This is a genomic window from uncultured Moraxella sp., assembly GCF_945873075.1.
Taxonomy (GTDB): Bacteria; Pseudomonadota; Gammaproteobacteria; order Pseudomonadales; family Moraxellaceae; genus Moraxella.
Genome location: NZ_CAMCBS010000002.1, coordinates 57672 through 115342, shown reverse-complemented (window position 1 = coordinate 115342; position 57671 = coordinate 57672). Strand labels below are relative to the sequence as shown.

Annotated in this window: 53 protein-coding genes (2 of these 53 cut by a window edge); 23 read left to right on the top strand and 30 right to left on the bottom strand. The window is 45.1% G+C overall.

Translation table 11 applies throughout. The features are described from left to right. The 3 genes from Q0N89_RS01205 to pepN all read right to left on the bottom strand — a co-directional run. Nucleotides 1–175, bottom strand: partial view of a 3-deoxy-D-manno-octulosonic acid transferase gene (locus Q0N89_RS01205; protein ID WP_294032991.1) — the 5' end (the start) only. 1184 nt of this gene lie to the left of the window's left edge; only the first 175 of its 1359 coding nucleotides appear in the window; it begins with the start codon at nucleotides 173–175; its stop codon lies beyond the left edge, outside the window. Nucleotides 176–302: 127 nt separating this feature from the next. Then, nucleotides 303–1007 carry a DUF805 domain-containing protein gene (locus Q0N89_RS01200; protein ID WP_294032990.1) on the bottom strand — a complete coding sequence of 235 codons (705 nt, stop codon included), beginning with the start codon at nucleotides 1005–1007 and terminating at the stop codon, nucleotides 303–305. Nucleotides 1008–1146: 139 nt separating this feature from the next. Then, nucleotides 1147–3720: an aminopeptidase N gene (gene pepN, locus Q0N89_RS01195; RefSeq protein WP_294032989.1), complete on the bottom strand. Its 2574-nt coding sequence runs from the start codon at nucleotides 3718–3720 to the stop codon at nucleotides 1147–1149. A 231-nt stretch (nucleotides 3721–3951) separates the two neighbouring features. Here pepN and pal point away from each other — a divergent pair, with 231 nt between their 5' ends. Together pal and Q0N89_RS01185 are read left to right on the top strand one after the other, a co-directional pair. Continuing rightward, on the top strand, nucleotides 3952–4473 hold the full coding sequence (gene pal / locus Q0N89_RS01190; RefSeq protein ID WP_294032988.1) for a peptidoglycan-associated lipoprotein Pal: 522 nt from the start codon (nucleotides 3952–3954) through the stop codon (nucleotides 4471–4473). 73 nt (nucleotides 4474–4546) lie between these two features. Further along, entirely contained in the window at nucleotides 4547–5119 is a 573-nt protein-coding gene (locus Q0N89_RS01185; protein WP_294032987.1) for a 4'-phosphopantetheinyl transferase superfamily protein, read from the top strand. On the opposite strand, the gene Q0N89_RS01180 is transcribed toward Q0N89_RS01185, so the two are convergent. The 9 genes from Q0N89_RS01180 to ruvB form a co-directional block, all read right to left on the bottom strand. After that, nucleotides 5116–6174 carry a glycosyltransferase family 2 protein gene (locus tag Q0N89_RS01180; RefSeq protein WP_294032986.1) on the bottom strand — a complete coding sequence of 353 codons (1059 nt, stop codon included), beginning with the start codon at nucleotides 6172–6174 and terminating at the stop codon, nucleotides 5116–5118. The two genes, Q0N89_RS01185 and Q0N89_RS01180, sit on opposite strands and share 4 nt — an antisense overlap. 153 nt (nucleotides 6175–6327) lie before the next feature. Next, nucleotides 6328–7107 (bottom strand): hypothetical protein, encoded by a 780-nt coding sequence (locus tag Q0N89_RS01175; protein WP_294032985.1) that lies wholly within the window; start codon nucleotides 7105–7107, stop codon nucleotides 6328–6330. Between the two features lie 304 nt (nucleotides 7108–7411). Continuing rightward, complete coding sequence (locus Q0N89_RS01170) at nucleotides 7412–8140, bottom strand: hypothetical protein (RefSeq protein WP_294032984.1); 729 nt, start codon at nucleotides 8138–8140, stop codon at nucleotides 7412–7414. Further along, on the bottom strand, nucleotides 8137–9114 hold the full coding sequence (locus Q0N89_RS01165; RefSeq protein WP_294032983.1) for a pilus assembly protein PilW: 978 nt from the start codon (nucleotides 9112–9114) through the stop codon (nucleotides 8137–8139). Before Q0N89_RS01165 ends, Q0N89_RS01170 begins: the two co-directional genes overlap by 4 nt. Continuing rightward, entirely contained in the window at nucleotides 9114–9626 is a 513-nt protein-coding gene (locus Q0N89_RS01160) for a prepilin-type N-terminal cleavage/methylation domain-containing protein (RefSeq protein WP_294032982.1), read from the bottom strand. Before Q0N89_RS01160 ends, Q0N89_RS01165 begins: the two co-directional genes overlap by 1 nt. Nucleotides 9627–9633: 7 nt before the next feature. Beyond that, nucleotides 9634–10416, bottom strand: coding sequence for a competence protein ComF (locus Q0N89_RS01155; RefSeq protein WP_294032981.1), 783 nt, complete (start codon nucleotides 10414–10416; stop codon nucleotides 9634–9636). Between the two features lie 12 nt (nucleotides 10417–10428). After that, nucleotides 10429–11664 carry a phospholipase A gene (locus Q0N89_RS01150; RefSeq protein ID WP_294032980.1) on the bottom strand — a complete coding sequence of 412 codons (1236 nt, stop codon included), beginning with the start codon at nucleotides 11662–11664 and terminating at the stop codon, nucleotides 10429–10431. Between the two features lie 31 nt (nucleotides 11665–11695). Further along, the gene (locus Q0N89_RS01145) at nucleotides 11696–12232 is read right to left on the bottom strand and encodes a DUF3465 domain-containing protein (RefSeq protein ID WP_294032979.1); all 537 of its coding nucleotides are present in this window, start codon (nucleotides 12230–12232) and stop codon (nucleotides 11696–11698) included. Nucleotides 12233–12323: 91 nt separating this feature from the next. Continuing rightward, entirely contained in the window at nucleotides 12324–13319 is a 996-nt protein-coding gene (gene ruvB / locus Q0N89_RS01140) for a Holliday junction branch migration DNA helicase RuvB (RefSeq protein ID WP_294032978.1), read from the bottom strand. Between the two features lie 232 nt (nucleotides 13320–13551). On the opposite strand from ruvB, the gene Q0N89_RS01135 reads away from it, so the two are divergent. The 6 genes from Q0N89_RS01135 (at nucleotide 13552) to Q0N89_RS01110 (ending at nucleotide 21504) form a co-directional block, all read left to right on the top strand. Further along, nucleotides 13552–14037: a hypothetical protein gene (locus tag Q0N89_RS01135; RefSeq protein WP_294032977.1), complete on the top strand. Its 486-nt coding sequence runs from the start codon at nucleotides 13552–13554 to the stop codon at nucleotides 14035–14037. A gap of 194 nt (nucleotides 14038–14231) precedes the next feature. Continuing rightward, nucleotides 14232–15236 (top strand): porphobilinogen synthase, encoded by a 1005-nt coding sequence (gene hemB, locus Q0N89_RS01130; protein WP_294032976.1) that lies wholly within the window; start codon nucleotides 14232–14234, stop codon nucleotides 15234–15236. A 147-nt stretch (nucleotides 15237–15383) separates the two neighbouring features. Next, nucleotides 15384–17702 (top strand): NADP-dependent malic enzyme, encoded by a 2319-nt coding sequence (locus Q0N89_RS01125; RefSeq protein ID WP_294032975.1) that lies wholly within the window; start codon nucleotides 15384–15386, stop codon nucleotides 17700–17702. A gap of 114 nt (nucleotides 17703–17816) precedes the next feature. After that, entirely contained in the window at nucleotides 17817–19007 is a 1191-nt protein-coding gene (locus tag Q0N89_RS01120; protein ID WP_294032974.1) for a tRNA nucleotidyltransferase, read from the top strand. 12 nt (nucleotides 19008–19019) lie between these two features. Continuing rightward, nucleotides 19020–19790 carry a pteridine reductase gene (locus Q0N89_RS01115; RefSeq protein WP_294032973.1) on the top strand — a complete coding sequence of 257 codons (771 nt, stop codon included), beginning with the start codon at nucleotides 19020–19022 and terminating at the stop codon, nucleotides 19788–19790. A gap of 319 nt (nucleotides 19791–20109) precedes the next feature. Next, on the top strand, nucleotides 20110–21504 hold the full coding sequence (locus Q0N89_RS01110) for an APC family permease (protein ID WP_294032972.1): 1395 nt from the start codon (nucleotides 20110–20112) through the stop codon (nucleotides 21502–21504). A 90-nt stretch (nucleotides 21505–21594) separates the two neighbouring features. Here the strand turns inward: Q0N89_RS01110 and Q0N89_RS01105 are convergent, their stop codons facing one another. Further along, complete coding sequence (locus Q0N89_RS01105) at nucleotides 21595–22308, bottom strand: TetR/AcrR family transcriptional regulator (RefSeq protein WP_294032971.1); 714 nt, start codon at nucleotides 22306–22308, stop codon at nucleotides 21595–21597. Nucleotides 22309–22710: 402 nt separating this feature from the next. Between Q0N89_RS01105 and Q0N89_RS01100 the strand changes: the two genes are divergently transcribed. The 4 genes from Q0N89_RS01100 (at nucleotide 22711) to Q0N89_RS01085 (ending at nucleotide 26770) form a co-directional block, all read left to right on the top strand. Beyond that, the gene (locus Q0N89_RS01100) at nucleotides 22711–23895 is read left to right on the top strand and encodes a fatty acid desaturase (RefSeq protein WP_294032970.1); all 1185 of its coding nucleotides are present in this window, start codon (nucleotides 22711–22713) and stop codon (nucleotides 23893–23895) included. Nucleotides 23896–24027: 132 nt separating this feature from the next. Beyond that, nucleotides 24028–25551 (top strand): protein adenylyltransferase SelO family protein, encoded by a 1524-nt coding sequence (locus Q0N89_RS01095; protein ID WP_294032969.1) that lies wholly within the window; start codon nucleotides 24028–24030, stop codon nucleotides 25549–25551. A gap of 125 nt (nucleotides 25552–25676) precedes the next feature. Continuing rightward, nucleotides 25677–25853: a cbb3-type cytochrome oxidase assembly protein CcoS gene (ccoS, locus tag Q0N89_RS01090; RefSeq protein WP_078254471.1), complete on the top strand. Its 177-nt coding sequence runs from the start codon at nucleotides 25677–25679 to the stop codon at nucleotides 25851–25853. Between the two features lie 8 nt (nucleotides 25854–25861). Beyond that, a complete protein-coding gene (locus tag Q0N89_RS01085; RefSeq protein WP_294032968.1) occupies nucleotides 25862–26770 on the top strand; it encodes a sulfite exporter TauE/SafE family protein in 909 nt (302 codons plus the stop codon). An 86-nt stretch (nucleotides 26771–26856) separates the two neighbouring features. Here the strand turns inward: Q0N89_RS01085 and Q0N89_RS01080 are convergent, their stop codons facing one another. The 3 genes from Q0N89_RS01080 to hisA form a co-directional block, all read right to left on the bottom strand. After that, nucleotides 26857–27369: a hypothetical protein gene (locus Q0N89_RS01080; RefSeq protein ID WP_294032967.1), complete on the bottom strand. Its 513-nt coding sequence runs from the start codon at nucleotides 27367–27369 to the stop codon at nucleotides 26857–26859. A 25-nt stretch (nucleotides 27370–27394) separates the two neighbouring features. Continuing rightward, nucleotides 27395–27865, bottom strand: a complete 471-nt coding sequence (locus Q0N89_RS01075) for a hypothetical protein (RefSeq protein ID WP_294032966.1) — start codon at nucleotides 27863–27865, stop codon at nucleotides 27395–27397. 168 nt (nucleotides 27866–28033) lie between these two features. Then, nucleotides 28034–28759 (bottom strand): 1-(5-phosphoribosyl)-5-[(5-phosphoribosylamino)methylideneamino]imidazole-4-carboxamide isomerase, encoded by a 726-nt coding sequence (gene hisA, locus Q0N89_RS01070; protein WP_294033025.1) that lies wholly within the window; start codon nucleotides 28757–28759, stop codon nucleotides 28034–28036. A gap of 475 nt (nucleotides 28760–29234) precedes the next feature. Between hisA and Q0N89_RS01065 the strand changes: the two genes are divergently transcribed. Genes Q0N89_RS01065 through nqrF form a run of 6 tightly spaced genes read left to right on the top strand, consistent with a single transcriptional unit; the run spans nucleotide 29235 to nucleotide 35141 of the window. Next, the gene (locus tag Q0N89_RS01065; RefSeq protein WP_294032965.1) at nucleotides 29235–30587 is read left to right on the top strand and encodes a Na(+)-translocating NADH-quinone reductase subunit A; all 1353 of its coding nucleotides are present in this window, start codon (nucleotides 29235–29237) and stop codon (nucleotides 30585–30587) included. 2 nt (nucleotides 30588–30589) lie between these two features. Further along, complete coding sequence (locus Q0N89_RS01060) at nucleotides 30590–31819, top strand: NADH:ubiquinone reductase (Na(+)-transporting) subunit B (RefSeq protein WP_294032964.1); 1230 nt, start codon at nucleotides 30590–30592, stop codon at nucleotides 31817–31819. Further along, nucleotides 31803–32612: a Na(+)-translocating NADH-quinone reductase subunit C gene (locus tag Q0N89_RS01055; protein ID WP_294032963.1), complete on the top strand. Its 810-nt coding sequence runs from the start codon at nucleotides 31803–31805 to the stop codon at nucleotides 32610–32612. Before Q0N89_RS01060 ends, Q0N89_RS01055 begins: the two co-directional genes overlap by 17 nt. 2 nt (nucleotides 32613–32614) lie before the next feature. After that, complete coding sequence (locus Q0N89_RS01050) at nucleotides 32615–33277, top strand: NADH:ubiquinone reductase (Na(+)-transporting) subunit D (RefSeq protein WP_294032962.1); 663 nt, start codon at nucleotides 32615–32617, stop codon at nucleotides 33275–33277. Next, nucleotides 33277–33885, top strand: a complete 609-nt coding sequence (nqrE, locus tag Q0N89_RS01045; protein WP_294032961.1) for an NADH:ubiquinone reductase (Na(+)-transporting) subunit E — start codon at nucleotides 33277–33279, stop codon at nucleotides 33883–33885. The genes Q0N89_RS01050 and nqrE overlap by 1 nt, the downstream gene beginning before the upstream one ends. 20 nt (nucleotides 33886–33905) lie before the next feature. Next, a complete protein-coding gene (gene nqrF / locus Q0N89_RS01040) occupies nucleotides 33906–35141 on the top strand; it encodes an NADH:ubiquinone reductase (Na(+)-transporting) subunit F (RefSeq protein WP_294032960.1) in 1236 nt (411 codons plus the stop codon). A gap of 174 nt (nucleotides 35142–35315) precedes the next feature. Here nqrF and Q0N89_RS01035 read toward each other — a convergent pair whose 3' ends face one another. The 7 genes from Q0N89_RS01035 to Q0N89_RS01005 all read right to left on the bottom strand — a co-directional run bounded on the left by Q0N89_RS01035 (nucleotide 35316) and on the right by Q0N89_RS01005 (nucleotide 47683). Further along, nucleotides 35316–36860 (bottom strand): aspartate aminotransferase family protein, encoded by a 1545-nt coding sequence (locus Q0N89_RS01035; RefSeq protein ID WP_294032959.1) that lies wholly within the window; start codon nucleotides 36858–36860, stop codon nucleotides 35316–35318. 75 nt (nucleotides 36861–36935) lie between these two features. Beyond that, nucleotides 36936–38135, bottom strand: a complete 1200-nt coding sequence (locus Q0N89_RS01030) for a restriction endonuclease subunit S (RefSeq protein ID WP_294032958.1) — start codon at nucleotides 38133–38135, stop codon at nucleotides 36936–36938. Continuing rightward, entirely contained in the window at nucleotides 38135–41290 is a 3156-nt protein-coding gene (locus tag Q0N89_RS01025; RefSeq protein ID WP_294032957.1) for a type I restriction endonuclease subunit R, read from the bottom strand. Before Q0N89_RS01025 ends, Q0N89_RS01030 begins: the two co-directional genes overlap by 1 nt. Next, the gene (locus tag Q0N89_RS01020) at nucleotides 41287–43416 is read right to left on the bottom strand and encodes an AAA family ATPase (RefSeq protein ID WP_294032956.1); all 2130 of its coding nucleotides are present in this window, start codon (nucleotides 43414–43416) and stop codon (nucleotides 41287–41289) included. Before Q0N89_RS01020 ends, Q0N89_RS01025 begins: the two co-directional genes overlap by 4 nt. A gap of 56 nt (nucleotides 43417–43472) precedes the next feature. Further along, complete coding sequence (locus Q0N89_RS01015; RefSeq protein ID WP_294032955.1) at nucleotides 43473–44645, bottom strand: restriction endonuclease subunit S; 1173 nt, start codon at nucleotides 44643–44645, stop codon at nucleotides 43473–43475. A 2-nt stretch (nucleotides 44646–44647) separates the two neighbouring features. Further along, the gene (locus tag Q0N89_RS01010) at nucleotides 44648–46195 is read right to left on the bottom strand and encodes a type I restriction-modification system subunit M (RefSeq protein ID WP_294032954.1); all 1548 of its coding nucleotides are present in this window, start codon (nucleotides 46193–46195) and stop codon (nucleotides 44648–44650) included. 126 nt (nucleotides 46196–46321) lie between these two features. Further along, nucleotides 46322–47683, bottom strand: coding sequence for a diaminobutyrate--2-oxoglutarate transaminase (locus Q0N89_RS01005; protein WP_294032953.1), 1362 nt, complete (start codon nucleotides 47681–47683; stop codon nucleotides 46322–46324). 300 nt (nucleotides 47684–47983) lie between these two features. On the opposite strand from Q0N89_RS01005, the gene queE reads away from it, so the two are divergent. From queE to Q0N89_RS00990, 3 genes are read left to right on the top strand one after another with little or no spacing between them, the layout of a single operon-like run. Beyond that, nucleotides 47984–48706: a 7-carboxy-7-deazaguanine synthase QueE gene (queE, locus tag Q0N89_RS01000; protein ID WP_294032952.1), complete on the top strand. Its 723-nt coding sequence runs from the start codon at nucleotides 47984–47986 to the stop codon at nucleotides 48704–48706. Between the two features lie 20 nt (nucleotides 48707–48726). After that, the gene (locus Q0N89_RS00995; protein ID WP_294032951.1) at nucleotides 48727–49689 is read left to right on the top strand and encodes a multidrug resistance efflux transporter family protein; all 963 of its coding nucleotides are present in this window, start codon (nucleotides 48727–48729) and stop codon (nucleotides 49687–49689) included. Continuing rightward, on the top strand, nucleotides 49690–50322 hold the full coding sequence (locus Q0N89_RS00990) for a trimeric intracellular cation channel family protein (RefSeq protein WP_294032950.1): 633 nt from the start codon (nucleotides 49690–49692) through the stop codon (nucleotides 50320–50322). Nucleotides 50323–50385: 63 nt separating this feature from the next. Here the strand turns inward: Q0N89_RS00990 and Q0N89_RS00985 are convergent, their stop codons facing one another. Next, nucleotides 50386–51612 carry an NnrS family protein gene (locus Q0N89_RS00985; protein ID WP_294032949.1) on the bottom strand — a complete coding sequence of 409 codons (1227 nt, stop codon included), beginning with the start codon at nucleotides 51610–51612 and terminating at the stop codon, nucleotides 50386–50388. Between the two features lie 54 nt (nucleotides 51613–51666). Continuing rightward, nucleotides 51667–52374 carry a YggS family pyridoxal phosphate-dependent enzyme gene (locus Q0N89_RS00980; protein ID WP_294032948.1) on the bottom strand — a complete coding sequence of 236 codons (708 nt, stop codon included), beginning with the start codon at nucleotides 52372–52374 and terminating at the stop codon, nucleotides 51667–51669. Nucleotides 52375–52490: 116 nt separating this feature from the next. Between Q0N89_RS00980 and Q0N89_RS00975 the strand changes: the two genes are divergently transcribed. Further along, entirely contained in the window at nucleotides 52491–53528 is a 1038-nt protein-coding gene (locus Q0N89_RS00975; RefSeq protein ID WP_294032947.1) for a type IV pilus twitching motility protein PilT, read from the top strand. 159 nt (nucleotides 53529–53687) lie between these two features. Here Q0N89_RS00975 and fur read toward each other — a convergent pair whose 3' ends face one another. Then, nucleotides 53688–54122 (bottom strand): ferric iron uptake transcriptional regulator, encoded by a 435-nt coding sequence (gene fur, locus Q0N89_RS00970; RefSeq protein ID WP_294032946.1) that lies wholly within the window; start codon nucleotides 54120–54122, stop codon nucleotides 53688–53690. A gap of 241 nt (nucleotides 54123–54363) precedes the next feature. Between fur and Q0N89_RS00965 the strand changes: the two genes are divergently transcribed. Continuing rightward, nucleotides 54364–54750 carry an outer membrane protein assembly factor BamE gene (locus tag Q0N89_RS00965; RefSeq protein ID WP_294032945.1) on the top strand — a complete coding sequence of 129 codons (387 nt, stop codon included), beginning with the start codon at nucleotides 54364–54366 and terminating at the stop codon, nucleotides 54748–54750. Between the two features lie 38 nt (nucleotides 54751–54788). Here Q0N89_RS00965 and Q0N89_RS00960 read toward each other — a convergent pair whose 3' ends face one another. The 4 genes from Q0N89_RS00960 to Q0N89_RS00945 form a co-directional block, all read right to left on the bottom strand. Continuing rightward, complete coding sequence (locus Q0N89_RS00960; RefSeq protein WP_294032944.1) at nucleotides 54789–55142, bottom strand: RnfH family protein; 354 nt, start codon at nucleotides 55140–55142, stop codon at nucleotides 54789–54791. Next, complete coding sequence (locus Q0N89_RS00955) at nucleotides 55130–56212, bottom strand: hypothetical protein (protein WP_294032943.1); 1083 nt, start codon at nucleotides 56210–56212, stop codon at nucleotides 55130–55132. The genes Q0N89_RS00960 and Q0N89_RS00955 overlap by 13 nt, the downstream gene beginning before the upstream one ends. A gap of 199 nt (nucleotides 56213–56411) precedes the next feature. Beyond that, nucleotides 56412–57104: a c-type cytochrome gene (locus Q0N89_RS00950; protein ID WP_294032942.1), complete on the bottom strand. Its 693-nt coding sequence runs from the start codon at nucleotides 57102–57104 to the stop codon at nucleotides 56412–56414. A 302-nt stretch (nucleotides 57105–57406) separates the two neighbouring features. Continuing rightward, a protein-coding gene (locus Q0N89_RS00945; RefSeq protein WP_228143770.1) for a c-type cytochrome crosses the window boundary here: on the bottom strand, nucleotides 57407–57671 show its 3' portion. Its footprint extends 35 nt past the window's final position; 265 of the gene's 300 nt are visible here — the last part of the coding sequence; its start codon lies off the right edge, out of view; its stop codon occupies nucleotides 57407–57409.

The window sequence follows — 57671 nt, the reverse complement described above, 5'->3', positions numbered from 1 at the left end:
TCACCCCCTTATCTGCCTTTGGTGCAGGCAGATACCGCTCACCAAACCGCTCACCCAGCTCACGAGTCAAGGTTGGTCTGTGGCGAGATTTTTTCTTGACCATCATCCGATAGATGGGCGCAAGTAAGCTGATGGCGACTTTATAATATAGTGGCGGGGCAACGGGTGTCATCATTGAAAAATACTAGCAAAAATTGGCATAAATAATTGGCGTATTGTAACATTTTCGCCCCATAATGGCGATAATACTTGCCAATAAAAAAAGACAGGCGAAAACCCGTCTTGCGATAATCCGCACCCTGTTATTGCTCAAGCATCTTTGGGTCAGCACCAAATTGATTCTCACCGCGAGTGCCTTCGGTGCATAGCAAAATCAATAGCCAAATCCCACCAATCAGCGGTACAAGCGAAATAAAATACCACCAGCCTGATTTATCCACATCATGCAGGCGACGCACGGTCAGCGCAATGATTGGCACAATCGTCGCCAAATAAAAAATCGACGCCACAAGCACAAAAAAGTACGACAAATATTCTGATATCCAAAAGGTGATATTCATCAACATGGACAGGATAACAGCGACAATCATATACACAAGCATCGTGCCCCAATATTCTTTGCGACGAGCTCGCCCATTAAAATTGGCATAATTTTTGGTGATGGTTTGCACCGCATAATCCACAAAAGTCGCAGGCGTTTCTTTGCTGTTGATTTTGACCAAGCTGTTATTGATATCGGTGGCAAATTTATTAAACGAATCACCAACCTTATTACCAATCTCATCAAGCTTCGCCACCGTCTGACTCTGCGCAGGCATCGCATAGACATCAGGATAAATATCAATCGCCTTGTGCGTATCATCGATATTAAAATCCACATCTTGCCCTGCTTTTGGCAAGCTTTGACCATGCCACTGGTCAGCATTGAATAAATAGCGAGTGCCATCACTGCTTAGAATCAGTCCACCGCCTTGCGCCACCGAAAAATCTAAAATCTTACCTTTCATCAGATACTCATCATTGTGTTAATCAATTTTTTAATAAAAAAATCATTATAACACTTTTTATAATTCTCAACAATCATCTACAGGACAAAAATAAAAAGACAGGCGCAAACCTGTCTTTATAGTCATCTCAAACCAAGCATCAGCCATTTAGCATATTGCCCAAGAACTCAAGCACATTTTTTGAGCTGGCTTTGGTTTGCAGGTGTTCAAGCTTGGCTTTGACCACTGCTTTTGGCTCACTAGATAGTGTCTGCCAACGAGCCAATGCCGTCAATAGACGAGCCGCCAAAAGCGGATTACTGCCGTCAAGTCGCTCCACCGCTGACAAATACAATGCCACGCCTGCTTCGCTCCACAGCTGAACTGGCTTGGCAGCGAGCGCACCGAGCACCGCACGCACACGATTTGGCGTATTCCAATCAAAATCATCACGAGCCATGAGACGGGCAATCTCATCGACACCGGTATGGCTTGATGAAGTTTGGGCGCTAAACCAAGTATCAATCACCAAATCTTCATCGCTAAATCGCTCATAGAAATTCTCGATAAATACTTGTTTTTGTTCAAGATTATGATGAATAATCGCTGTCAGTGCACCCAGTCGCTCACTCATACATGATGCCTTATCATACTGTGCATACGCCCACGCATCCGCACCATCGATACCTGCGGTCAATGATAGGTCAAGTAGGACATTTTTTAGCAATCGACGGCCACGAGCATCAGGCGTATCAGCATACGCTTCATTGCCAAGCGACGCATACCACTCGCCCGCCACATCAGACAGCAACTGTGCAATCAGTGATTTGAGCGCATCACGGCGTGCCTTGACCGCTGTAGGGTCATAGTCGGTATCATACGCCATCGCAAGCTCTTTTTCGCTTGGCAAATCAAACAAACGAGCAGCAAGCATCAGGTCGGTGTCTTTAAGCTTAGTAACAGCTGTTTTTAACGCATTGGTCAAGATGCTTGCATCATCGCTATTGCCAAATAGCCAACGATTGACCAAGCTTTGCAAGGCTTGCCACTGGTTAAAGCCTTCGGTCTCGAACGCCACTAGGCGTGCCAAATCTTCATCGGTATAATCAAAATCCAGCTTCACCGGCGCAGAGAAATTACGCAGTACCGACACCACAGGGTGCGCACCGTCGCTAAGCTTGATGCCATCAAAGACAAACTCATCACTGTCTGTGGTCAATAGCAGCATATCGCTTGCCAACATCTCACCTGTCACACTATCAAAAATCGCTGTACCCACAGGGATAGGCAGTGCAATCGGCGCATCATAATTTGGCACATGGCGAGTTTTTTGGGCAAGGCTTATCACCACTTTATCGCCATCAACACGAGATGAGCCTGACAGCACAGGCGTGCCCGGCTGACGATACCACGGCATAAATAGCGACACTCGCTCATCAGCGACCGACAAGGCGGACAAGAAATCTTCAACCGTCACCGCCATGCCATCATAACGGCGGAAATATTCGTCCGTGCCTTGACGGAATTTATCTTTGCCAAGTAAATTAGCAAGCATACGCACAATTTCTGCACCTTTTTCATAGATGGTCATGGTGTAAAAATTGTTAATCTCAACAAAGCTCTCTGGTCTGACAGGATGCGCTAACGTCCCTGCATCTTCGGCAAACTGCGCCGAGCGTAGCATTGCCACATCTTCGATACGCTGTACTGCTTTTGAGCGAAAATCCCCCGAAAAGCTTTGGTCGCGAAATACCGTAAAACCTTCTTTTAGGCACAGCTGAAACCAATCACGGCAAGTGATGCGGTTGCCCGTCCAGTTGTGAAAATACTCATGCGCAATCACTGATTTGACATTAAAACTACGCTCATCGGTCGTAGTCTCTGGGCTTGACAGCACACAGCTGGTATTAAAGATATTCAGACCCTTATTTTCCATTGCCCCCATATTGAACTGACTGGTCGCCACAATCATATAGCGGTCAAGGTCATAGGCACGCCCATAGTTATCTTCATCCCATTTCATCGCATCTTTGAGCGCCTGCATACCGACATGGCACTTATCAATATCATGCGCTGTGGCATATACTTCAAGCAGCACATCACGCCCTTCGATGGTGGTATAGCTATCGCTTAGCACTTCTAGATTGGCGATGACAGCGGCGAATAGGTAGCTGGGTTTTTTGGTTGGGTCATGCCAAATGGTAAAGTGACGCTCATCACCGACATCGCCTGACTCAATCAAATTACCATTGGCAAGCAAAGTTTTAAAGCGTTTTGGCGCTTCAAGTCGTGTGGTGTATTCGGTCAGGACATCAGGACGGTCGGGAAAATAGGTAATCTTACGAAAGCCTTCAGGCTCACACTGCGTCACAAACATCAGCTCATCGCCCTGACCTGACTGATACAGGCCTTCAAGCGTGGTGTTGGTCTGCGGGGTGATACGCACACGAGTTTGTACCACAGCATCATTTGGCGCATCTAGAATGGTCAGCGATTCATCGTCTTTTTTGTAGGCATTGTCGCTAAGCACTTGACCATTTAGGCGAATATCTTGTAGCTCAAGACTACGCCCAAACAGCACCAACTCACCTTCATGACGGCGGGTCATCTCAAGGGTAGCATCGACAGTGGCATGGTCATCAAATAGCTGAATATCCAAATCCACTTTTTTTACTTCAAAGCTTGGCGGTGTATAGTCTTTTAGATAAATTTTGGTCGGTTGTTCGGCGCTCATAGATATACTCTTTTGTAGATAAATAACACAACATACTACCAAAAATTGCTTTTTTATGAAAGCAAATCCACCGTTATCTTTGTTTTGTTGTAGTAAATGCAACGATTTAGACAACCAATGCAAAAATCACTTGTCAAATTGTTATAAATTTGTCATCATATAGGCAGTGCATTTACTTTCCAAAAACAAATCATGCAACCAAGATTGCATTATAATAATCAAAGGTGTCCTATGAAACACTTCGGACTAAAACTAGTCGCACTTGCGATGATTCCTGCCCTTACGATTACCACAGGCTGTGCAAGCAAACAAGCCCAAACCAATGATGTGGTTGTCGCACCAAATCAAATGGCAGGCTACACAGGCAAAGTCTATACTGGTGGTGCTTTGGTGAATAATTCAGACGCCATCAAACAAGCCGCCGCAAATCTGCCTAGCCTTGTGCATTTTGACTATAATTCTGATGCCATCAAGCCACAAGCCGCTGCCATCTTGGATGAACAAGTCAAATTCTTGACCGCCAATGAGACCGCTCGTGTACTGGTCGCAGGTCATACCGATGAGCGTGGTAGCCGTGAATATAATATGTCACTGGGCGAGCGTCGTGCTGCTGCGGTGCGTGGTTATCTGCTGAATAAAGGTGTCAAAGAAGCTAATGTTGAGATTGTCAGCTTTGGTGAAGAACGCCCTGTCGCCACAGGCTCAGACGAAGCATCATGGTCACAAAATCGCCGTGCCGAATTGTCGTATTAATTCACCCTATCCAAAAAAAGCTCAATTCATTTGGGCTTTTTTTTGTCTAAATCTTATTCAATAGCCACCATCCATGTCGCCCATTCACCCCCCTTGGATATACCAATCTCAATCCACCATCATCGCATATGCACAGATGACAACGGCGGATAAATCTCTACAGTCGTCTGCCGTGCGTGAGCTACTGCATTTGGTATTATCAAGATTGGGTAAACAAAGTGTACTATCTGATGACAACTTTCCTTATCGGCTGATGGTAGGTAGTCTGGCGCAGGAATTTGTCAGCTTTAGCCATTCGGCAGACTGCGTGGCGCTAATTATCAGTCCTTATCCATGTGGTGTCGATGTAGAAAAGCGAGCGATTACGCAGGCGGTGGCAAAGCGGTTTTTTAGCCATCATGAAAATTTATATCTACAAAATTATCCAGCAGACACTCAAGCCATCTATCGGCAAATCCTGTGGCAATTAAAAGAATCATGGATTAAGCTAAACGGTGGTACGCTGACACAGGGTATGGGCGTGGATTTTGGACAATATTTAGCCCACATTCATCCACAAAACGACAGCATTATCCCACTACACGATGGCTATATGACTTATATCAATCCAAGCTTACATCTATCGGCGATTTTTCAAATGGATTAACCATATTTCCGACCCATTTGGGAGATTTGCTTTAATAAGCGCTCAAGTTCACAAATTCTCTGATGGCTTGTGGTTAATTCCTGCTCTTTTGCCGCCAAAGCCATTGTCAAATCTTTGGTCTTTTTGGCAAAAATTTCTGCCTGCTCTCTTAAATTGTGGACAATGCTTAAATTGATTAAATCTAAATATTTATGCTCAATATAGACATCATTAATTCTGCCCTTACCTAGCACCACCTGCTCACGATAAAACTCTGGCAAGCCATAATAATGCGCCAACTCTCGACACTCATCGATAGCCAATGTATAGTTATTATTAATAATTTTCTCTTTCATATTAAAGATGTGAAATGATTCATTCATTCCCATCTCACGACTACTAACAGAGATGGCCGTGGTTAGCACTTTACTTATAGCTTGCTCTGCTGATCGAATCGGAATATGCGCGAGTACAATATCTTGAAAGACCAAATGTTGAATTTTTTGTTGAGTATTTTTATCACTCAAAAAATGATTTCCTTGCGCAAGTACCACTTTAGCAAGCATATCTCGAGAAAAAATCACCTTTTGATGCTCAGGTACACTCATCTGACATCTTGCAAAATCGTCAAAATAATTAATAAAATCAAGATTCTCACATGAGTCATTCGGCAAATAATTCACCCATTGCATTGCACAGACGCCATACCGGGCTACCGCTTGTAAATGCTGATCAAAAAATGCTTTTTGGTTCAGCCTATATTGGGGGGGGGAATTGGGGCTGATGCTAATAAATTCATCAGCATCTAAACACATAAATATATCTGCATCCGTATCACCTTGGATATGTTGCATTAAATTTGATAGTATCTGATGCTGTCTATGGCCATGTGTTGTATCTTGAAACAGGCGGATTGGCAAACCTTCACCGTATAAATTCTTTAGAATAGATAAAGTGTTGTCAGTGCTACCATTGTCTAAAATATACATCTCATCTGCAAAATTTAGATTGTGCCTTACAAAAGACTCAATAATATCAGCTTCGTTCTTCACCATTGAAAAAATTGCAAACTTCATAATTTATACTCATGGATATTTGTGAGTTGAAATTGGCAATATGTTAGGGTATTTATCTTAGTTTTGTCAATTTATTTATCAAAAACTCTTTTCTGCCAATAAAAAACGATGCCACAGTACTGTAGCATCGTTTTGTTCACGATCAGATCGTGATTAGAAGCGGTAAGTTACACCAACTTTTGCGATTGGTGCCCAACGGCCCCAGTTTTTGTCTTCGATTTCAGCAGCTGCTTGGTCAGCAACTTGTTGAGCAGCTTCTGCAGTCATAGTACCTGTACCATCAGCTTCGATAGTTGCACGAGTATCACCCATGTATGCAGCACCAACTTCACCAAACACACCCCAGTTGTTGTTGATGGTTGGGCGGAAACCAACAGTCATGTATGGAGCTAGTTTGTTACGATGCTCTAGAGTACCGTTTAGACCACCAACATCAGTCGCTTGGTAAACTTCGCCACCGATCTTATAAGTACCATTGTCACCCAATGCTTTTACTTTTACATCATTGTCAGGAACGATGATACCACCGCTTACAGTGAACCAGTTCGCTGCTGGGCGTACTTGTACACCTAGGTATGGGTTGCTAAGATCAGTGTCAACTTGATAAGTAACACCACGAGAAGTGAAGTCATCACCAACTAGATCAGTAACATCGCCACCAGTCCAACCAGCAACCAATGAAGTCTTCTCGTTTACTGCCCAAGCAACGTTTGCACCGTAGCCTAGAGTACCAGCTTCAACGCTGATTGCTGCTGGGTTGATAGCAGTTTTAACCAGTGTACGACCACCGTCAACTAGTGCTGAGCCAGTGTTTTTTACAACATTAACAGTGCCAGTAGCAACATTAGATGCTGTATCAGTTACAACATTTGCCATTGCAGAAGTTGATAGTACTACCGCACCAGCGATCAAAGATAGTTTCATTGCTTTCATAATTCTCTCCAAATAAGCAATTAATATGGGTTTGGTTTTGTTCGTCTTACTGATAGCAAACTGTTTGTTTGTCATCATTGGTTACATTTTAGGGAATAACCACGCCTTTTACCACCCATTTGGCTCGCTTTTTATTGGTAGTTTTGTAAGAACAACCTGCATTAGGTAACAATACTTGCCAGATTCATCAAAGCTGCAATTTTATTTACATTTGGTTACTTTTGGTAAGATTTGTGGATGTGTTTCATTTTTTTTATTTTAAAAATCAAACGGTTGTACACTGAGCTGATTTTTATATTCATGATTAGTCACGCACGAGTCTGAGCTCATACTTTTTGATGGGAATAATCTTGATCGTTGGTGATGGCATATCTGGCGCTTGAGTTGTGATGGCTAGCCACTGCATCGCCATGCTTTTGGCATGTACACCTGCATCAATCAGACATCTGAGCGCTTGGTGCTGATACATGGACTGCGCCTGACAGCTTGACACAATAGAAGTCATCGCTACAGCATACAGGTCTATTTGAAAAAACAACTGCTTCGCTGCTGTTGGTGAAGTAGTATCAGCTTGGTCATTTGGCATCGCCTGTAGATGCTGATGAGATTTCACCAAATAATGCGAAGCATCAATGGCGGTAGCATAGCCATACCACCAAAGCTTGTCGATGCATTGCATGCTCATACCATCATATTGACCATCACCATATCCGATATTTGAGCGACTCAAATCACCGCAAGCATGCAAACTTGTGATACCACCGTGCGTAGATGATGCTTGGTGCATAAGCTTAGCAAGCCATGTATTGGGCGACATCACCATCTGCGATAGATGCGATGGTGGCGTTTGCCAAATCTCGGCTGTCGCTTGTTTGGCTATGATCAGTTGCTTAGCACGCTGTGCACTTTGGGCGGCAGATTTGACATCTGAGTTTTGCTGATTTAGCATGATCATCACGATGGTACTAATCACTAGCACCAAGATCAGCACAGCGATCAGCACGAATCCTTGCTGAGTTTTTGGGTTTCTCATGGCATGACCACCGAATCAAAGTAAAGTGATGCCGTGTGTAGTCGGCGTGGCAGTTGATCGTCAGGTGGTGATATTGTTTGATCAAAGATTTTGATTGGCGCTGCTTGTACACCTTGTTGGGCAAGAGATGCACGGCTGATGATGGCGTACTGCACGCCCAATATCGGCTGTCCATCGGCTTGAGATTGATACTCATGAATACGCATCTGTGCGACCTGCGATGACTGAGCTTGTGAGCCAACCAACAACTGCACCCAAAATCCATCTATATTTGGCAGTATTATCTCGCCTGCTGTACTGCTATCTTTTAGCACCCAAGGCTGAGTCACCGCCCCACGACCCGAGACAGCAGAATCAATGATCGCAGTCATAAAAGATGCTCCAACGCCACGACGATCACGAGTGCCATCTCTATCGATGACATCTGTCACAAAGTGCGCAGCATCACATCGCAGTGACAAGCTACCATCACTCTCAGCTTGCACAAAATAGCGCTCAATCACCACTTGACCATCTATCATCGCCATCGTACCGTCTTTTAGCCGTGCTTTTCGTGGACCAAGCGCCAAATCACCTTCACAATCCCACAGATCCATCGGTGCGACATACCAGATGGTCAGTTGATCAGATGGCAAATGATTTAAATGCGGTGGCTCATCCGCATGACGACTTTGACTAAGCCACTTAGATGACAAGCCTTGAAACTTAAGCATAGCGATTTGGGTTGGCTGAGTGATTACTGCACTTGGCTGAATCTGCGTGAATAATCCGATGCCACTGCCTGCCAGTCGCAGCTGTTCATTCATCGTGACCGTGGAGACATCTTGATCCATCAGCATGGCGATATTTTGTGCACGAACCTTACCATCAAACCCTGTGCGATAGACACCAACCATCACAAGGCTTAGTAGCAGTGCCAGTACAAGCACTACCAATAGCTCAATCAAGCTCAACCCCATTTGACTTGAGCGCATCACTCATCCCCCAGTACAAAGCAATGAGCACTATTTTTTGGTACAGGATTAAAGCAATCAGTGATGATCTGTGGCGCATCATCACCCCATGCTAGCGCCCAGCAGATACCAGTTTGGCAATTTTTGGCCAAGACTGTCATGCGTGCCGTCGCTGCACTTTGTGCCAACTGCCAAGCACTAAGCTTTGCCAAAGTATCTCTAGAACAAGCGGCTTGACATTCGATGTGTACCGCCTGTACCTGTCTGATATAATCATCAATATCACTTGCACTGCCGATACTTTGCGCCAATGTCTGGACATAAATACGCTTTTGATGCTCATCAAAATACTGTACAGCATCATAATGCCCACTAATTAATGTCACTGCCTGCGAGCGAAAATCAGCTTGGCCACTACCCAATAGTGATCTTGACCCCACCGCCAAAAACCCAAGCACAGCGATGGATAAAATCAATAACGCCACCACAACTTCAAGCAGGCTCATGCCAAATTGGCGATCCAAGCGTTTCATAAATATCTCATAAATAAGGCAGTCCAAACTCAATAGAGCCATGCGCAAGGCATACTGCCATCAGCTTGACAGATGGAAATTCAGCTTTTAGACAGCTTGCCATCTGGGTCAATGTCGCCCCCGTTGTCACTACATCGTCAAAAATAATCAACTGCTGACACGGTAGCTTGGCGTCACTAACCCAAAATTCCGATTGCATATTATTAAGTCGCTGCTGTCTATTTAGCCCACGCTGCTGCCGTGCGCCATCTCGGCGTGCAACACCATAATACAAAGGTAAAGACCAATGATGTGCCAAATGCCTTGCTAGTATATCTGTCGGATTAAATCCGCGACGGCGTATGCGTGTCTGAGTCGTAGGGATGGAGACGATGGCGGTATTTGTCGCATGACAGCCGACAGGCTTTGGCAATGTCCGAATCAACGCAATCAGCGCAAGCAAGGCTTGAATATCTTCATTTTCTTTAAACTGATGAATAATACGATTAATGGGATATTGATAATAGCTCATCGGATATAGGCGTAATCGCAGTGATGGCTCGCCTGCCACTTCGATAACCCTAGGTGCCAGCCGAAGCGGTATCTGCATTTGGCATACTTGGCAAATCAACCGAAAATAAGCATGCCGCTGCTGACAGATGACACAACGGCGCAGCCACATCGCACACCACAGTGATGGCAAATATGGGGGTAGTTTTGGGTGCGCTACTGACGAAAATTTATACAAAAAAGCAGGCTTGGCAACCTGCTTTTTTGGTGATGATGTCTGCTGAGATTTGGGCGACATCATACACACACCATCTTAGTATAAACCCATCCAGTCATTGAGCATCACACCGACACCCACCCCTGTGGTTTCGGCATTATAATCGATGATGGATTGACCATAGCCATGGAATAGCTGTACATAGCCACTGATGCCTTTACCGATCGGGTGCACATAGTCTAGCTGTACAGCCCCTTTATTGGTGCTAGGATTGTAGCGGACAGTACCTGACACATTACCACCATTGACAGGATATAGGAATTTGACATCGCCATAGCCATAATAATCGGTGATATCAGGGTTGTCATCATCTCGTGTGTTTTCGTTATTGATGCGTGCCCATAGGCGTGGCATTACTGTCAAATTACCCCACTCCATGCCTGCCATCAGATAAGCACGGTTCCATGAACGAGACATATCACCTTCTTCACCATTAGAATGATGCACCGCACCAGCACCAAGCATACGCAGGCGACCACCCCACGGCAAATCAGCGCTCACAGGCTGCGTCACAAAGACTTCTGGCTGATAGTCGTGCGCACGAAATGGGCGAGAATGATCAGAATTATACACCTGCCAATGCGACTGCTGTGTATAACCAACCCATAGATCAGCATCTGTACCTAGTAGATTTTCGGCGGCTTTTGCCTTGACTGATAACTGAAACTTCATTTCAGGAATCTGCATTTCTTGTTGGCTATAATCCACTTGCTCACGAGATGGCGTCTGTGGGTGTCGGTTTGGATTGGCATTAAGATACAATGGCAATACATACATAGGATTATGCGGGCGTGCTTGCCAAAGGCCTGTGTTATTCTTATCCAAGTCAAATGCTAAGCTAAGCGGTGAATATCTATCAGCTGCCGCTTCTAGCTCTTGAGATGTTGGTAGCTCATCAGGCTTAGCAATGCTTTTTGATTCATCAGCATAGACAACCTGAAAATCACCCTTAAAGGCACTTTTTGCGGTATCTGACAGGGCAATTTGGCGCTTTGGGCTTGTGATATTTGGTATTTGACCTTGTGCTAGCGAATCAAAACATGCCAACCGAGTTGCATCGTGGTTTAGTGATGCACACTCCAAAAATAGCTGCTCACCACGAGCTCGATCGATCACAGCAGGCGGCGCATCCGCTGGTGGCACGCTAGGCATGGCAGTTGGTTGCACCGCTGGGATTTGGGCAGAAACAGGATCAGTTGCATATGCATTGAGACTCATCACACCACAGCCAATCAATGCAGAAAGCTTAGATACATAAACAGATTTTTTCATCATTAATACTCTAAAAAAAACGCTCAATGAGTTATTGATACTTTTGTCCACGAAATTCGATATAGCCACCTTGATGGCGACCAGCTGGGTCATGATGCGTCCAGTGCACCACACCACCTTTATCGCTGTATTCATATTCGCCATAAAAATCCACCCAATCACCTTTAGCAAGCGCATCCACTCGTGGAGCAAGGTCGATATTATGCGCAATCAAGATGGTTTGTTTTTGACCATCGAGACTGACGATGAATTTTTGGTGGCGACTGCCTTTGTTGTCATCTGTCAAGAGTGCTTTGACTTTGCCGCAGCCACGCACTTGGACATTGGACTGCTTGGCTTGATAGCTTTTGACAATCAGCTCATTATTACAAAGCGATGATTTTGCTTGGTTTTGCTTACTGGTTTGAGTGTTATTCTCTTGCGTCTGCTTGCCACCATCTTGGGTGGTGCTGGTTGCTGTTTGCTTGCTTTTTGCAGTTGCTGTCGTTGCAGTTTCGCCATCGCCATTACACGCACTCAATGCCAACATCGATATGAGCGCCACACTGCCAATTTGCCAAAATTTCATCATAGCTCAATCACTCAAAAAAACACCGATAATCAATCGGCAAACAGTCTATTATAGCAAAGTTTTTGGATTTGCCCTAGTATTTTTGTAATTACAAGGCATCGACAATATTTTGGCGAATGGCAAGTTCAGCCAGCACCCGCCCTTTTGGGGTGCGGTCGATGTATTTTTGTTGGATTAGATACGGCTCAATGACATCTTCGAGCGTGCCACGATCTTCGGCAAGTGCCGCTGCCAGTGCTTCAACACCCACAGGCCCGCCATTGAACCGCTCTTTTAGCGCAATCAAATAACGACGGTCAAGTTGATCCAGCCCCTGCTTATCCACCGCAAGCATATCCAGTGCTGCTGATGCCAATTGCTCGGTGACGATGCCATTGCCTTTGACTTCGGCATAATCACGCACACGGCGTAATAGGCGGTTGGCGATGCGTGGCGTGCCACGGCTACGGCGAGCCACTTCGGTTGCGCCGTTATGTTCCATCTGCACACCCATCAAGCGAGCCGAACGCTTAACAATCGTCGTCAAATCCGCCACATTATAAAATTCAAGTCGCTGTACAATCCCAAAGCGGTCACGCAGTGGCGATGTCAAAAGCCCCGCTCGTGTTGTCGCCGCCACCAGTGTAAATGGCGGTAAATCAAGCTTAATCGAGCGAGCCGCCGGCCCTTCACCAATCATGATATCCAGCTGATAATCTTCCATCGCAGGGTACAAAATCTCTTCGATGGCAGGGCTAAGTCGATGAATTTCATCAATAAATAGCACATCGCCTGCTTCAAGATTGGTCAGCATCGCCGCCAAATCCCCCGCGCGCTCAAGCACAGGGCCAGATGTCGAACGCAGATTACCCCCCATCTCACGAGCGATGATATTGGCAAGTGTCGTCTTGCCAAGTCCTGGTGGGCCAAAAATCAGCGTATGGTCAAGCGCTTCATCACGGTTGCGCGCCGCTTGGATAAATACCCCCATCTGCTCTTTGACATCAGGCTGTCCGATATAATCAGCCAAAGAAGTTGGGCGAATGGCACGGTCGGTGGCATCTTCTTTTTTGGTATTTGGGTCGATTAGGCGATTGTCTAGCATGGTTTGGCATCACACAACAAAAATTTTCGCTATTTTAGCACAGTTTTTCAGACAGCTTGCAAATATTACCATTTGCCTACTCTTGCCAAAAACTGCTTACAATTGGGCTAAATTTTTCCCAAGTGTTGCTAAAACTGGATAAAATCTACAATACACATACACTTAACAAGCGGATTTTTTTTGTTCAACACAGTATCATAAGCAAGTTCCAAACTCTTTCGTGATTCTTATGATGAAAAACCAAGCTGTTGAACGCACCTTAATTTCTATGATTCGGACTGACACACGCTCAAGCCAAATTGCGCCCAAGCCATTGTCATGGTCTGCGTTATTGTTGGTGCTGATGCTTGGCGTGGCGTTTTATCAATCGGCAGCTAGCGCAAACAACAACCGCTATCAGCGAATCTCAAGCGTTCAGCCTGCCAGCCAAGACATCTATCTCACCGTCAGCCAATACGAGCTTGCCTTGGTGCAAGTACTATCAGAAATTTGCCCACCAGTCTTAAACGAAAGACAGCGAGTGCGATTTGACAAGGCTTATAATCGCCAACTGCGTCAGTTTATGCCACGCTCAAGCAATCCCCAACAAAGCCTGCGTCAGCTATCGATGCAACGAGATTATCGTGCCGTCCTGCACAATGTCCGTGCATGGACAGCCAGCTACCCTGCCGCCGAAAACCGTGCTTTATGCCGTGAATTTGCCGAAATGTCGTTTTGAGTGAGTAAGTTTTATTCATTAAATTGCCCACTTGTTTTACACTTGGCATGATTTTATCTATTTTGTTTATAATATTATAATATTTTTTTCATAAAAATATCTCACAAAAGCGCCATTTTTACGCCAAATTTTGTTATAATACCCCAAGTTGCTTACACTAAGTTGCGCACCATATTTCTTACAAGGGGTATTTTATGTACACATTCAATCGCCAATTTCCCAATACTCGCCTGCGTCGCCTGCGTGTCAGCGACGGCATTCGTGAGATGGTGCGTGAGACGCATCTAGCCCCCTGTCATCTGATTGCTCCTGTATTTGTCATCGAAGGCGCAGGCGAAAAACAAGCCATCGCCAGTATGCCTAATGTCTATCGCTACACGATTGACCTACTTATCGACTATGTCAAGGCACTGTTTGCCGAAGGCGTGCGGATGATTGATATTTTTCCTGTGATTAATCCTAGTCTTAAGACCGCTGATGGTCAAGATGCCTATCATCCTGATACGCTTGCTGTGCGCGCGGTGCGTGCCATCAAAGATGCTGTGCCTGATATGATTGTGATGACTGATGTGGCGCTCGACCCTTATACCACGCATGGTCAAGATGGCATCATTAATGACACAGGCTATGTGATGAACGACATCACCACCGAAGCACTCGTCAAGCAAACCCTAGCCCATGCCCAAGCAGGCGCCGATGTCATCAGCCCAAGCGATATGATGGATGGGCGTATTGGTGCGATGCGTGATGCGCTTGAGTCAGCTGGCTTTGTCAATACAGCTATCATGGCATATTCTGCCAAATATGCATCGGCATATTATGGGCCGTTTCGTGATGCCGTCGGCAGTAGTGGCAACCTAAAAGGCCATAAAAAACAATACCAAATGGACCCTGCCAACCGAGCCGAAGCCCTGCACGAAGTCGCCCTAGACATCAAAGAAGGCGCTGATATGGTGATGGTCAAGCCAGGTCAGCCTTATCTTGATATCGTGCGAGAAGTCAAAGATAACTTTGGCGTGCCAACTTATGCCTATCAAGTCTCGGGTGAGTACGCCATGCACATGGCCGCCATCCAAAACGGCTGGCTCACCGAAGCGGTCATCCTTGAGAGCTTGACAGGATTTCGCCGAGCGGGCTGTGATGGTATCTTGACCTATTTTGCGCTGGATGCTGCACGCCTACTCAACGAAAAAGTATGAACGCACAAGTTAAAAGTTACCCTACTATTTTTTATTAATTTATCAGCGTTATTTTGTTAAAATCATGCTAAAATGCTGATAAATTTTATACACATTTCACATGAAAACCCGTTTGCCTAGGCAAACTTACCAAAGACGGAATGGATTATGACAATCGAAAACGATACCGCATCATTGACTGATGCACAGTTGCAAAAACAGCAATTTGAACAAGCTGCCCTTCACTACCATGAGCACCCACGCCCAGGTAAAATCTCAGTCACCCCAACCAAGCAAATCGCCAACCAGCGTGACCTTGCTTTAGCATATTCACCGGGTGTAGCTGTCCCATGTCTTGAAATCGAAAAAAACCCAAAACTTGCCGCCAAATATACCGCGCGTAACAACCTAGTCGGTGTCATCACCAATGGTACGGCGGTACTAGGCCTGGGTAATATCGGTGCGCTAGCATCGAAGCCTGTGATGGAAGGTAAAGGCGTTTTGTTCAAAAAATTCGCCGGTATTGATGTTTTTGACATCGAGATTAACCAAAATGATCCTGATAAGTTCATCGAAGCGGTAGCAAGTCTTGAGCCGACTTTTGGTGGTATCAACCTAGAAGACATCAAAGCGCCAGAATGCTTTAAGATCGAGCGTGAACTGCGTGAGCGCATGAATATCCCTGTCTTCCATGACGATCAGCATGGTACCGCCATCATCGCCGCCGCTGCACTATTGAACGCCCTAAAAATCGTCAATAAAGACATCAGCCAAATCAAAGTCGTCTGCTCAGGTGCAGGCGCTGCTGCCATCAGCTGTCTTGAGCTGATCATTGCCTTGGGCGTGAGCCGCTCGAACATCTTCGTCCTAGACTCTCGTGGCGTCATCAATACCCGCCGTGAAAATCTTGACGAATCAAAACAACGCTTCGCCCAAGATACCGATGCCACCACCCTTGACGAAGTCATCGGCGATGCTGATTTCTTCTTAGGCTTGTCAGGTCCAGGTATCTTGACCCCAGAGATGGTCAAACGCATGGCAAAAGACCCAATCATCTTCGCCCTAGCCAACCCAACGCCTGAAATCATGCCAGAGCTTGCGCACGCTGCTCGCTCAGATGTCATCATGGCAACAGGCCGTTCTGACTATCCAAACCAAGTCAACAATGCCCTATGCTTCCCATACATCTTCCGTGGTGCGCTAGATGTTGGTGCGACCATCGTCAATGAAGAGATGAAAATCGCTTGTGTACACGCTATCGCAGCCATGGCGCATACCGAAATCTCAATCGGCGAGAGCGAAAAAGTCAAAGGCGATATGGGCAATAAGTTTGGCCGTGAATACCTAATCCCTGGCCCACTAGAGCCAAATCTAATCCTAGAGATCGCCCCAGCTGTCGCCAAAGCTGCTATGGATTCTGGCGTGGCAACATTGCCAATCGAAGACTTTGATGCCTATCGCCAAACCCTATCTGAGTTCGTCTATAACTCAGCCTTGGCGATGAAGCCTGTCTTTACCCAAGCCAAACAAGCGCCAAAACGCATCGTCTATGCCGAAGGTGAAGACCCGAATGTTCTGCGTGCTGTTCAAGTCGTCGTCGATGAAAACATGGCAAAACCAATTTTAATCGGTCGCCCTGATGTCATCCAAGCCCAAATCGATGCACTAGGCCTGCGCCTATCGATCGGTAATAATGTCGAAGTCGTGGATCTGAATAACAATCCTAAGCACGATGAATACTGGAAGTACTACCTAAAAAACAACCAACGCCTAGGCATCTCAGAAGAGCTGGCTCGCCGTGATATGCGCCGTAAGAGCTCGCTACTTGGTGCAATGATGGTTGAACAAGGTGATGCTGATGGTATGCTGTGTGGTACTTTTGGTTACTACGATTTGCACTTGAACTACATCCGCCGTGTGATTGGCAAGCGTCAAGGCGTGAGCGACTACTACGCCATGAGTGGTGTCATCATGCAAAACCGCACCCTATTCATCGCTGACCCATATATTCACGAAGACCCAACCGCCGAACAGCTGGCCGAGATGACTGTCTTGGCAGCTGAGAGCGTGCGTCGCTTTGGTGTTGAGCCACGAGTAGCGTTGCTATCACATTCTGATTTTGGCACGTCAAACAAAGAATCAGCCATCAAGATGCGCCGTGTGCATGAGCTACTGACTCAGATGAATGTGGACTTTGAATTTGATGGCGAAATGCACGGCGATACCGCACTAGATGCTCGCCTGCGTGAAGAGAACCATCCATTTAGCACGCTTAATGGCTCAGCCAACCTGCTGATCATGCCAACGCTTGACGCTGCCAACATCGCCTTTAACCTAATCAAGGCGGCGACTGGCTCAGCAGCTATCGGCCCTGTCCTACTAGGCGCAGAAAAACCGGTACACATCCTAGTACCATCATCGACCGCTCGCCGTATCGTCAATATGACTGCGGTTGCGGTGACCGAAGCTCAAAAAGCTGCGCAGTAATCCTGCCAAGCGCCAAAAATGTCAGCCTAAGCGCTGGCATTTTTTATTGGTTTTTTTATAAAAATCTTGCTATAGTAAATCCATCTCATTCTTACAATCATCGGAAAAAATAGCATGAAAGTATATCTGGTCGGTGGTGCAGTGCGTGATGGGCTGCTTGGACTACCTGTTAAGGACAAGGACTTTATGGTCGTAGGCACGGATACTGCCACCATGCTCGCTCATGGCTTTAGCCAAGTCGGTGCGGATTTTCCGGTATTTTTGCACCCTGATACGCACGCCGAATACGCACTTGCCCGCCTTGAGCGCAAAGTCGGCACAGGGCACACTGCCTTTAGCGTGCAGTCAAGCCCTGATGTCAGCCTAGCCGATGACTTATTACGCAGAGATTTGACCATCAATGCACTTGCCATCGAAGTGACAGGCTTATTTGATGACACACCAATCACAGGCGAAGTGATGGATTATTATGGCGGGCTCGATGATTTGCACGCCAAAGTGCTACGCCATGTCAGCCCCGCCTTTAGCGAAGACCCCTTGCGTGTGCTACGAGTGGCTCGCTTTTATGCCCGCTTTGCCCCGCTTGGCTTTGTCATCCATGATGACACGCAGGCACTCATGCAAAGTATCGCCGCCCAAGGCGAATTATCACATCTAAGCCGTGAACGCATTTGGCAAGAGACAGCTCGGGCGATTGCCGAACCACATGGTTATCATTATATCGACTGCTTGCACCGACTTGGGATTTTGGCGCATCTATTACCGACACTTGCCGAGCGATTGGCAAATTATGACACATATCAAGCGATGATGACAAGATTGCAAAACGCTTGCCGAGCAAATAGTCCGCTTGCCACTCGCCTAGCGATGCTGTTTTCGGTATTTGGCGATGACATCAATGGGCTTAATGACTGCCTAACACGGCTCAATGTCCCAAAAGCCATCGGTCAGTTTATCCATGCGTTTATTCATTATCGTGCGACACTACTTGCCCTGCCAAATATCACCGCCGAGCAGCTACTCACCGTGATTGAGCATACCAAAGCTCATAAAGATGATACACTACTGATGTCGCTGTATGATGCTTGTGAAATTTATCAAAATAAATCAATGCCTTATCCAAAGGCATGGCTAGCTGATGCCATCAGTCGCTATCAGTCTATTGGTATGGCAAATATAGACAGCACACTTACTGGCAAAGCCATTGGCGATGAGCTGACACGCCTACGCACACAGGCACTGTATGGACTGATTGGTAATTTTCAGATGGCAAATGCGTTGACAATTTTTTATATTTTAAATTAGTGTTTATCAATTATGAACAAAACCGCACTCATCACAGGTGCTGCCAAGCGAATTGGCAAAGCCATCGCCACCACCTTACACGCCGATGGCTACGATGTCATCATCCACTATCATCACAGCCATGATGACGCTTGCGCCTTGGCAGATAGACTGAACGCCATTCGTCCCAATTCTGCCAAGACCATCAGCGCAAGCTTGGATGTCGTCAATGACAGTCAGCTGCTTGATGAGTTTACAGAACAAGTGCTGTCCTGCTTTGGCAGACTGGATGTCTTGGTGCATAATGCGTCGAGCTTTTATGCCACGCCATTTGATGGCACGCACGAGACGATGATGGCGCATTGGCAGGATTTGATGCTGACCAATGCCAAAGCACCGCTACTACTGACACACGCATTCGCCAAAGAACTTAAACAAAATCAAGGCAGTATCCTAAGCCTGCTTGACATTCATGCCGATGCCAAGCCCTTTGTCGGTTATCCGATTTATAATATGGCAAAGGCGGGGCATCGCATGATGGTACAGAGCTTGGCACTTGAGCTTGCGCCTGATATCCGCATCAATGGCGTCGCCCCTGGGGTGAATATCTTTCCTAATGACGACCAAAATCCCGAGCTAAACAGCCAAACCCAAGCCATCTTGACAGACTCTGTGCCGCTCAAATGCATCGGCACACCCGATGACATTGCTAGTGCTGTGCTGTTTATGATCAATAGCCGCTATATCACAGGGCAAATCTTGGCAGTGGATGGCGGTCGTGGGCTGACCTTAAAGGGCGGGTGATGGATAAAAAAAGCACATTGGGATAATTTTTCATCAATTTTTACAAAATAATTTGCCAAAATTGGTGAAAATTGAACAAATTACCAAAAAACTTGCTGACAAATCACTTTTTTTGGGCTAAAATTCACAAGAACTTACATGGGTATTGATTTTTGTTACAAACTAGCAATTTTGATACCCATTTTTTCAACCCTACTTTTTTTAATTCTTGGAGCAGATAGCCTAATCGAACCAAATTCAAACGATTGCGTTTGATACGATGAAGCTTAGTTCTCTTTTGTGTTGGCTGCATTTTGCACACTTAAAAGGAATACCATCGTTGAATACTTCACCTACCCCGAATGTCGCTCGCCTGCAGCGAAACCTTGGTCTTTGGCATGTCATCATCATCGGTCTTGCCTATATCCAACCAATGACCCTACTTGATACCTTTGGTCAAGTCTCGCAAGAAAGTTTTGGACATGTACCAATGTCCTACTTTTTCGCCCTAATTGCCATTTTGCTGACATCTCTCAGTTATGGTCATATGATTCGCGCATATCCATCTTCAGGTTCTGCTTATACTTATACCCAAAAATCCATCAACCCAAGCATGGGCTTTATGGTGGGCTGGTCAAGCTGGCTTGACTATCTGCTATCGCCAATGGTCAATATCATCCTTGCGGTGCTATACCTAGAAGCACTATTCCCATCAGTAAACCACTGGGTGTGGGTGATTGGTTTGACGGCATTAATGACAGGTGTAAACCTATTTGGTTCAAAAGTGGTAGCGTATTTCAATAGTTGGATTGTATTCATCCAAATTGCCATCATTGCTATTTTTGTGTTCATGACATTCCAACATCTTCAAGGTGGCGTCAATGCTGATGGTACAATCGATCCGACCAACGCCTACCAATTATGGAGCCTAACTCCTTTTTGGAATGATACCACATCTATCACAGCTGTAATTACAGGTGCAACCATCCTATGTTTCTCATTTACAGGCTTTGACTCATTATCAAGCTTGGCTGAAGAAACTAAAGATGTTAAAAATACTCTACCAAAAGCAATGTTCCTCACCTCGCTAATCGCTGGTATTATCTTTATTGTAAGTACCTATTTTATGCAGCTGTATTTTCCAAATGAAGCTGTTGGCTACTTCAAAGAAGCTGTTGAAGAAGGTACGCAACCATCAATTCTTTTGGCAGTTGGCGGTGCAGTATTCCAAGGTTGGGTATTGGGCTTTGCGATTGTTACCGTAATGGCATCAGGTATCTCAGCACACGCTGGCGTATCTCGTCTGATGTATGTGATGGGTCGTGATGGCGTAATCAGCAACAAGATTTTTGGTCAAATCCACCCTAAACTTCGCACACCAGTAAATAACATCTTAATTGCAGGCGCTGTAGCATTAACAGCAGGTTTTATCAATCTTGACACTGTCGTCAACCTAATCAGCTTTGGTGCATTGACTGCATTTAGCTTTGTTAATATTTCGGTACTTTTCCATTATGTATTCCGCAATAAGCTTGTTAAAAACGGAAAGGATGTATTTAATTACATTATTGTTCCCGTACTTGGCTTTATTAGCGTATTCTTAATGTGGTTAGAAGTTGATGGCTTGACTCTTAAAGTTGGTCTATTCTGGGCAGCACTTGGCTTTATCTGGCTAGGTATCAAGACTCGTGGCTTTAAAGCACCAGTACCACAATATAAAGAAGAAGATGTATAATCTTTGATTATATACACAAAATATCCCCGATGCTTGTCGGGGATATTTTTTTCACACCTTAAACAGTCAAAAAAACTGTCAAACGCTCATCTAAATACTCATCTCCACCCGAGCACCAATCGCATCGGCGATTTCTTCGATGTCCACTTCTTCATTTAGCTCGGTGCTAAACTGCGCATTTTGTAAATCCTGCTCAGCGCTATCGACTTTTGGGTATAAGCGTGGCAAATCAAGCATCTGCTTCACCAGTGCTTGCTTAAGCGTGTCTCGGCGACCAAGATACCGCTGATAAAAGGTGGAATTAAGTAAACTCGCCCCACCTTGCCCGACCGAATAAATCGTCGCCAGATAGTCTCTCGTGGTCATGCCGCTATTTTGTTCTGCCAAATAAGTCTCAGCAATATTCGATAGCCGAGCCAATCGTTCACGGCGCACTTGATACAATTCGCCAAACAGTTTATTTAGACCCACAGCCGTTGATGATAGCCGCTCTTCGATATGATTAAATAAAATCGCACGATGCGGTAAGTTTAGCAGTTGTAGCACCAATCGAGCCACGCCCGCCCCTGCGCCATCATTGACATCATTCATCAAAAATTTGCGTTTTTCAAAATCAATCAAGATACGCATCAATAGCTCATCTTTGCTTGAAAAATGCTTATACAGCGTTCCTTTGGCCAGATCAAGCTGCATCGCTAGGCTGTCTAGCGTCAAATCACCTTCACCAGAATCAAGCAACAACTGCTCTGCAGTTTCCAAAATCCGTGCCTCACGAAGATTGTACAACTCCTTGCGGTTGGACATAGTTCATTCCTCAAAAACTCAACCAGCAAATTATAGCAAACCAAGCTTGTCTTGACATCAATTTTTAATTATCAACATGCGCTTATTTTACAAATATTTTCTAATGCCAAATAATGCTGAGATCTATATGACCAAGTTATTCTACTGTACGATACTGTAACAAAGTTACAATTTCTCCCATAAATTTATGTGAATAATTGTTCACTTTTTATAGGAAGTATGATAGCATAATAAAAGGCGGTCACTGCGTACAAACCTTTGTCACACCAAGCTTTGTGCAGTGTCATTGATAGGCTATTGATGGCATTTTGCCAAAATATTTGGAATACTGATCGCTGTTTTTGCAAACTTTTTGGAGAAAGCATTAAGTTTGTCGCCCAATTTTATAGGTAACCTTCGTTTATGAGTATCGAACGCAATCCTGAAGCCTTTAAAAATGCGCCCATCAACTGGGTGCCTGCCATCGTGCTTTTATCTACGCCACTACTGGCAATCATCCTAGTGCCTTGGTATCTATGGACACACGGGGTCAATCCTGCTGTTTGGACGGCTTTTGCCATCTTTATGGCGTGGACGGGACTATCCATCACCGCAGGCTATCACCGCCTATGGGCGCATAAGGCGTATGAAGCCCACCCGATTGTCAAATATTTCTTATTGCTTGGGGCGACCTTAGCTGTCCAAAGCTCTGCCTTTGACTGGTGCTCAGGTCATCGCACGCACCATCGCCATGTCGATGATGAATATGAAGATCCGTATTCGGCTCGCCGTGGTTTTTGGTTCAGCCATATGGACTGGATGCTGCACAAATACCCAAGCGGTCAGTATGATTATAAAAATATCCCTGATCTCAAAAAAGACAAACTACTTACCCTTCAGCACAACTACTACGGCTTTTGGGTTGTTGCGACAAACTTAGTCGTCGTCGGTATCGCAGGTCTGATCACTGGTGATATGCTAGGGACATTTTTGATCGCAGGTCTATTGCGTCTTGTGCTGACACATCACTTTACCTTCTTTATCAACTCGCTTTGCCACATGATTGGCACTCGCCCTTATACTGATACCAATACCGCGCGTGATAATGGCGTGTTGGCGATTTTTACTTGGGGTGAAGGTTATCACAACTACCATCATTATTTCCAATATGACTATCGTAACGGCGTCAAATGGTGGCAATACGACCCAACCAAATGGTTTATCGCTATTTTGTCAAAAATCGGTCTCGCATCAGACTTGAAGCGTGTCGATAATCTGACCATCAAGCACGCCGAAGTCACCATGCAGTTTAAGCGTGCCCAAGAGCGAATCGTAAACGGTGGTGAGCCAAGCCTGGATGAGCGTTTGATGGCATTCAAAGAGCGTATCAGTGCTGAATATGACGAATTTACCAAAACCGTCGAAGAATGGCACGCCCTAAAAGCTCAAGCTATTGAGCTAAAACGAGCAGAATTTGCCAATCGCCTACAAGAAGCTGATGACAAGCTCAAAGCGCAGTTTGCCGAAGTCGAAGCCAAAATCCTAGCGCACAGCGAACGTATCGAAAAGGCATTTTTACAACTTAAAGGTAAAACCGCCAAAGCCTAAGCTTTAGCAACACTTTTTCTCCACCCTTTATCCGACGCTTGGATAAAGGGTTTTTCTTTTTTTATCGCATTATCACACTTAGCCAAAGTGTGCTACACTGTCTAAACCATTTATCACCACCCTTAAGATGCCATGAAATTTATCACCGACTATCATAAACATGACGAACGCCTGTACCGCCATATCAATCCTATGCCACTTGATACGCCTAAGCTAGGTGCGATAAATCGTGGATTGATTGATAAACTTGGACTTGGCAATCTTAGCGATAACGACTGGCAAGATGTCATCAGTGGGCGACTGACGCCACTGGCAAGCCAAAGTCCGCATGGGTTACAGCCGATTGCAATGGCATATGCAGGGCATCAGTTTGGGCAGTGGGCAGGTCAGCTTGGTGATGGGCGTGGCTTATTAATCGCACAGCTGATGGATGATGATGGACGACTGACAGATTTGCACCTAAAAGGCGCAGGACGCACGCCCTACTCTCGGCATGGCGATGGGCGAGCGATGATTGCTAGTACTATCCGTGAATATCTGTGCGGTCATGCGCTGAATTGTCTTGGTATCGACTCATCGGATGCGATTGGCTTTGTGGTGTCGGACACACCCATTCAACGCTATCAGATGGAGCGAGCCGCTGCACTACTGCGTGTCAGTGACTGTCATGTCAGACTGGGGCATATCGAATGGGTGGCGATGTATGCATCAGATTATTTATCAGGATTTATCACTCATATTTGCCAAAGTTATTATCCATCACTATACGATAGCACGGCAGGTACGGCAGATATGCCTGCACTGATAAAGCAAATTGCCATCAATACCGCATGCATGATTGCCAAGTGGCAACTGGTCGGCTTTAGTCATGGGGTGATGAATACGGACAATCTGAACATCACAGGTACGACGCTTGACTTTGGGCCCTTTGGATTTATGGAAAGCTTTAACCCTGCTTGGATTAATAACCACTCCGACCACACAGGCAGATACACTTACCAAAATCAGCCGATGATTGGCTATTGGAATTTGGCAACGGTGTTCAAAAATTTACAGCGTATCGGCGTGACACCGACCGCCATTGATGATGCGCTAGATAGCTATGAACAAGCGCTACAAGAGACTTATCATGATGGACTTGCGCATAAGCTTGGCTTTGCCAACGCAAGTGATGAGACGACGGCGCTTGGCTATGAACTGCTTGATTTGATGAAAACTTATCAGCTGGATTATACCAATACCTTTCGTGCATTGATTGCGGTGGCGGATGATACAGTGGATAATACGGCAAATAAAATGTACAGCGATACTGCCGATACGCACGAACGCCGACTGCTTGGCACACTCACTCGTGGCCTACCGCACAAGGCGCTAGACACTTGGCAAGCATGGGTAGCACGCTTTACTCATCTTATCCAAGCCGAAAACGACACTCAAGCGGTGATACAGCGACTGACAACGCACAACCCCGTCTATGTGCTACGCAACCACATGGCACACACCGCCATCACGCATGCCCTAACAGATGATTTTGGTGAAGTGCAGCGCTTATTTGAGATACTCAGCACCCCTTATCAAGTCAATCCCAAAGCAGTCGCCAATGACATCACGCCTGCCTTAGCCGACCAACAAATCGCCGTCAGCTGTCTATCCTAACAATCTTGCACCAAATGCACAGACAGGCGGATAATCCCTTTATGCCAATCGGGATTTTTGGTAAAATAGCACAAATTTTGGGCAAAGCGACAAAAAGGCTCTGCCAATCGGTCTAAGAGAGTGCCATGTTAAGCATTTATTTATTAATTCCGCTCAGTCTCATGCTATTTGTGGTGGCGATTTGGGCGATTTATTATGCGGTCAAGTCCAATCAGTTTGAAGATTTGGACAATGCCCCCGAGCAAATCATCCTGGATGACCGCCAAGCACGCCGAAAAATCCAACAATCAAAACATAAATAAGGCATCGTATGACTTTTGCACTGATTTTTGCTGCGCTAAGCATGGGTTTGCTTGGTTCGCCACATTGTCTTGGGATGTGTGGCGGTATCGTGGCGGCGTTTAGCCTGTCGATGAAAGCACACAGTCCCACCAAAAAACTGCTACTCATGGCGTGCTATCATATCGGACGCTTGGGCAGTTATGTACTGCTTGGGCTTGTGGCGGCGACCGTTGGTAAGCATATTTTTGCGCCATTGATGGCAAATGGCAATCTGCCAAAATATCTGCTCGGCGGTGCGCTTATCTTTGCAGGCTTGTTGATGTTTGGCTTGCCGGTGCTTAATAAGCTTGAAAAAGCAGGCTTGGGTTTATGGAACGCACTTGCTCCAATTCGCAGTAAGGTGCTACCGATGGATACCGTGCCAAAGGCGGTGTTTGCAGGCTTGTTGTGGGGATTTTTGCCTTGCGGTCTGGTGTATGGGGCGCTTGGTGTGGCACTAGGACTAGCAAGCGATGACCAATTTGGTCTGTCGGCAGCAGGGTTTATGGTGTTTTTTTGGCTTGGGACTTTGCCGATGCTCCTTGCAACAGGTTCGCTGATTACTTGGCTAAAATCCAAAATCACCACCTTGCATCTGCGTAAATTTAGCGGTGCTATCATGATTATCTCAGGGCTTGCCATTGCCTTTAGTATGCCACTCATGCACAAGCTTCACGGCAATCATGGCGACCACAGCAACCACAGTGCACACGCCAATCACAGCGACCATAGCACGCACGATACAGCAAGTGCAGATGGCAATCACACCGCCCACTCAGCGCATACAGACCACACACAGCATCAGCCTGCCAATCCATCCACCGACGCCAAGCCTGATGCACACGCCACTCATACTGACCCCACTCATACCGACCACAGTCAGCACACACATCATTAATCAAAATTAAACACCCCAATTGGCTAACAATGCTAACAATTGGGGTGTTTTTTTACTAAAGTTTGCAATTTTTTGCCAATCACAGCTTATCGCTTATCCGACATATCATATTTTTCGATATCAATCGTGCCAAGAGCTGCTATACCTGTCGAAAATTCAAGACATTTATAATCTTCTGGGGTTTGGTCATCCATATTGATATTTTTCTTGTGAACAACCGTGCCATTGGTATAAATCACATCACCCATCTTAAAGGTAAACTGCTTAGGCGGTCTATCTTTATTGGTCATGGTCAAGGTTTTATCCTGCTCATTCCACTGAATAGCATCTTTTGGAAATTCAGGAAATGCAGCAGCCAGTTTGCCATGTTGGTTTAGTAGATACAGACAACCATCTTGCCAATAAAATTCTCTAGATGTTGTCATTAGTGTTTGACCTTCATGAATTGGGTCAATCCAATAATACATAATATGTGTTTTAACTGGATTGACTGTCTGTGCGATAGGTTCGATAGTCCGTTGCTGTGCTTGAACAGTTGGCTGCGTGGTTGTGCATCCAATAGTGAATAGTGCTAGAGTCAGTGGTAAGAGCATTTTCATCATCATTCCTTGATAAGCTTAAATTTTAAAGTTTTTCAATACTTACTGTACCGATATTTGCCATACCATCTGGCGATAAACATTTTCTATCCTGCTCATCTGTATTGGCAATTTTTTCTGCCGTATAAGCAGAATAATAGCCATTGGTAAGAATCACGTCACCCATGTAAAATTCCACAGTTTCAGATAAATTATTGGCGTTTTTAAGTGTTAAAGTGCGGCGCTGCTCATGCCACACAACGCTGTCTTTGGGCAGTTCTGGGAATTGGGCGGTGAATTTCTTGCCATTTTGCAATAGATAAATGCAACCATTTTCCCAATAAAACTCACCTGATACCACACCAAGCATTTGCACAGGATTTTTTGGATGCACCCAATAATACAAAATCTGTGTCTGGGTAGATTCTGTGGTTGATTGACCTACTTGAACGGTCGGCTGTGTGGTAGTACAGCCGACGGTGAATAGTGCTAGAGTCAGTGGTAAGAGTTGTTTCATCATCATTCCTTGATAAGCAAATCCATCCGATTGATACACCTTAGCATATACGATAAGCATTCATCAAGCAAGCGTTTATAAGATGATTTTGTTACTTTATACCCATAAAAATACCCCGAACATCACATTCGGGGTATTAACAATCAATCAGCCATCAGCTGACTGCATTTAGGCATCAAGCAGTGCCTGCGCCGCCGCCAAATCCAGCGTCCCTTCATAAATCGCACGCCCTGTGATCGCACCGAGTAGATGCTCGCTGTATGGCTTGAGCACATGGATGTCATCAAGATTGGTCACGCCCCCTGATGCAATCACCGGCAGACCGCTAAAGCGAGCTAACTCCACCGTCTGCTCGATATTCACGCCCTGCATCATGCCATCTTTGGCGATGTCGGTATAGACGATGCTTGACACGCCCGCATCAGCAAATCGCTTGGCAAGCTCGGTCGCCTTGACATCGGTGACATTCGCCCAGCCATGCGTCGCCACCATGCCATCTTTGGCGTCGATACCGACGATGATATGCCCTGCAAACTCACGGCAGGCAAGCTCCACAAATTCAGGCTCTTCGACCGCCTTTGTGCCGATGATGATATAGGTCAGCCCTGCGTCTAGATAATGCTCAATCGTGCTAAGACTACGCACACCGCCGCCCAGCTGAATCGGCAAATTCGGATGCGCTTTGGCAATTGCTGTCACCACATCTTTGTGCACAGGCATGCCATCAAATGCACCGTTTAAATCCACCAAATGCAGACGGCGTGCGCCTTGAGCTACCCATTGGCTCGCCATCGCCACAGGGTCATCGCTAAATACGGTGTCATCGTCCATTCTACCTTGCTTTAGGCGGACGCATTTGCCATCTTTTAGGTCGATGGCAGGGATAATCAGCATAGACATAAGTTTTCCTTATTAATGACGGTCTATCAATGGACAGCATTTTAGCAGGTTTTGGGCAATTATCCTAGCATTGCTTACAACAGTTTAAGGCAAAAACTTGCCAATCATCGTCCACATCACTTGTATATACTTATTAGTTTTATAAATATAAATCAGCAAAATCGGGCTTTTTGATGCAGTTTTACCCTATTTTTTGCTATATAATCATTAGTTAAGCCTATAATTTTTCGGCATTTTAGCGTATAATTGAAAGGTTACTTGTGTCAATTGTACTTTTTGGGTAATGTTACAGTAACAAACCTTATATTATTACACATTGACATAAGCCTTTAGACAAAATCAACTTGCAGCTATCTGATAGCCACAAGCTTTGGATGTTTTTAGGGAAATTTGGTAGCCAGCCATTGCAAGCCTTGTTTTGGGCTGTTGCTGTGCTGGTGTGTTTTGGTCTTAATTTAAGTATCCGCTTATGATTACCATCAAAAAAGGCTTGGACTTGCCCATCACAGGTGAGCCATCCAAGCAAATTAGCGAACACACGCCAACTCAAGTTGCACTTGTCGGTTATGACTATATCGGCATGCGTCCAACGATGTTTGTGAAGGAAGGCGATATTGTTGCCAAAGGACAGGTGTTGTTCGAAGATAAAAAGCGTGCGGGTGTCAAATATACCGCCCCTGTGAGCGGTAAAGTGGTCGCCATCAATCGTGGCGAACGCCGTGTATTTGAAAGCCTAGTCATCGCTCGTGATGATAATGCAGCCGCCGAAATCACCTTTAATGGCTATAATTCAGAAGATTTGAGCCTGCTTGACCGTGCCACTGTGGTTGAACAGCTGGTCGCATCAGGCGAATGGACAGCACTTCGCACTCGTCCGTTTAGCCGCTCACCTGAAATTGATAGCACACCTGACGCCATCTTTGTCACCGCAACCGACACCAACCCATTGGCGGTTGATCCTGCGGTGGTATTATTTGAAGAAATCGCTTCTTTTAATGATGGCTTGGCAGTTTTATCAACGCTCTCACCAAAGACCTATGTCTGTCATGGTGATGTCGCCCCTGAGAAAGTAAGCAAAACCGCAGAAGGTAACGAAACCATCTATCAAGGTTTCACCGGTGTGCATCCAGCAGGTAACGCAGGCACGCACATTCACTTTTTGCGCCCATTGGGTCGTGGTACGACAGTTTGGACGATCAATTACCAAGACGTCATCGCCATCGGCAAGCTATTTACTACCGGTAAAATCCACACCGATCGCCTAATCAGTCTGGCAGGCCCTGTGGTCAAAAACCCACGTCTAATCCGCACCACTCGTGGTGCTGACCTGCTTGAGCTGACTCGTGACGAGCTAAACGGTGATGACAACCGTATCATCTCAGGCTCTGTACTATCAGGTCGCAAGGCAACTGACGCTGTGGCGTTCTTGGGTCGTTTCCACAACCAAGTCTCAGCACTGGCTGAAGGTCGTGAACGCCCTGCGATGCACTTTTTTGCTCTAGGTAGCAACCGTTTCTCAAAATTGCCAATCTATATCTCGCAATTTTTCAAAGGCAAAAAATACGCCTTTACGACCAGTACCAACGGCTCACCACGCGCGATGGTGCCAATCGGTCTTTATGAGACTGTCATGCCACAAGACTACCTACCTACTCAGCTACTGCGTGCACTGATTGTCGAAGACATCATCACAGCGGTGGATTTGGGTGCTTTGGAGCTTGACGAAGAAGACTTGGCATTGTGCACCTTTGTATCACCGGGTAAATATGAATTTGGTGATATTTTGCGTGATAACTTGACCCGTATTGAGCAGGAAGGCTAACCATGAAGTTCATTCACAATATCTTTGACCGTATGGAGCCATCATTTGCCAAAGGTGGTAAGTACGAGAAATATTATGCTGTGTTTGAGATGTTTGACACCTTTTTCCGTCAGCCGTCATCTCAGACTTATAGCGCTTCTCATGTGCGTGATGGTATCGACCTTAAGCGTATCATGATTACTGTTTGGCTATGTACTTTCCCTGTGATGTTCTGGGGTATGTACAATGTCGGCTTTCAAGCCCTAACCGCCATCCAACAACTGGGCATCACCCCTGACGGCTGGCGTACCATCATCACCGATATGGCGGGCTACGATCCAAATAGCGTTTGGGCGTGTTTCCTTTATGGCGCGATGCAATTTTTGCCAATTTATGCCGTGACCTTTGCTGTCGGTATCCTATGGGAAATCATCTTTGCCGTCGTGCGTGGCCATGAAGTGAACGAAGGTTTCTTTGTGACTTCGGTGCTATTTGCCCTATCACTACCACCAGATATTCCACTATGGCAAGTGGCGCTAGGCATCAGCTTTGGTGTTGTCGTTGCCAAAGAAGTGTTTGGCGGTACAGGTAAAAACTTCCTAAACCCTGCCCTAGCTGGTCGTGCGTTCCTATACTTTGCTTATCCTGCCTATATGTCAGGTGATGCGATTTGGACAGCGGTCGATGGCTTTAGTGGCGCAACCCCACTTGGCTTGGCAGCACTGGGCGTAACACCTGATAAATTTGTCGATGCCTATGGCAACACCATCACTTGGATGGATGCCTTCCTAGGTAATATGCAAGGCTCTATCGGTGAAGTCTCTACCCTTGCCATCTTGATTGGTATGATTGGTCTGTTGTGGACTCGTATCGCATCATGGCGTGTGATTGCAGGCTCTGTGGTGGGTCTGGTGGTGACTGCGTTCATCTTTAACCTAATCGGCGGCGAAAACCCAATGATGAGCCTACCTGCCCATTGGCATTTGGTCATCGGTGGCTTTATGTTTGGTGCGGTATTTATGGCAACTGACCCTGTGTCAGCAGCACATACCAATACAGGTCGTTGGTGCTATGGTTTACTTATCGGCTTTATGACTGTGGTTATCCGTGTGGTGAACCCTGCATTCCCAGAAGGCATCATGCTTGCCATCTTGTTTGCTAACTTGTTCGCACCACTATTTGACTACTTCGTCACTCAAGCCAACATCAAACGCCAAACTGCACGGAGATTAAGCAATGTCAGCCAAAAATAGTAACGCAAGCACCATCGTCACAGCGTTGGTACTGTGCTTGGTGTGTTCGGTGCTCGTGTCGGCAGTTGCTGTCGGTCTAAAATCTAAGCAACAAGACAATGCGCGCCAAGATTTGAACAAAAACATCCTAATCGCTGCTGGCAAATTCAACCCACAAACCGACTCAACATCGGTGATTGCTGAGCGTTTTGCCAGTTTTGATGTGCGCTATATCAATCTAGAAACCGGTGCTTATGCCACCGATGAAGAGATTGCTGCAGCAGGTCTAGGTGATGTCAATAGCTATGATGTTGCCAAAGCTGCACGCACACCAAATCTATCAACACCACTAGAGAATGACACCGCAGGTATCGGTGGCAAGCCGAAATTTAGCAAAGTTTATCTAGCTAAAGGTGCTGATGGCAATGTTGAAGAACTTGTCCTACCGATTCATGGTGCAGGTCTATGGGGTCAAATCTATGGTCTATTGACCCTAGACAAAGACCTAAATACCATCAAGGGCGTAAACTTCTATCAACACAAAGAAACCCCAGGCTTAGGTTCTCGTATCACCGATGAGCCATGGCGTGCCCTATGGGTGGATAAGCAGCTGTATAATGAAGATGGTTCGATGAAGATGGCTGTCACCAAAGCTGGTACAGCCAAAGAAGGTCAAGTGGATGGCATCAGTGGTGCAACTTTGACCATTCGTGGTGTGAATAATCTGCTGCAATTTTGGATGGGTGAAAATGGCTACAAGCCGTTTTTGGATAACCTAAAAGCCAACAAAGCTGATTCTGGTCAAGGAGCATAATCATGGCTGATACCAAAAGCATCTTAACAACGCCGATTTTTAACAACAACCCGATTGCACTACAAATCTTGGGTATCTGTTCGGCACTTGCGGTAACAACCAGCGTCCCAAACGCTTTGGTGATGTGTATCGCCCTGACCTTGGTTACGGCATTTTCTAGCTTTTTTATCTCAATTATCCGTAACAAAATTCCATCATCGATTCGTATTATCGTCCAGATGGTCGTCATCGCATCGCTGGTTATCGTGGTTGACCAAATTCTACAAGCGTTCGCCTATGAAATCAGTCGCTCGCTATCAGTCTTTGTTGGTCTAATCATCACCAACTGTATCGTTATGGGTCGTGCTGAAGCATTTGCCATGAGCAACCCACCAATCCCAAGCTTCTTAGATGGTATTGGTAACGGTCTTGGTTATTCTGCGGTATTGCTATTTGTTGCAACCGTGCGTGAGATTTTGGGTAATGGTAGCTGGTTTGGCATCCAATTACTCGAAAAAGCCACCGATGGCGGTTGGTACATTCCAAACGGTCTGCTACTGTTGCCACCATCAGCATTCTTTGTGATTGCAGGCTTTATTGCCATTATCCGCATCTGGAAAAAAGATCAACAAGAGCCAGCAGAATATGTGATGAAACCACAATCTAAAGGCATGGGGGGTCACTAATGGGACACTATATTAGCCTATTTATTACATCTGTTTTCATCGAAAACATGGCACTTGCCTTCTTCTTAGGCATGTGTACCTTTATTGCGATTTCAAAGAAAGTCTCAACCGCCATCAGCTTGGGTATTGCAGTGGTTGTGGTGATGGCAATTACCGTGCCACTCAACAACCTACTTTATCAATACCTACTAAAAGATGGTGCATTAGCTTGGGCAGGTTATCCAAATACTGACTTAAGCTTCTTGGGCTTTCTAAGCTATATCGCACTGATCGCTGCTGTGGTACAGATCATGGAGATGTTCCTAGATAAATATGTACCTAGCCTTTATAATGCCCTAGGTGTATTCCTACCATTGATCACCGTAAACTGTGCCATCATGGGTGGCGTACTGTTCATGGTTGAGCGTGATTATAACTTCGGTGAATCGATCGTCTATGGTATCGGCTCAGGTCTTGGTTGGGCGATGGCGATTGCAACTCTAGCCGCCATTCGTGATAAGCTGAAATATTCGGATGTGCCTGGCCCGTTGCGTGGTCTTGGCATCACCTTTATCACTGTTGGCTTGATGTCGCTTGGCTTTATGTCATTCGGCGGCATGTCGCTATAAGCAATTAGGAGAAAAGTATCATGGAATTTGGTACCGCATTTGGCGGCGTTGCCATGTTTACCGTCATTATCATGAGCTTAGTTGCTGTTATTTTGGTGGCACGCTCAAGATTGGTAAACAGTGGCAAAGTTACCATTAATATTAACGACAACCCTGACAACAGCGTCACCACCGAAGCAGGTGGCAAGCTGCTACAAACCCTAGCAAACGAAGGCATTTTCCTATCGTCTGCTTGCGGTGGTGGTGGTACCTGTGGTCAGTGCCGTTGTAAAGTTATCGATGGCGGCGGCGATATTTTGCCGACCGAAGAAGGTCATTTCACCCAAGGCGAAATCCGTGACGGTATGCGTCTGGCGTGTCAGGTTGCTGTTAAGCAAGACATGAAAATTGAGATTGACCCAGAATTTTTTGATGTCAAAAAATGGGAATGTACTGTTATCTCAAATGATAACGTGGCAACCTTTATTAAAGAGCTGACATTGAAGATTCCTGAAGGTGAAGTCGTCCCATTCCGTGCCGGTGGCTATGTACAGTTAGAAGCGCCACCGCACACCGTGCATTACAAGGACTTCGACATCGCCCCTGAATATCACGAAGATTGGGATAATTTCAATCTATGGCGTTATACTTCAACGGTCGATGAGCCTGTGATTCGTGCCTATTCGATGGCAAACTACCCAGAAGAAAAAGGCATCATCAAGTTCAACATCCGTATCGCAAGTCCACCGCCACGCGGCCCTGAAGGTATCCCACCGGGTAAGATGTCATCGTATGTCTTTAGCCTAAAACCGGGTGATAAAATCACCGTATCAGGCCCATATGGTGAATTCTTTGCCAAAGATACCGATGCCGAGATGGTATTCATCGGTGGTGGTGCAGGTATGGCACCGATGCGTTCACACATCTTTGACCAGCTAAAACGCCTAAAATCAAAACGCAAAATCAGCTTTTGGTATGGTGCGCGCTCAAAGCGTGAAATGTTCTATGTCGAAGATTATGACGGATTGGCAGCAGAGTTTGACAACTTTGAATGGCATGTCGCTCTATCTGACCCACAACCAGAAGACAACTGGGAAGGCTACACTGGCTTCATTCACAATGTGCTGTATGAAAACTATCTAAAAGACCATCCAGCACCTGAAGACTGTGAGTTCTATATGTGTGGACCTCCGGTGATGAACGCTGCGGTTATCTCAATGCTTAAATCACTGGGCGTTGAAGATGAAAACATCCTACTGGATGATTTCGGTGGCTAATCACCAAAAAAAACCAAAATCCCTGCCGTTTGGCGGGGATTTTTTTGGGCAAGCCTTTTTGATAATTAGCAAATTTATCACAAAGATTAAAGCCCTATATTTACAACAAACATCAGCCAAAACAAAACCGCCTTTTATCGCAAAAGGCGGTTTGTACTGATTTAATCAACAAAATCAGTCAATCGGCGGTGTGTAGTTACCGCTTGCGATGTCATCTTTGATGCGTTCGGCTTCTTTGAGCACTTGAGCAAGTAGCGCTTGGACATTTTCAAGCGTCGCCACAGGGCTAAGTGTAGTCATCTTCAGCGACTGCACATCTTGGCGAGCATCAATCACCCGAGTCACGCCGATATTGGCTTCACCACGGGCAAACAGCTCATCAGCGACATTTTGGTTCAGACTGTCGATAAACTCGGCAGGATACCCCGCTGGCACGACACGGAACAGCACTGATGCAAACTGTGGCTCAACCAATAGCTCAAGCCCATCGGTCGCCTTGATATAATCCGCCACTTGACGAGTCAGCTTCACCCCGTGGTCAATCATTGAGCCGTACAGCTCTTCGCCCAAAGCTTCGATGGTCATCCACAGTTTTAATGCATCAAAACGGCGTGTGGTTTGCAATGACTTAGAAACAAGGTTTGGCACGCCATGCTCTTCGTCATAAGCAGAGTTCAGATATTCTGCTTCATAGTGCATAAAGCGATAATTTTGCTCATCTTTTAGTAGGAACGCACCGCATGAGATACTTTGAAAAAAGTGCTTATGAAAATCCAGCGTCACCGAATCAGATAACTCAATGCCATCAAGCATATCACGGTAGTCATTGGACAATAATAACGCCCCGCCCCATGCCGCATCAATATGCATCCACGCGCCAAATTTATCGGTCAATGCACGCACCGCCTTTAGATCATCAATCGCACCAGCATCGGTCGTGCCTGCGGTTGCTACCACACAGGCGATGATTTTACCATCATCTTGCAGTGCTTGCATGGTTTTTTCTAATGCAACCACATCCATTTGAGCATTTTCATTCACAGGTACTGTAACAACCGATTGAAATCCCATACCCATCATTGCCATGTTTTTTTGGACGCTAAAATGGGCATTTTCTGAGCAGATGACTTTCACCTTTTGCATGGCATCGGCAGGGATGCCATCACGCTGTACAGACCATGCTTGTCCGTCGCTATTTTGGTAGTTTTTGGCGATGCACCAATCACGGGCCAGCAGCACACCCATCAAGTTCGACTGCGTACCACCTGAAGTAAAGACGCCAGCCGTACCGCTACCATAGCCGACTTTTTGGCGTAGCCAGTCAATCAGCTGCACTTCCATCAATGAACCTGCTGGGCTTTGATCCCATGAGTCCATCGATTGGTTGGTGGCATTGATGAGCACTTCAGCGATTTGGCTTGTTACCATCGTTGGGCAATGCAGATGCGCCAATGAATGCGGATGATGCACCTTCAGGCTTTTATTCAAAAACAGCTCAACAAGTCGCTCAAGCGATGCGTGCACGCCCAAGCCTTCTTTGGTCGGCTCAAAAGCGATTTCTGAACGAAGTTGCTTAATGCTACCGCCGGTGTACATTTTGTCGTTTTTTAGCCAGTTGGCGACGGCTTGAGTTGCCTGTGCCATCGCTGATTCATAATCGGCGATGGATTGAGCATCGTTGCACAGTAGGGCTTGTTTATGTTGGTCAAAAGTTGGCATAACGCAGGATTTCCTAGTTGGTGAAAATAGGGCTATTGTAGCATAATTTGGCTATGCTTAGACATCCACCCTACATCAAAACGACAACAAAGCTTCTCGATAATACTCATACTGCTTTTGACGCAGTTCGATCTCACGGGGCAAGCCCTCGGTGATGGACTGGGTCAGCTTATCAAATTTATCCAAAATAGCGACAATTCGGGCTTGTTCGGATAGGGGTGGGATGGGGATTTTAAATTTTCTAATATTTTCCATCGTTAGATTTTTCATAGATGATGAACTTAAATATTTTCCAATTTGCTTTGACTGAAAAAAAGTGGTTTGAAAATAATACAGCACAAACCTAGGGTGCACTTGGTTCTTATCTAAAAATCTAATTCTTGCGACATTTGGTGCTAAATAGTACTTGTCATTTTCAGGAATTAAAGCAACATTACCCACAGTGCCGACATAAGTAAATAAAACATCATCTATAAAAAGCTTACTGCGATTCAACTTTGAAAAATCACTATTATCTATATATTTCACATCATTTAAATCAAGTCTCCCCTTCACATTCAGTCCACGCAAGGCGATAATTGTTCCTTGTTCGCTATATTGAACATAGTTTGTAAACTCAAATCCAGCCAATTTAGTGACTTCGCTAACTTCACCCAAAGTCTTCCACACCACTGTCCTGCTGTCGCTCGCTGTCGCCAAGGATTGTACGGCTTCAGCATCAAATGTCAAGAGTTTATCACGATAATATTGATATTGTTTTTGGCGTAAATTTAGTTCACTTTTTAATTCATCAAGCAAATCGTTTATTACATCCAACATCCTTACAATTTCAATTTGCGCGGATAGAGGCGGAATTGGAATTAGAAATTTTTCTAGCATTGGTTTTCTGATTGATGTAGCAGTTGCACCCACGCTTTTTGACAATATGTATTGTTTAAAACTTTGACTCATAACATGATATAAAAACTTAGTATTAACGTTCTCATCATGAATGCAAATTCTGTACGCTCTTTGATGTAAGGCATACTTACCCTCCACATAATGAAAAATATCACCAATACCTCCCTCACCTGGAATAACAATGGCGGTTTCATCAAACTGATAACTATTAGAGCGCAAAACATTTTTTGAGCGGACATAAAATGGATAATCTCCATTTTCACTTTCATCTTGGCGATTTGAGCTTCCTGTGCCTATAACAGCCACTTCACCCAACGGCTTCCACTCCACCGTCTGCCCATTGAGTAAGTTTTCTAAAAACGGATGTTGTGCCATCAGTCATTTTCCTTATTTAATAACCCATTTAAATTACCAATACCCTTAAATTTCTCCACAAACTGGGCGATTTTTTGGAACACGCTTTGTTTTTTGGTGAGATATTGCGGATTGAGCGGGCTCATTTTTGGTAAGATGTCGTTCAATTCTGTGCCGTTTTCGCTGGCGTATTCACGCTTCAATGATGTGGCGATATAGCGCAAGGCAGCATCGCTGTTGAGATTCTCATCAGTGATGAGCTCATCGGCTTCTTTTTTCTGCTCACCTTGGGCGAATTGATAAAAGGCTTCGATCACGCCTGCTTTATCGGGCAGGTTATCCAGATCGGTTTGATTGATAAAGTCCACAATCAAGCTTTCTTTGGCACGATGGTCGAAGCTTGAGCGAATCAGGCGGCGAATCTCATCGATGATGATGGCTTTATCCTTGGTTTTTTTGTTATGCTCAAAAATCAGCTCTAGGATATAATCCAAATTAATCTCTTGGGATTTTAACAAATCCACTTCAAAGACCACATCATCCCAGCTGATGGTGGATTTGGCTTGTTCTTCGCCCTGTTTTTGCTGACGACTCCAGTCACGGATGTCGTTATAGGTAGAACGATAGTCCTGTATCATGCGCTCGCTCGGCAATGGGATAGCTTGTAATTTGTCTAAAGTTTCATCATCGAGCTGATATTTATTTTGGATGTCTTGAATGCTTTGGCTGATGTGAGCAGCTGCCACTTCATCGGTCTCATCGGTGATGGGCGGTAGGCGTTTGAGCTCCATCATCGCTTGATATTCATCAAAGTTTTGTAGGGCATTTTCGGCACGCAGATATTCGCCGAATAGCTTGGCGAAGTCTTTTTTGTCCTTTTCGGTGATGATATTATCAGGCTCGCCAAATCGCTCGTTCAGCTCATTGACGATATCCACAAAGCCACGATGCGCACGCCCTGACAGCGTATCAGTATAGCCATCCAGATAGCTATTGAGCGGCTGCTCGAGCACCACTTGGCGAGTGCTTTTATTGCCAAATAGCGTGATGGCGTCGATGGTCGGCTGCTCTAGATTGCGGAAAGTGACGATATTGCCAAAGGTCTTGGTAGCGTTATAGATGCGGTTGGTACGGCTATAGGCTTGGATCAGCCCATGATAGCGTAAATTTTTGTCCACAAACAAGGTGTTGAGTGCTGGTGCATCAAAGCCTGTCAAAAACATACCGACGACGATAAGTAAATCAATCTCTTGATCCTTGACACGCTTAGCCAAATCTCGGTAGTAGTTTTGAAACTCTTTACTATCTACACTAAAGTTGGTTCTAAATTCGGCATTATACTCATCGATCACCTTTGTCAAGAACTCTTTGGCACTGGCATTCATCGCTGAGACTTCAAAGCCTTCGTCTTCGATCTCACCGATGGCGTCCTGCTCTTCGTTGGCAGCGTATGAGAAAATGGTGGCGATTTTTAGCGGTTTAGCGCTGCTCTTTTGCAGTTCATGGAGCGTCTCATAGTATAGCTTGGCAGCATCGACGCTACTGACGGCAAACATCGCATTAAAGCCCTTGCCTGTGGCGTTATTACGATGCGTTTTTTGGTGGAATCTGTCCAAAATATAGCTGCTGACTTCACGGATGCGCTCGGGGTGCATCAGTGCTTTGCGGTTCTCGACGGCTGATAGCTTGGTGAGATCTTGCTCGTTTTCATCAGTTTTAAACTTCGGCAGGACATTATGATAATCCACCTTGAACTTGAGCACCTTTTCATCACGGATGGCATCGGTGATGACATAAGAATGCAGCTGTTCGCCAAAGACGCTGGCGGTCGTCTCGGCTCCGATGGCATTTTTTGGGAAAATCGGCGTACCTGTAAAGCCAAATTGACAAAATTTCTTGAACCGCTTGCTAAGGTTCTTTTGGGCTTCGCCAAACTGCGAGCGATGGCATTCATCAAAAATAAACACCACAGGCTCATCATAAATATTCAAATTATGCTCGGATTTCATGAGATTATTGAGCTTTTGGATCGTGGTGACGATGATTTTATTGTCATCTAGTTCAATATTAGCTTTTAGCCCTTTGGTGCTGTCCGAGCCATTGACACTATCAGGGCTAAAGCGTTGATATTCTTTCATGGTCTGATAGTCCAGATCCTTTCTATCCACCACAAAGAACACTTTTTTGATAAATGGTAACGCTGTGGCTAGCCGTGCTGTCTTAAAGCTCGTCAAGGTCTTGCCCGAGCCTGTGGTATGCCAGATATAGCCGCCACTGGTTGGGTTGCTGTAGTTTTTGGTATTATACGAACTGCTGATTTTCCACAAAATCCGCTCCGCCGCCGCAATCTGATAGGGGCGCAAAATCAGCAAGGTGTTACTGCTGTCAAACACGCAGTATTTGATTAAGACATTGAGTAAAGTATTCTTGGCAAAAAAGGTGGCGGTAAAGTCCTTAAGATCTTTAATGGGAATATTATCCGCCCTTGCCCAGTTCATGGTAAAGTCATAGCTGTTCTTCTCTCGCTTGGTGGTATTGGCAAAATAGCGGGTGTTGGTGCCGTTACTGATGATAAAAATCTGTAGGTATTTGAACAGCGAATTTTCTTTATTAAAGCTTTCTTTGGAATAGCGATGAATTTGATTAAACGCTTCACGAATGGCGACGCCGCGTTTTTTGAGTTCGATCTGCACAATCGGTAAACCATTGACCAAGATGGTGACATCATAGCGGTTCGTACTCGTACCCGTCTGCTCAAACTGATGGATGACTTGCAGTTTATTATTGCCCAGATTGGTCTTGTCCAGTAGATGAATGTTTTGGATACGGCCATTATCAAACACAAAATCATAAGCACTGTCATCGTGCAGTTTGCGAGTTTTTTCGATCATATTCTCGCTGGGCTTATCCAGATATTCTGCCACAAAGCGATGCCATTCACCATCGCTAAAAGCGGTATTATTCAGCCGCTCTAGCTGTACACGGACATTGGCAAGTAGTTTATCATGCGTCGTTAGATCGGTGCGATATTCATAGCCCTGCTCCACAAGATCGCTGATAAACTCCCGCTCCATCTCGCTCTCGGTCTGATAGCTGCTGACTTGCTCGATCTTGTCGTATTTATCCAGTACGATAAAGTGATTGGTTTCGGTGATGGGGGTGGTTTGGGTTGTCATGGGTTATCTCCAAAAAATTTCTGAAAATGTGCTATAGCATTATTTTCTTCAAAACAACTTTTAAATAACACAATAATCTCTTGTTTTGATCTTCCATTTAATTCGGCTTCTAAATCATCTATAGAATGAGAATTCACATTGAATAACTTTCTTGCACCTGATGTATTGGCAAAAAAATCACTTTGATTCAATCCATTAAATTTAGTATAAGTTTCAATAATCCTTCTAATAGGATTTAAAAGCATATTTGGGCTAGCATCATCCTGACTCAAAAGAAACTGTAACTCCTGCCAAAGTGCAGCATAGTTTGTTTTAAAATCGTCTTCTCCATTATCTATATTAATACAATTAACACGATTTTTAATTTTTACCAGCCGATAAAAATTACATTTATCATATTTGCAACCATATTTTACATTTAAATAAAAATGAATATTGTGTGTTAATAAAATAAATATCTCATTATCACGAAGATGCCTATCTTTTAATCTCTGCAATTCTTCAATAATTAGATACTGAACCGCATCATCATTGGAATTCATTGGATCGTCAAAAACAACACATCTTTTACTTGAATGAGAGTTATTACTCAATTCATTTAATTTCTCAATAAAATACAAGAAAGCAATCAGGTTTTTCTCTCCAGTGGATAGCTCTTGAACACTTCTTATATTTAAATTTCTTAAGCACCTGACTTTATAATCATTGCTTGTCTCTTGATGAATCAGCTCAAAACTGGCATAAAGTTTTAATTTCTTATTTATTCTTTCAACTAGAATTTTTTCATTTTTTGTACTTTCCAATAATTGCTTGATATTCTCTTCAATTTGGTTGATATTATTTTGGCATGCTTTAATTTTTGATTCTTCACCATCAACTTTATTTTTTAAAACTTGAAGCAGATTCTGATGTACTTCCAAGTTAGACTTTTTCGCTTCGTATTGGAATTTATCACAATACTCTTTCACAAAGTGATAACGCAGAGCATCTCGAGCACCCGTTTGTTTTTTTATTAAGTTGCTACTGTTATTGTCATCTACAATCTGATTGTAATGATTAATGATGGAATTAATATCATCAGGACAAGTCAGAGCAAGTTTTTCACACTCCTCAAATAAATAAGCCAACTTATTGTTTAATTCAGAAATCAATTTATTTAAAAAAATTTCATATTCATTTTTTAAGTCTCCTAATTTATGGTTGATTTCATCAATATCGGATTTGTAGTCAGCGTAAAATTTGGAGCTATCTATACTGATGTTTTGAACATCGCTGATATAAGACTCTAACTCTTTAATTTTATTTTCTATCTCATGTTTAAAATTTCTCACATCATCTGCTGAAAAATAACTCTCTAGTTCTGCTAATGTTTCTTTTGAAACAATATTATTACAAAAAGCACATTGTTCTCCTGCTTGATGTAAGCTTAATCCTTTTTCAGCAAAATCTCTTTTTTGAGCGTTGTCATCCAAACGACTTAATCTCGTTTTTTCTACAACTTTTCCTTGAAGCAATGTATTTACATCCTTTAATTCATTACTTAGATTGATGTTTAGTTTATTTATTATTTGAGCTGATTTAACTTCAGACCTCAGCAATGATTCAAGCTTTTCAATATCTTGAATTTCCAAACCTTTGGCATATGGTATATCATGTTTAAATGATCCAATATCATATGATGTTGAAGATATCTTCAAACCATGATTTTTTATCTCTCTTGCTTTATTTCTGCAAAAATCATCAATCTCATTTTCTATATTTGCTACTTCTTTTTCTTTTATCTTATACTCTTTCCATAAATTTTCCGTTCCATTATCGATGAGATTATTGCGAATGGATTCTATGTCCTTTCTAATACCCTCTATTTGGTTTTCTTTTTTAGATATTTCTTGATTAATCTCAGTATTTTCTTCTCCTAGAATAACAGTGTCCAGAGTATTATTTTCACTAATAACACTCTCAAATCCTTGAAATACTCTAACATCATAGTCATTGCATTGATCTTTTACCAATTTAGTGATTGTAGACTTCCCACAACCATTTTTACCAAAAATAAAATTAACTTTTTTGTTAAATTCGATTTCACTGAAGTTAAATAAATCATTATCAGTAAGATCAACCTTCATTATGATTCTCTCCTATATTTTAGAGTGTTTATCAGTTGTTTTTTAGGAACCTCATCTTAAATCCTTGAAAACCCCAACAACCTCTCCCGATAATACGCATACTGCTTTTGGCGCAGTTCAATCTCACGGGGCAAGCCTTCGGTGATGGGCTGGGTCAGCGTTTCAAATTTATCCAAAATAGCGACAATTCGGACTTGTTCGGATAGGGGTGGGATTGGGATTTCGATTTTGTGCAATACACTCCCCTTGATTCCTTTAACTGTTCCACCAGTGGCATATTTACTTAGTTCATTTTGGAAATACTTACCCAATAGAACAAATTTTAAAAAATCATTACTTAAAACATTGGGATTCTTTGAGCAATATTTAATCACTCTTTGCGCTAGCGCTATATCCTCTCTATCCACTTGAGCAACATGACCACAAGGGGCTTCTGTTGTAATTAAAACATCTCCTAGTTTTGGCAAACCTCTTCTCATAACTTCTTGATATTCACTTTCAAGAACATACTCTTTGGATGCTTCGTAATCAATAAATCCTTTTTTAATATTTTTTGCCGTAACTAAATATATTCCACTCTCCGCCTTATTGGGAGTTTTTCCACGATAATCAACATAATGACAAATTTCTCCCAAAGTCTTCCACTCAAACCCAACTTTTGCCAATTCATCAACAGATAATAATTTATCTCTATAGTATTGATATTGTTGATTTCTTATGTTAAGCTCAGCGGTGAGCTCAGCGGTGATAGCGGTAAATGTGTCCAAAATTTGGGCAATTTTAGTTTGTACGGATAGGGGCGGGATTGGGATGTATAATTTTTTTAATTCACTTGCATTTAATGCAGGAATTCCTGAAAAGCTACATAATGCATGAATTTCATGCTGAAATTGCAAAAGTACATGATATAAATATCTTACATTTAATTGTAAATTATCTTTAATGGTGACAGAATAGTTTAAATTGCCTCGATAATATCTACCCTCTTGCCATGTAATTGACCCTACACCCGCTCCACGAGTTGTAATTCCTATCGGGTCATTGTCTGTATTCCATGTGTCAATAAATCCTAAAGGCTCTCTGCCGCTATTGATAACTGGGTATTGTCCACTATTATCAGAAATCATCTGCTTACTTACAGCCTGACCTGTTTTTATAACAGCTAAATCTCCCAACGGCTTCCATTCCACCGTCTGCCCTGCTAATAACTGTTGTAAAAATGGTTGCATAGTTATGCCTCAATCTGTTCAATAATTTCATCAATCTGACGGCGTAGCGTATCGATCTTGGCGACGGTGGTTTTGATTTCGCTATTGAGCACGCTGATATCGATCACTTCACGAGTGTCTTTGGCTTCGACATAGCTTGAGACCGCCAGATTATAATCATTGGCCTTAATGGCATCATAATCTACCATCGCCACTTGATGGGCGACATCGACTTTATCAGCGAATAGAGTCATGATGGTATCGATATGCTCATCGGTTAAGATGTTGTTATTGGTTTCTTTTTTGAATAACTCACTGGCATCGATAAACTGAACACGGTTATCATTGGTCTTGCCCTTATTAAGCACCAAAATATTCACCGCAATCGATGTCCCAAAGAACAAATTCGGTGCAAGCGCAATCACCGTCTCGACATAGTTATTATCCACCAGATACTGACGAATCTTGGCTTCTGCCCCACCCCGATAAAAAATCCCCGGGAATGAGACGATCGCCGCACGCCCTTTGGCAGACAAATAATTGAGCGCATGTAGGATAAACGCAAAATCCGCCTTGGACTTCGGCGCCAACACCCCAGCTGGCGCAAAACGCTCATCATTAATCAGCACGGGATCATCAGAACCAATCCATTTCACCGAATATGGGGGATTGGAGACGATGGCGTCGAATGGCTTATCGTTTTGAAGCTGTGGATTTAGCAGTGTATCACCCAGCTCAATATGAAATTTATCATAATTGATATTGTGCAAAAACATATTCATACGAGCTAGGTTATAAGTCGTATGGTTAATCTCTTGCCCAAAGAATCCTTCTTCGATGATATGCTCATCGAACTGCTTTTTGGCTTGTAGTAGTAGCGAACCCGATCCACAAGCAGGGTCATAGATTTTATTGACCTTGTTTTTGCCGTACAGTGCCAATTTGGCAATCAGCTTGGAGACATGCTGCGGCGTGAAGAACTCACCGCCTGATTTGCCGGCATTGGCAGCATAATTGGAAATCAAAAACTCATAAGCATCACCAAATAGATCGATTTGGTTGTCACTAAAATCCCCAAAATCCAGTTCAGCCACGCCTTTTAGCACCGCTGTCAATCGCTTGTTTTTATCCGCCACGGTATTACCCAAGCGGTTACTGGTGGTATCAAAGTCAGCGAACAAACCCTTGATGTCATCTTCGGATGCATAGCCACTGGCAGATGATTCGATAGCCATAAAGATATTTGCCAAATCGGTGTTCAGATCTGGATTGGTGTGGGCGGTTTTGGCGACATTAACAAATAACTGGCTTGGATAAATAAAAAATCCTTTGGCCTTGATCGTGTCATCTTTGATGGCGTCCAAGATAGGATTGGCATCATCAAAGCTTGCATAATCAACGCTGTCATCCCCTGCTTCAATATAATCGGCAAAATTCTCACTGATAAAGCGATAAAATAACGCCCCCAAGACATATTGCTTAAAATCCCAACCATCCACAGAGCCACGGACATCGTTGGCGATTTGCCAGATACGGCGGTGAAGTTCGGCGCGTTGTTGCATATTTGTCATGATAGATTCCTTAGATACATTTCAATAGATTAAATAATATCATTGTAGCATAAAAAATCATAAAAATAAGGCTTAGCATCAGATGCCAAGCCTTATTTGTTCAGTGCTTTGATTTAATCAGATGAATCAGCCACGCACCGCCTGCAATGCTTCGCCGACGGCTTTTTTGAAGCGTGCGATAACCTCGTTGCACTCATCAGCGGTGATGGTGATTGGGCAAAGCAGACGCACTACTGTACCGCCACGACCGCCACGCTCAAGTAGTAGCTTATTATCAAAGCAGGCTTTTTGGATAGCAGCGGCAAGCTCGCCGTCAGCAGGATATGAACCCATGTGGTCGGCAGGCTTACGCTCATCGACGATTTCGATACCTGTCATCAGACCACGACCACGCACATGGCCGATGCATGGATATTCTTCGGCGATTTTCTTTAATTCACTGCGTAAGAACTCGCCTTGGATGCGTGAGTTCTCAGCTAGGTTGTTTTTGGTGATTTCTTCTAGGACATTGTAGCCTGCCGCCATCGCTAGCTGATTGCCACGGAATGTGCCTGTATGGCCTGCTGGTGCCCATGCGTCAAATTTCTTATTAATCGCAAGGACGCACAGTGGCAGACCGCCACCCACTGCCTTACTCATCACCACCACATCAGGGGTGATGCCTGCGTGTTCAAAGGCGAACATCTTGCCCGAGCGCGCAAAACCTGCTTGGACTTCATCTAGGATAAGCACGATGTCATGCTTGGCAGTGACTTCACGGATTTTTTGTAGCCATTTGGCAGGGGCTGGGACGACACCACCCTCACCCTGGATGGCCTCTAGGATGACCGCAGCAGGCTTGACCACACCGCTTTCGACATCTTCGATGAAATTCTCAAAATAATAAGTCAAGGCATCCACGCCTGCTTCACCGCCTAGACCCAATGGGCAACGGTATTCGTGTGGATATGGCATGAACTGCACGCCTGCCATCAGATTGCCGACTTTTTCTTTGGCAGATAGGTTGCCTGTCATGGCAAGCGAGCCATGCGTCATGCCATGATAGCCACCGCTAAAGGCGATGACATTATCACGACCTGTATAAGTCTTGGCAAGTTTAATCGCAGCTTCTGTGCCGTCAGCACCGGTTGGACCGCAGAACTGTAGGACAAAGTCTTGTGGGAAAAATGACAACAACTTCTCGGTAAACGCATCTTTAATCGGCGTTGTGATGTCAAGGGTATGCAATGGCAACCCGCTTTCCAATACATCTTTGATGGCGTTAATCGTGGCAGGATGGTTATGCCCTAGAGCAAGTGTGCCTGCGCCAGCTAAGCAGTCAAGGTACTCATTGCCCTCGACATCGGTAATCCAGCAACCTTGCGCTTTGGCGATTGCCAATGGCAGTTTGCGTGGGTAACTGCGGACATTGGACTCCATCTCGTTTTGACGAGTTAGGTAGTATTCATTGGTCGCATCAATGATTGGTTTTACAGGTGTTGCATTCATAAAACAGCCTTAACAAGTTTAAGTCGTGGTTATCTTTTCCTATGACTTATGGGTGAAAATGACCAAGTCAGTGACTTGAGTGTATGCTTGTTTTTATCGCAAAAACAAACAAGCGCATGATACGCCTTTTTTTAAAAAATAAAAGCTTTTTTTGCCAAATTGCCAAACTTTTTTGTAACCGAGCATCGTTTTTGCCATTGCCATATTTGCTTACGCTTTTTAAATCTTGATATGGATGATTTTATAGAAATTTTATGGCAATTTCGTTACAATAGCCAATTTAATTGACACACAACCACAATGCACAGCACCGACCCACTTCGCAACACCAAAATCCCCACCACCGACCCACAAGCTGGGCTTAAGCTCACCGAGATTTTTTATTCGCTCCAAGGTGAAGCATTGGCATCGGGATTGCCGACGATTTTTATACGGCTGACAGGCTGTCCGCTACGCTGCACTTATTGCGATACCACTTATTCGTTCACCGGTGGCGAGCGGTTTAGCTTGGATGAGATTATTGAGCATATCAGCCAATATCCGTGCAAGCGTGTCTGCGTGACGGGCGGCGAGCCATTGGCACAGCCCAATGCCATTGCTTTGATGGACAGATTATTAAGCTTGGGTTATGAAATCTCGCTTGAGACAGCAGGTGCATTATCCGTCAAAGATGTCCCTGTCGCCGTCTCAAAGGTGATGGATTTAAAGACCCCCTCATCAGGTGAAGCGGACAAAAATCTGTGGGAAAATTTGGATTATCTCACACACCACGACCAAATCAAAATCGTCATCGCAGACCGTGCAGACTATGATTGGGCGGTGGATAAGCTGCATACTTATAAGCTTGATAAAAAAGTCGGCACGGTGTGGTTCTCACCGATGTTTAATATCCAAGATGCCCACAAAGGCGATGTGCCAAGCCTTGCTACCGACCTTGCCGAATGGATACTGGCTGATGGCTTGCCGGTGCGGTTTCAGCTTCAGCTACACAAAATCATCTGGGCAGACGCCAAAGGTAAATAATCAGCAAACAAGGATGTCAGATGGTTAAGCTGATTTTTATCGGTGTGATAGCAGGTGCATTTTTTAGTGCGACTTTTGTGCTTAATGAGCTGATGGCAAGTCAAGGCGGTCATTGGTTCTGGTCGGCATCCTTGCGCTATGTGTTTATGTGGCTACTGCTGTCTGTGATGATTGCCATCAAAAGTGGTGTGGGCACGCTTGTCGGTCTGTATCGATTGTTTAGCGAGCATTATAAATTTTGGTGCATCGCAGGTGGTATCGGCTTTGGGATGTTTTATGCGCCGCTGTGCTTTGGGGCGGATCATGCGCCCGGTTGGGTGATTGCGGCGACTTTTCAGTTCACCACAGTAGCAAGCCTGATCGTGCTTGCACTATTTGGCGAGCGACTGACCAAGCAAGTGATCGCCACCAGCGTGCTCATCTTTACAGGGGTGGTGCTGACCAATATCGGCGAAGGCCTGCACGGTGGTACGACAGGTTCGCTGACAACCTTGCTACTGCTTGGTGCGTTGCCTTGCTTGGTGGCGGGATTTTGTTTCCCGATTGGCAATCAGCTGGTATGGTACGCTACTCGTCCGCCATCGACGCATCCGCTATTATCTAAAGTGCCACATTTGACAAGCGAGCTGATGGCTAGCCCTTTACATAAAGTATGGCTATTGTCCGTTGGCTCGCTACCGTTTTGGCTCGTGCTTGGACTCATCGTACAGCCACCGATGCTTGGCGTGTCGCAGGCGTTCAATTCGCTGTTAGTCGCCTTATTTGCCGGTGTCATCGCTACATCGCTGTTTTTGTTCGCCCGCTCCAAGGCAAGCAACAGTGGTCAAATCGCAGGGGTGGATGCCACTCAAGCCACCGAAGTGATTTTTTCGCTGATTGGTGGTGTGCTACTGCTTGGTACGCCGATGCCGTCAGTGATGAGCTGGATTGGCATTGTGATGGTGAGCGTTGGGATTGTGTTATTTTGTCGGATACAAAGTTAGATGAATTTACCGTTTAGCCCTGAACAAATGATCTATCTACTTGACATGGTCGGCATCATCGCCTGTGCCATCGCTGGGACGACGCTTGCTTTGTACAAGCGATTTGATCTATTCGGCTGTATCTTGGTGTCGATGGTTAATGCCATCGGTGGCGGGACGCTCCGAGATGTGATGCTGGATCGCCATCCGCTGTTTTGGATGACGGATCTGAGTTATGTCGTGGTGATTACGCTAACATCCATCCTAGGGCAGATGTTCTTTCATCGTCATCAGCGGATTGATGGGATGCTCAAGTTATTTGATGCGATTGGCTTGGCGGCATTTAGCGTGATTGGGCTGACGGTGGCATTATCCTTTGATGCACATCCGATTATTGCCATCCTAATGGCGGTGATGACAAGCATCGCAGGGGGTATCATGCGTGACATGATTTGTAACGAAATTCCCCTAGTACTCCAAAAAGAAATCTACATCTCGGCAAGCATCGCAGGCTCGGTGCTGTATCTGATATTGCTGCACTTTGGTGTCGCTGACTGGATGCGTGAGACGGTGGCGTTGATGACCATCTTTGGCATACGAATGTTGGCGGTGAAGTTTGATTGGCATTTGCCATCGATACAGTTGAGACGGTAACGGGTTTATTTTTAATCGCCACAAAAAAGCCATTTTCTACAAAATGGCTTGTTGCTTAATCCATCACCCTGCGATACCATCCACTCTTGGCTGCACGAGCATCCGCCCAAAGCCAATCACAAACAGCACAAAGCACATCACCCACAGTAGTTGCGAGTAGCTGAGCACCTGCAAATAATCATCCACCATCATCGGCAAAAACACACGCACCGGCACACACAGTATCATCAGTCCAAACATCATCGAAGTCAGCTTAGGCGGCGCATGGATATTACGCCCTGTATGTCCAAGACTTACCCGAGCCATCATCGCCACCGTCGTCATACCGATGGCAGTCAGCGCCAGCGAATGCACAGCAAGGCTTAGACTGTATGTCGTCCATGGTAGCCATGCAAGTAGCAGTAGTGACACCACCAAGCCCCAAAACGACAGATACAGCGACCACAAGAGCGGCTTTTGCCAAATACCCCGATGATACCAACCAATCAATCGCCACGCATTGACCCCTGCGCACACAAGCGCACTCACCGTCAAAAGCACAGGCAGTGATAGCAAAGTACCGACCGCCACACCGATAAAGCTGATTAGGCTAATTCTATCTCGCCAAAGCGCATTGGGCAGTGCCACCTGCTCGCCTGTAGGCTTGCCATCTTTGCCGACCATCACACCTTTTTCGATAAAAAACGGCAACACCCGACGGCCAATCGTCAGCACCACGCCGACGATGAGAAACAGAGCAACATACAGCGACACACTCATCCACGCCTGCTCATTACTCGCCATGCCAACGCCAAAGCCAAGCTGACACAGTAGCAGTAACACAAGCTTGGCAACGATACCTGCTTGGCGTTTTTGGCGAGCCAGCCACACCGCACGAGTCACCACAAAAGTCGTCAGCACCCAAAACAGCACATCGCATAGCCAAGCCATCACAAGCCCCACATCACTACCTATAATGCCTGCACTAAGCCACAACACTCGTGCGATAAACCACGGCACCAAAATCCCAAACAATCGCCAGCCCACAGGCATCGGCACACTCGTCCATGCCTTGACCGCTGTCAATAAAAACCCAGCAATCACCGCACAGCCATAACCGAACAGCATCTCATGTCCATGCCAAAAGATAGGGTTTAGCACCGCCAAAAACTGCACCTGCTCAATGAGTAATAAATGCCACGCCACCATTGTGATGATGGCAAAGATGGATGCACTTAGAAAAAATATCCGAAAGCCGAGATTTAGCACAGGATGTGGGGATTTTTGTGGTTTGGCAATATTAATTAGCATGACTTAACCTTATTTGTATGTTTAATGATTATGATGACAAGCTTTCTCCCTACGCTAGCTATAATCTCGTGCACCAAAAATCGCCGTGCCGACACGCACCATCGTCGCCCCCTGCGCCACCGCATCCGTCATATCATGGCTCATCCCCATACTTAGACTGTCCCAGTGTGGTAGCTCAAACTGCTCTGCCATCGCATCAAATAACGCCTTAGTACGGACAAAGGCATCACTGCCTGCCTTATCAGGAATGACCATCAGTCCACGCAGGTGTAAATTCTCATAATCCATCATCGCACGGATAAGTGACGGCAACTCATCAGGCAGACAGCCAGACTTGCTGTCTTCATCATCGATATTGACTTGGATAAGCACATTCAAGGGTGGCAATCCTGCTCGCTGTTCATTCAGTCGCTTGGCGATGACATCTCGCTCGATGGTATGCACCCAATCAAAATATTTGGCGATATCACGAGTTTTGTTGCGCTGAATACTGCCGATATAATGCCAAGTGATGGGCAAATCTTTGAGCGTATCGATTTTGCCAAGTGCTTCTTGTAAGTAATTCTCGCCAAAATCCTGCTGCCCAATCGCCACCAAATCAGCAATCATAGCAGCAGGCTTGGTCTTGGACACCGCAATCAATCCACAGGGGCTGTCTGTACGATTGGCAAGCCTATTGGCAGTATCTAGTGCAGATTTGACAGCTTGATAATTATTAAGTAATTCATTTTTATCATAATTTTGAACATCTTGTGATGACATAGCGCACCTATCGTTTGGCTGTTTTTATGATAAATATTGTAGCATAATTTGCTGATGGCTTGTGTATTTTGCCAAGTTTTGCTTTAATAAGCACATCTAATTTTAGCGATAATAAAATGACACCGAATTTGACCGACCTACTTAGCTTTGCACACGCAAAAGGCGCATCCGATTTGCACCTATCAGCACATCAGCCGGTGATGGCTCGTATTGATGGGCAGATGATGCCACTTCAGCTACCCACGCTCAGCCATCAGACGGTACTTGAGATGATGCGCTCGGTGATGAGTACTGATGAGTATCAGACTTGGCAAAGCCAAAAAGAGCTGGATTTTGGCATACAGACGGCTACGGCTCGCTTTCGGGTGAATGCGTTTTTTGGGCAAATGGGTGCAGGGGCGGTGTTTCGTGTCATTCCATCATCCGTGCCAAGCCTTGATGCGCTTGGGATTGCGCCGCTCATCACGCCGATTGCCAATCAGCATACAGGGCTTGTGCTTGTCACAGGGGCGACAGGCTCGGGCAAATCAACCACGCTGTCCGCCATCATAAACCACATCAATCACACTCGCCAAGCGCACATCATCACCATCGAAGACCCGATTGAGTTTATCCATACATCCGGCGCATCGCTCATCACTCAGCGTCAAGTCGGACGAGATACGCACAGCTTTGAGCAAGCATTGCGAGCGAGCCTGCGTGAAGATCCTGATGTGATTTTGGTGGGTGAAATGCGTGATTTGACGACCATTCGTCTAGCACTCACCGCAGCAGAGACAGGGCATTTGGTGCTTGCCACACTACATACCACCAGCGCCGTCAAAAGCATCGATCGCATTGTCGATGTCTTTGATGCCGCCGAAAAATCACTGATTCGCACCATGCTTGCCGACTCGCTCACCGCTGTCATCGCTCAGCGACTACTACCTGCCACAGGTGGCGGTCGTATGCCTGCATTTGAGATTTTGACACGCACGCCTGCGGTTGCCAATTTGATTCGTGAAAATAAACCATCACAGCTACAATCAGTGATCCAAACTTCGCAAGCACACGGCATGATTAGCCTTGATCAATCGCTCAAAGCCCTACTCGCACAAGGCAAAATCAGCATCGATACCGCTCGTGAGCACGCAAGCGACAGCGCTTTGTTTTGATGCTTTTTTAACAATCTAGCTTTGTTTTGACAATTTGGCTTGGTTGGATAAATAAAAAGCTTGGCAATGAACGCACTGCCAAGCTTTGATAAAGGCTTTTTATTTACCAATTTGACTGATTTAGCTTATCAGCCACCGATTAGCTGTTGCTTAAACTGCTTAACTTTCGGCGGTTTTTTGGCATTCGCTACTGTCGCACACACCATACAGCACCAGCGAATGACCTGATAGCTTAAAGCCGTGCTCTTCAGCCACTTTAAACTGTTCAGCTTCAATGATTTCGTTATGAAACTCAACAATCTTGCCACAAACATCACACACCAAATGGTCATGATGCTCATCTTGGACGATTTCAAATACCGATAAATTATTCTCAAAATTATGACGCTCAACGATACCTGCTTGCTCAAACTGGGTCAGCACACGATACACCGTCGCCAAACCCACATCTTCGCCCTGCTCCGCCAAGGCACGATAGACATCTTCGGCGCTCATGTGGTGGTGTTCGGCATTTTCAAGCAGTTCAAGAATTTTGATGCGTGGTAGCGTTACCTTCAGTCCTGCTTTGCGCAAATCTTTATTTGTAAAAGCCATAATCAACCCTTAAAAATCTCAAAATATAACAATGTATAGATAAGCCATAATTTACCACAAAAAACGCAATGTTGCACCTTTAAATCGTAACTGCGAGCAAAACATCACGATGAGTTTTACCAAATCATGGATAAGTCTTATAAAAATGTAAAATCAACGCCCAAACTTGCCAAATTTACTTGCATAATCGATGCGTTATGTTTAATATGGTCTGATTAACCGTTTATCCATGGGAGCAACCATGCAAACCACAAAAAAATCAACGCTTTTAAAATTTGCCAGCATCGGATTGGTGGCGATGCTTGCTTTGACAGGCTGTAATGTGTTTCGTGTTTATACCATTGATTTGCCACAAGGTACGCCATTATCTCAAGCACAGGCGGATAAGGTACAAATCGGCATGAACGCCAACCAAGTCCTGTATCTACTTGGCTCACCATCGATGCGTGATACGCTTGCGCCAAACCGCTGGGACTATCTGTATGACTACACCGCAGGCACTGATGGCAAAAGAAAGAAAAAACCGAATGTCAAAGATGCCAGCCAATATCTAAGCATTTATTTTGATAATCAAGGTCGTGTCGTGCGTATTGATGGCAAAGACAGCCTGCCTGCGACTCGTCATTGATTTGATATGTATAAAAAGTCCGCCCTAGAGCGGATTTTTTATAGCGGTTTATAGCCAAGTTTTTTGAGCGTAACTTTGGATTTGGATTTGCGTTTTGCCATCGGATCGATGGTCAAAGCTCGATAAATCTCTACCCGATCACCATCTGTCAGCATGGTATCTAGGCGCACTTTTTGACTATAGATGCCGACATACCATGCCTTATGATTGGGCTCATCGGCTTGATGTTCATCGCACCATGCGCCAAACCATGCAAGCGTATCTTGCGTGTCGCAGTCGCTCATACCGATCGCTTGCATGACAGTTGTGCCTACAGGCACTGACAGCTCTTGATAATACTGCTTGCCATCAGCACTCACATGGCTGATGGCAATCTCAATCATTGTAGCCATTCAAGCACCAATCCCACCACTGCTACCACAATGGCAATCGGCACAATGATACGCACCAGCACACGCCACAGGTTATAACGCATCTCACTATTGAAATTCAGCGCCTTTCTTAGATGACTAATTTTCATCACAAAGCCTGAAAACACCGACAGCAGCAGCACCGCCACTAGGCTTAGCGCAATCAGCGCCATCAATAACGCCTGCACAGGCGCAACGCTCAAAGCCAAAGTCAGCACCAAAGTCGCCACCAAGCCAAGCACCATACCAAAGCGTGCCATCAACTGCATCCCTGCGTAATACAGCATAAATGATGCAATCAACAGCATACCCAGACTTGTCACAATAAACGATGGCAAAGTCACCAAAGCATTACCGGCAAGCAGTGCAAACGCCCCAAAAATCAGCTGAGTAAGCCAAATAGGTACAATAAAGCCTGTCAAAGATTTTTTGGCCTGCATCAGATGCGGTGCAATACTCATCCCGCCAAACCAGTACAGACCGCTACCCACGCCAACGCACAGCAGTGCTAGCACCACCGCCTTTGCCCATTCACCAAGGCTAACATCCGTCATCACAGGCACGCTCACCGAGCTGTCAAACAGGGCAATCATCGAGCCTGCAATGACAAGTAACATCCCCACGGGTAGCAGACGAGCCTTGAGCAAGCTTAAAATCAGTGCCACCACCGACACGCCCGCCGCCACACCAAAGCTTGGTACGCCAATAGTACGACTCATCTCACTAAACTGCGACATCGCACCTGTAGCGATACGAGCACTGATGCTTGATGCAATCAAAATCGCCACCAACACAGACAGCACCGCAAAGCCACGCCAAACAAGGCTGGCATCCGCTTCACGGGTCAGCTTTTGCATCCCTTGCCAAGGTGTCTGCCCCGAGCGAGCCGACAACGCAAATTCAGCAAATAGCACAGGCAGACCGACAACCACCATGGCAATGAACCACAGCACCCAAAAGTCCAACTCTCTGGCCATGTTTGGGGCGATTTGACCAACAAACAACAGTGGCAAACTGCTCGCCACAAAAAAGACCATATAACGATGTAGCATAGTTTTCACCATGAGTAAAAGTTTGTGCTATTTTAGCATTAAATTTGGTCAAGATGTGCAATTGTTCATACTGCCATCTTAAGCCCTATCAATTTAAACCCCATCAATCTTGGCTTACACCAAGCCTGCCAAGACCGTTTTACCGCCCTGCCATCAATAAAAAAACCCCAAACGGGGCTTTTTTGCATTCAGCTTACGATTAGTGAACCGCTGTCAAGAATTCTGATAGAATCTTGATGTCACGATCAGACAGCTTCGATGCGACGATTTGCATCATACCTGGCTCGCCTTTTTTGACTGAGTCATTGGTACGCACTTCCATATCGGTAGCCACTTCATCTTGACGACCTGCAGCACGGAATAGTTTTAGCTGAGTTGCCAAATAAGTCGCATGCTGACCGCCTAGGCGTGGGAATGCGGCAAAGGCATTACCTGCACCTTTTGGATCATGACAGCCTGCACATGGAATCACGCCACGAGTCTTATCACCGCCTAGATATAGCTTAGTTGCTGCAGCATAAGTTGCCTTGTTACCATAGCCTGGTGTCCAAGGCGCTTGATTGGCATAGTAGCCTGCGACATTAGCAAGATCTTGCTGAGTTAGGCCAACCAGCTGCGCCTCCATCACACCATTACGGCGTGCTTTGGTCTTAAAATCCACCAATTGCTTATATAGATATTTGATGTTTTGACCGCCAAGGTTTGGCTGCATTGGCGATGGGCTGACACCGTTCGCACCATGGCAAGCGGCACAGTTCACATCAACAATGACTTTACCTGCTGCGATGTCATAGGCAGGCACAGGATAAGAAGCGCTGGCACTTAGGCTAGCAAGACCAATCCCTGAAGCTAGGGCGATTTTGGCTAAAGTTGCTTTTTTTGCAGGTTTCATATGACAATTTCCTACTAACTTGGCTAAGTCTTGGGTATATGTATAGCGACTGAAATCAATCCAAAATTCAGCGCCAGTTTTCTATTCTAAAACGATTAACAGGATAACCTTCCTAAACTTCTGACTATTATAGCAAGGTTTGGCTAAATTTTCCTACAAAAATTGTGGGTTTGGTAACATTTTTTCAAAAAAAAGATGGATTTTGTCCGTTTTTTGGTCAAAATCCATCCTATCTTTAGTCATCACTACAACAAATCAGCACCATTTGGCATTAACAATCTCATCGGCTGATTTGCTCATGCTCATTTACTCATATAGTCAATCAACTCGGCAAATTCTTTGTCGCTACAAGTTTGGCACAGACCCATCGCAGGCATCTGCGGCATCCCTTGACGAGTGGATTTGACCAAGCCATCCATGCCTTTTTGGGTTTTGAGCTTTTGCCAAACTTGCGTATCGCCTTTTTTTGGCGCAGACAGATTGCCACTGTCATGACAAGCGGCGCAGCTTTTTTGGTAAGTGCTGGCAACATCGGCTGATGCCTGAGCACCAACGCCCACAGCCACG

Bases quoted from the DNA above. Each gene is read 5' to 3' on its own strand.
- Q0N89_RS01105 (WP_294032971.1), bottom strand. From the start codon at position 22,308: ATGTCCAACCGCAAGGAGTTGTACAATCTTCGTGAGGCACGGATTTTG.
- Q0N89_RS01075 (WP_294032966.1), bottom strand. From the start codon at position 27,865: ATGAAACAACTCTTACCACTGACTCTAGCACTATTCACCGTCGGCTGT.
- queE (WP_294032952.1), top strand. From the start codon at position 47,984: ATGCACAGCACCGACCCACTTCGCAACACCAAAATCCCCACCACCGAC.
- Q0N89_RS00950 (WP_294032942.1), bottom strand. From the start codon at position 57,104: ATGAAACCTGCAAAAAAAGCAACTTTAGCCAAAATCGCCCTAGCTTCA.
- Q0N89_RS01085 (WP_294032968.1), top strand. From the start codon at position 25,862: ATGACTTTTGCACTGATTTTTGCTGCGCTAAGCATGGGTTTGCTTGGT.
- Q0N89_RS01180 (WP_294032986.1), bottom strand. From the start codon at position 6,174: ATGAAGTTTGCAATTTTTTCAATGGTGAAGAACGAAGCTGATATTATT.
- Q0N89_RS01165 (WP_294032983.1), bottom strand. From the start codon at position 9,114: ATGCGCTCAAGTCAAATGGGGTTGAGCTTGATTGAGCTATTGGTAGTG.
- Q0N89_RS01015 (WP_294032955.1), bottom strand. From the start codon at position 44,645: ATGCAACCATTTTTACAACAGTTATTAGCAGGGCAGACGGTGGAATGG.
- Q0N89_RS00995 (WP_294032951.1), top strand. From the start codon at position 48,727: ATGGTTAAGCTGATTTTTATCGGTGTGATAGCAGGTGCATTTTTTAGT.
- Q0N89_RS01185 (WP_294032987.1), top strand. From the start codon at position 4,547: ATGTCGCCCATTCACCCCCCTTGGATATACCAATCTCAATCCACCATC.
- Q0N89_RS00990 (WP_294032950.1), top strand. From the start codon at position 49,690: ATGAATTTACCGTTTAGCCCTGAACAAATGATCTATCTACTTGACATG.
- Q0N89_RS01025 (WP_294032957.1), bottom strand. From the start codon at position 41,290: ATGACAACCCAAACCACCCCCATCACCGAAACCAATCACTTTATCGTA.
- Q0N89_RS01115 (WP_294032973.1), top strand. From the start codon at position 19,020: ATGAACAAAACCGCACTCATCACAGGTGCTGCCAAGCGAATTGGCAAA.
- Q0N89_RS01170 (WP_294032984.1), bottom strand. From the start codon at position 8,140: ATGAGAAACCCAAAAACTCAGCAAGGATTCGTGCTGATCGCTGTGCTG.
- Q0N89_RS01120 (WP_294032974.1), top strand. From the start codon at position 17,817: ATGAAAGTATATCTGGTCGGTGGTGCAGTGCGTGATGGGCTGCTTGGA.
- ruvB (WP_294032978.1), bottom strand. From the start codon at position 13,319: ATGCTAGACAATCGCCTAATCGACCCAAATACCAAAAAAGAAGATGCC.
- Q0N89_RS01035 (WP_294032959.1), bottom strand. From the start codon at position 36,860: ATGCCAACTTTTGACCAACATAAACAAGCCCTACTGTGCAACGATGCT.
- Q0N89_RS01080 (WP_294032967.1), bottom strand. From the start codon at position 27,369: ATGAAAATGCTCTTACCACTGACTCTAGCACTATTCACTATTGGATGC.
- Q0N89_RS01020 (WP_294032956.1), bottom strand. From the start codon at position 43,416: ATGAAGGTTGATCTTACTGATAATGATTTATTTAACTTCAGTGAAATC.
- Q0N89_RS01175 (WP_294032985.1), bottom strand. From the start codon at position 7,107: ATGAAAGCAATGAAACTATCTTTGATCGCTGGTGCGGTAGTACTATCA.
- Q0N89_RS01125 (WP_294032975.1), top strand. From the start codon at position 15,384: ATGACAATCGAAAACGATACCGCATCATTGACTGATGCACAGTTGCAA.
- Q0N89_RS01200 (WP_294032990.1), bottom strand. From the start codon at position 1,007: ATGAAAGGTAAGATTTTAGATTTTTCGGTGGCGCAAGGCGGTGGACTG.
- hemB (WP_294032976.1), top strand. From the start codon at position 14,232: ATGTACACATTCAATCGCCAATTTCCCAATACTCGCCTGCGTCGCCTG.
- Q0N89_RS00975 (WP_294032947.1), top strand. From the start codon at position 52,491: ATGACACCGAATTTGACCGACCTACTTAGCTTTGCACACGCAAAAGGC.
- Q0N89_RS01060 (WP_294032964.1), top strand. From the start codon at position 30,590: ATGAAGTTCATTCACAATATCTTTGACCGTATGGAGCCATCATTTGCC.
- Q0N89_RS01160 (WP_294032982.1), bottom strand. From the start codon at position 9,626: ATGAAACGCTTGGATCGCCAATTTGGCATGAGCCTGCTTGAAGTTGTG.
- Q0N89_RS01010 (WP_294032954.1), bottom strand. From the start codon at position 46,195: ATGACAAATATGCAACAACGCGCCGAACTTCACCGCCGTATCTGGCAA.
- nqrE (WP_294032961.1), top strand. From the start codon at position 33,277: ATGGGACACTATATTAGCCTATTTATTACATCTGTTTTCATCGAAAAC.
- Q0N89_RS01005 (WP_294032953.1), bottom strand. From the start codon at position 47,683: ATGAATGCAACACCTGTAAAACCAATCATTGATGCGACCAATGAATAC.
- Q0N89_RS01155 (WP_294032981.1), bottom strand. From the start codon at position 10,416: ATGATGTCGCCCAAATCTCAGCAGACATCATCACCAAAAAAGCAGGTT.
- Q0N89_RS01095 (WP_294032969.1), top strand. From the start codon at position 24,028: ATGAAATTTATCACCGACTATCATAAACATGACGAACGCCTGTACCGC.
- Q0N89_RS00960 (WP_294032944.1), bottom strand. From the start codon at position 55,142: ATGGCTACAATGATTGAGATTGCCATCAGCCATGTGAGTGCTGATGGC.
- Q0N89_RS00985 (WP_294032949.1), bottom strand. From the start codon at position 51,612: ATGCTAATTAATATTGCCAAACCACAAAAATCCCCACATCCTGTGCTA.
- Q0N89_RS01100 (WP_294032970.1), top strand. From the start codon at position 22,711: ATGAGTATCGAACGCAATCCTGAAGCCTTTAAAAATGCGCCCATCAAC.
- Q0N89_RS01065 (WP_294032965.1), top strand. From the start codon at position 29,235: ATGATTACCATCAAAAAAGGCTTGGACTTGCCCATCACAGGTGAGCCA.
- Q0N89_RS01050 (WP_294032962.1), top strand. From the start codon at position 32,615: ATGGCTGATACCAAAAGCATCTTAACAACGCCGATTTTTAACAACAAC.
- Q0N89_RS01055 (WP_294032963.1), top strand. From the start codon at position 31,803: ATGTCAGCCAAAAATAGTAACGCAAGCACCATCGTCACAGCGTTGGTA.
- hisA (WP_294033025.1), bottom strand. From the start codon at position 28,759: ATGCTGATTATCCCTGCCATCGACCTAAAAGATGGCAAATGCGTCCGC.
- Q0N89_RS00955 (WP_294032943.1), bottom strand. From the start codon at position 56,212: ATGCTACATCGTTATATGGTCTTTTTTGTGGCGAGCAGTTTGCCACTG.
- Q0N89_RS00965 (WP_294032945.1), top strand. From the start codon at position 54,364: ATGCAAACCACAAAAAAATCAACGCTTTTAAAATTTGCCAGCATCGGA.
- pepN (WP_294032989.1), bottom strand. From the start codon at position 3,720: ATGAGCGCCGAACAACCGACCAAAATTTATCTAAAAGACTATACACCG.
- Q0N89_RS01135 (WP_294032977.1), top strand. From the start codon at position 13,552: ATGAAAAACCAAGCTGTTGAACGCACCTTAATTTCTATGATTCGGACT.
- Q0N89_RS01150 (WP_294032980.1), bottom strand. From the start codon at position 11,664: ATGAAAAAATCTGTTTATGTATCTAAGCTTTCTGCATTGATTGGCTGT.
- Q0N89_RS01030 (WP_294032958.1), bottom strand. From the start codon at position 38,135: ATGGCACAACATCCGTTTTTAGAAAACTTACTCAATGGGCAGACGGTG.
- ccoS (WP_078254471.1), top strand. From the start codon at position 25,677: ATGTTAAGCATTTATTTATTAATTCCGCTCAGTCTCATGCTATTTGTG.
- nqrF (WP_294032960.1), top strand. From the start codon at position 33,906: ATGGAATTTGGTACCGCATTTGGCGGCGTTGCCATGTTTACCGTCATT.
- fur (WP_294032946.1), bottom strand. From the start codon at position 54,122: ATGGCTTTTACAAATAAAGATTTGCGCAAAGCAGGACTGAAGGTAACG.
- Q0N89_RS01145 (WP_294032979.1), bottom strand. From the start codon at position 12,232: ATGAAATTTTGGCAAATTGGCAGTGTGGCGCTCATATCGATGTTGGCA.
- Q0N89_RS00980 (WP_294032948.1), bottom strand. From the start codon at position 52,374: ATGTCATCACAAGATGTTCAAAATTATGATAAAAATGAATTACTTAAT.
- pal (WP_294032988.1), top strand. From the start codon at position 3,952: ATGAAACACTTCGGACTAAAACTAGTCGCACTTGCGATGATTCCTGCC.